A 51,346-nucleotide genomic window follows, 5' to 3' on the forward strand; every position below is an offset into this window, starting at 1 on the left:
CGGTTCACGGCCCACGCCGAGACCGTCGGCTTGCGCAGCCGCCCGATCTCGCGGGACAGCGTCGCGTCGCCCGCGTCCTTGGCCGCACGGGCCTCGGCCGCGCGCGCGGCGGTGAACTCGGACGGCGGCAGCCCATAGAGGCGGTCGGCCACCTCGTCAAGATCCACACCAGTGAGATACCCCACATGGGTGGGTTTGTAGCGCATAGTGGAGGCAAGGCCTGCCGAACGGAGTTCTCTCGTGTTCGAGCGATTCAGCGATCGTGCCCGGAGAGTGGTCGTCCTCGCCCAGGAAGAGGCGCGGATGCTGAACCACAACTACATCGGCACCGAGCACATCCTGCTCGGCCTGCTGCACGCGGGCGACGGCGAGGACGTCGCGGCGCGGGCCCTGGAGGGCTTCGGGGTGGAGCTGGGGCCGATGCGGCGGTACGTGGAGCAGCAGGTGGGGCGCGGCACCAAGGGCCCGCCGGGGCACATCCCGTTCACGCCGCGCGCCAAGAAGGTGCTGGAGCTCTCGCTGCGCGAGGCGCTGCAGCTCCGTCACAACTACATCGGCACGGAGCACATCCTGCTCGGGCTCGTCCGGGAGTCGGACGGGCTCGCGGCGCAGGCGCTGCTGGACGCCGGGGTCCCGCTGGACCGGCTGCGCGAACGCGTGCTCGCGCTGGTCGCGGCGGGACCGAGGGACAAGCCGGCCGAGCCGTACTACACGAGCGGCCCGACGCTGGTCGAGCGGCTGACGCGGATCGAGGAGAGCCTGGAGCGCATCGAACGCCATCTCGGCATCGCGCGCCCGCCCGGCGACCCCACCGAGCGCCCGGCCGGCGCCTCTGGCGAGCACCCGGCCAGGGCGTCTGGCGAGCGGCCCGCCGAGGCTTCCGGGGCAGGCACCGGGGAGACGTCCGGGGCGGGCGCTGGCGATGCTCCTCGCGAGACCCTTCGGGAGCACCCTGGCGAGACGTCGCAAGAGGCCCGCCGGGAGCAAGCCGGTGAGACGTCGCGAGAGGCCCGCCGGGAGCAAGCCGGTGAGACGTCGCGAGAGGCCCGCCGGGAGCAAGCCGGTGAGACGTCGTGGGAGGGGCCCCGGAACCCGCCCGGCGAAGCGTCGCGAGAGGAGCCCCGGGACCGGCCCGGTGAGGGGCCGGGCGCCGCCGGAGCCGGTTGAGGCCGCCGCCGGGTCAGCTCGAGACCATCGCGCCCACCGGCAGCCGCGACTCCAGCACCCCCGGGTCCTCGGTGTAGGTGATCGACGCCCCGAGCGAGGCCATGAGCCGCCGCATCCGGACGTTGTCCGACAGCATGGTCGCCCGCACCTCGGCGTACCCGAGGTCGCGCGCCGCCCGGATCAACGCCCTGGCCAGTGCCGAGCCGAGACCGCGCCCCTGCCAGCGGTCCTCGATCAGGAAGGCCATCTCGGCGGCGCCGGGATCGGAGCCGAACATCAGGTTCGCCATGGCCACGACCTGCCCGTCGTGGCCCGCCACGAGCGAGTGGCCGCGGCTGCGGTCGCACAGCTTGTCGAACATGCGCGGCGGCAGCGCCGGCATCGAGGTGAAGTAGCGGAAGCGGCGCGCCTCGGGCGAGCACCGGTCGTGCAGGTCGCGCACGGCCTCGCGGTAGATCGAGGTGAGCGGCCGGATGACGACCTCCACGCCGTCGGCCAGCTTCACGGAGCGGTTCCCGGCGGACTGCTCGGCCGGCGGCTGGGCCAGCCGGGCGAAGGAGGCGGCGCGGGCGGCCTCGGTCAGCGTGAACGGCAGCTCCGCGCGGCGCAGCCGTACCGCGCGGCGGGGCGCCACGGGCACGACGAGCTGGGTCGGGTCGGGAAGATCACTCACCGCCTCACCATAGATCCAGCGGGCGTCGTCCGCGCGCAGCAGCTCGGCCAGCAGCTCGGGCAGCCGCCACGGCATGGAGCGCAGCCGGGAGGCCAGCAGCAGGACCCGGGTGGGCTCGTCGGTCAGCTCGTGCGCGGTCGCCGGGACGACCTGGACCCGGCGCCCGCCGGCCGCCTCCAGGGCCTCGCGCACGGTCTCGGGGTGGGCGGGGATGTCGGCGACGAACTCGTCCACCGTGCCGTCGGCGTCGGACTGGACACTCAGGCCCAGGATGTTGCCGCCCCGGTCGGCCAGGGCGGCGGCCAGCGAGGCGAGTCGCCCCGGCCGCTCGTCCACCGTGGTGCGGATGCGCAAGAATCCCATGGGCACCAGCATGCCGGGCGGCTGTTACACGGCCGCTAACGTCGCGTTTCATGTAGCAAGATATGCGCCTATGAACACACATGTTCCGGTTTCGCCGGGTTTGCCGATTCTTGAGAGGATCTGCGGCGTGAGGATCTACGGCGGCGTCCCCCCTCGGGGACGACGCGAGAAGGGCGGAGAGGGCCGATGACGACGCTGTTCCGGGGCGGGCGGGTCTTCACCGCGGCCGGCGGGTTCGCCGAGGCCGTGCTGGTGCGCGACGGGGTGATCGCCGCGGTCGGCGACGAGCGCGACCTCGCCCGCGAGGCGGGCCCGCACGAGACCGTGGACCTGAAGGGCGGGCTGCTGACGCCCGGCTTCACCGACGCGCACATCCACCCGGTGCAGGCGGGGCTGGAGCGCGCGAAGTGTGACCTGTCCGAGGTGTACGGACTTGACGCGTACCAGGCGAAGATCGCCGACTATGCCGCGAAAAATCCGGACAAGGAGTGGATCGACGGCGGCGGCTGGGACATGTCCGCCTTCCCCGGCGGCCTCCCCCACCGCACCCAGCTCGACGCCGACGGCCGCCCCGTCTACCTCATCCAGCGCGACCACCACGCGGCCTGGGTCAGCACCCGCGCCCTGGAGCTGGCCGGCATCACCCGCGACACCCCCGACCCCGCCGACGGCCGCATCGAGCGCGACCCCGACGGCACGCCCAGCGGCGTGCTGCACGAGGGCGCCATGGACCTGGTCGGGCTGCTCACGCCGCGTCCCACCGCGGCCGACCAGGACGCCGCGCTCGACGACGCCCAGCGCCATCTGTTCTCGCTCGGCATCACCGGCTGGCAGGACGCGATCGTCGGCTCGTACGCGGGCTCGGACGACCAGCTCCCCACGTACCTGTCGGCCGCCCGCTCGGGCCGGCTGCGGGCCCGCGTGGTCGGCGCGCTGTGGTGGGACCGCACGCGCGGAGCCGACCAGATCGCCGACCTGGTCGAGCGCCGAGCCTCCGCCGAGGGGCTGGACCGGTTCGCCGCCACCTCGGTCAAGATCATGCAGGACGGCATCACCGAGAACTTCACCGCCGCCATGCTGGAGCCGTACTGCCTGTGCGGCGGCACGGGCCTGTCGTACGTGGACCCGGGCAAGCTCAAGGAGTACGTCGCCGAGCTGGACCGGCTCGGCTTCCAGGTGCACTTCCACGCCATCGGCGAGCGGGCGGTGCGCGAGACCCTCGACAGCTGCGAGGGCACCGACCCCGCCAACCGGCACCACATCGCGCACCTGCAGATCATCGAGCCGTCGGACGTACCGCGCTTCGCCCGGCTCGGCGTCACCGCCAACCTGCAGCCGCTGTGGGCCACCCACCACGCCCAGATGGACGAGCTGACCCTGCCTTACCTCGGCGAGCCCCGCTCGTCGTGGCAGTACCCGTTCGCCGACCTGCTGGCGCACGGCACGCGCTTCTGCGCGGGCAGCGACTGGCCGGTGTCGGACGCCGACCCGCTGCAGGGCATGCACGTGGCGGTCAACCGGACCGAGCCGGGCGGCTCCGTGCACGCCGGGTACCCGACCGCGCAGACGCCGTTCCTGCCCGGGCAGCGGCTCGACCTGGCCACGGCCCTGACCGCGTACACGGCCGGGTCGGCCTGGATCAACCGCTCCCCGGCCGGGGTGATCGAGCCGGGCCGCCCGGCGGACCTCGTCGTGCTGGACCGCGACCCGTTCGCGCTGCCGGCCGGGGAGATCTGGACGACCCGGGTGGCGCTGACGTTCGTGGACGGCGAGCCGGTGTACCAGCGCGCGGGCGCGTAGACCCGCAGCGCTGCTCAGCCCGGACACGCGCGACAGGGGCGTACACGACGCGAAGGGCCCCGGCGGCACCGCCGGGGCCCTTCGCGGCTCGTCATGCCGCGCGGACGTGATGTCCCGCTGTCCGTCCGGCGCCCGCCGGAACGGGAACTACCAGGGGGACCTGTTGTTGCGCAGGCGCTCGAGCGCCTCCTCCAGGATGGCCTTGCCGTCCTTGTCGCTCCTGCGCTCCTTCACGTAAGCCAGGTGCGTCTTGTACGGCTCGTTCTTGGGCGGAGCAGGCGGGGCCTGCTCGTCCTGTCCTGCCGGGAGGCCGCAGCGCGGGCAGTCCCACATCTCGGGGACCGCCGCGTCACTGGCGAAGCTGGGGCGCGTCTCGTGCATGTTCGCGCACCAGAACGAGACCCGCACTCTCGGAGCTGCCTCGCCGCGCTCGGCCTCCCCCATCGGGCCGGCGCCGACACGGCTGCCACGGATCGCGTTGCCACTACCCACGGATGAACTCCTCGCTCGATCGCCCCGCGAGACACGGGGGGAGAATCACTGTCACGCGCCAACCGCTCAGGGCTTCAGCAGGAGGCCCAGCGCGATGATGCAGACGAACCAGATCACGCCCGTGATGACCGTCAGCCGGTCGAGGTTGCGTTCCACCACGGACGAGCCGCCGAAGCTCGACGAGAAACCTCCGCCGAACATGTCGGACAGACCGCCACCCTTGCCCTTGTGGAGCAGCACGAGCAGGACCATGAGACAGCTCGCCAGGATGAGGGCGATGGAGATTCCGATTACCACGGTATGCCTGTTCCTTCAGTGCTCTGTGACGCGTGACGATTCAAACTTGCCTCTAGAGGGTACGACCTGGTGTCAAGTCGTGCCTCCGGAACGGCTCAGCTAGCCGGGCATATCGGTAAAACGGCAGATCTTGACGAACTCAGCGGCGTCGATGCTGGCCCCTCCCACGAGAGCGCCGTCGACGTCGGGCTGAGCCATGATGCCGGCGATGTTGCTCGACTTGACCGACCCTCCGTACAGGATACGGACAGCGGAGGCCACTTCGTCGTCGTACAGCTCAGCGAGTCGTCCGCGCAGGGCCGAACACACCTCCTGCGCGTCCTCCGGCGTGGCCACCTCGCCGGTGCCGATCGCCCACACCGGCTCGTAGGCCACCACGATGGACTTGACCTGCTCGGCGGTGACCTTGCGCAGGTCGGCCTCGAGCTGGGCCAGGGTGTGCGCCACGTGCCCCCCGGCCTTGCGCACCTCCAGGCCCTCGCCGACGCACAGGATGGGGGTCAGCGAGTGGCGGTAGGCGGCCTGGACCTTGGCGTTGACCAGGTCGTCGTCCTCGTGGTGGTACTGACGCCGCTCGGAGTGGCCGATCACCGCGTAGGTGCAGCCGAGCTTGGCCAGCATCGCGCCGGAGATCTCGCCGGTGTAGGCGCCGGCGTCGTGCTGGGACACGTCCTGCGCGCCGTACACGATGCGCAGCTTGTCGCCGTCGACGAGCGTCTGCACGCTGCGCAGGTCGGTGAACGGCGGCAGGACGGCGACCTCCACCTTGTCGAAGTCCTTGCCGCCGAGCGCGAAGGCGAGCTTCTGCACCAGGGCGATGGCCTCGAGGTGGTTGAGGTTCATCTTCCAGTTGCCGGCGATGAGCGGCTTGCGGCCGCCCACGGCGGGGCGGTCTGCCTGTCGCGTCACTCCGCGTCCTCCAGGGCGGCGAGTCCGGGGAGGGTCTTGCCCTCCAGGTATTCGAGGCTGGCCCCGCCCCCCGTGGAGATGTGGGAGAAGCCGTCCTCGGGCAGGCCGAGCCGGCGCACGGCGGCCGCCGAGTCGCCGCCGCCGACCACGGTGAAGGCGCCGGAGGCGATGAGCGCCTCCGCCACCGCGCGGGTGCCGCCCGCGAACGCGTCGAACTCGAACACGCCCATCGGGCCGTTCCAGAAGACGGTGCGGGCGTCGGCCAGCTTGGCCGCGAACAGCTCGCGGGTCTTCGGGCCGATGTCGAGCCCCTGCCGGTCGGCCGGGATCGCGTTGGAGGCGACCACGTCGTGCGGCGCGTCCTTGCCGAACTCGGTGGCCGCGAGCACGTCGACCGGCAGCACCAGCTCGACGCCGCGCTCGGCGGCCTGGTCGAGGAAGCCGCGCACCTGGTCGAGCTGGTCCTCCTGCAGCAGCGACCGGCCGACCTCGTGGCCCTGGGCCTTGAGGAAGGTGTAGGCCATGCCGCCGCCGATGAGCAGCCGGTCGACCTTGGTGAGCAGGCTCGCGATGACGCCGAGCTTGTCGGACACCTTCGCGCCGCCCAGCACCACGACGTACGGCCGCTCGGCGTGCTCGGTCAGGCGCCTGAGCACCTCGACCTCGGCCACGACCAGCCCGCCCGCCGCGTGCGGCAGGAGCTTGGGCACGTCGTAGACGCTGGCGTGCCTGCGGTGGACGGCGCCGAAGCCGTCGCCCACGTACAGCTCGGCCAGGCCGGCCAGCTTCTCGGCGAACTCCCGGCGCGCCTGGTCGTCCTTGGACTCCTCACCCGGCTCGTAGCGGAGGTTCTCCAGGAGGGCCACCTGGCCGTCCTGGAGCCCCGCGACGGCGGCCTGGGCGCTGTCGCCGACCACGTCGGTGGCGAAGACGACGTCCTGGCCGAGCAGCTCGCCGAGGCGCGTGGCCACCGGCCTCAGCGAGTACTTCGGCTCGGCCTTGCCCTTGGGCCGGCCGAGGTGGGCGCAGACGACGACCTTCGCGCCGCGCCCGGTCAGGGCCTGGATCGTCGGAACCGACGCTCTGATGCGGCCGTCGTCGGTGATCGTCTCACCGTCGAGAGGGACGTTCAGGTCGGCGCGCACGAGCACGCGCCGGCCCTTCACGTCGAGATCGTCGATCGTGCGCAACTGTGCTCCTTCCGCCGAGCGCGGCTCGGACGGTCCCGGGTGATGGATGTCTCGCTCGGCGCGGACCCGTCAGAGGTCGGCGCCCACCAGCTGGATGAGGTCGGCCAGGCGGTTGGAGTAGCCCCACTCGTTGTCGTACCAGCCGACGACCTTGACCTGGTTGCCGATCACCTTGGTGAGGCCGGCGTCGAAGATGCAGGAGGCCGGGTCGGTGACGATGTCGGAGGAGACGATCTCGTCCTCGGTGTAGGTGAGGATGCCCTTGAGCGGGCCCTCGGCGGCGGCCTTGACCGCGGCGTTGACCTCCTCGACGGTGACGTCGCGGCTGAGGTCGACGGTCAGGTCGGTGGCCGAGCCGGTGGGGATCGGCACGCGCATGGCGAAGCCGTCGAGCTTGCCCTTCAGCTCGGGCAGCACGAGGCCGATGGCCTTGGCGGCGCCGGTGGAGGTGGGCACCACGTTGAGCGCGGCGGCGCGGGCGCGGCGCAGGTCCTTGTGCGGGCCGTCCTGGAGGTTCTGGTCCTGCGTGTAGGCGTGGATGGTGGTCATCAGACCCTTCTCGATGGTGAAGGTGTCGTGGATGACCTTGGCCATCGGGGCCAGGCAGTTGGTGGTGCAGGACGCGTTGGAGATGATCGTGTGGTTGGCCGGGTCGTAGGAGTCGTGGTTGACGCCCATGACGATGGTGACGTCCTCGTTCTTGGCCGGGGCCGAGATGATGACCTTCTTCGCGCCGTTGTCGGCGTGCACCTTGGCCTTGGTGGCGTCGGTGAACAGGCCGGTGGACTCGACGACGACGTCCACCCCGAGGTCGCCCCAGGGCAGCTTGCCCGGGTCGCGCTCCTCGAAGACCTTGATGGCCTTGCCGTCGACGGTGATCTCGTCGCTGGTCGCCTTCACCTCGTACGGCAGGCGGCCCAGGATGCTGTCGTACTTCAGCAGGTGGGCCAGCGTCGCGTTGTCGGTCAGGTCGTTGACCGCAACGATCTCGATGTCCTTGCCGCTGGCGGCGACCGCGCGCCAGAAGTTGCGACCGATGCGGCCGAAGCCGTTGACGCCTACGCGGATGCTCACGGAAACCGATCTCCTCGTACGTGATGCGGGCTGAAACCTCAACGCCCAAGCCTATCGGACCTAAATTGGTTTAGACCACTGCAACCCCCGCCCTGCGTATCACCATTCCGGAGGCGTAATTTGTAGCGTTCGAGTAAAGTGCCCGACTCATCGGAGTAAATTCCGGCATTCTCTGGGGGCTGAGATGTCACACCGCAGGTCCGGCCTGCTGTCCGGCCTGATCGTGGGCTTCGTCGCGATGCTGTTAGGAGTCGCGGGATATGCGGCCATGGTGGCCTACTCCAACCGCCTGCCATACGACGTGCGCTGGTTCGCGGGCGACCCGGCGCTCGTCTTGCCGGTCGCCTGCTGCCTGCTGGCCGGGTTGATCCTGGGCCTGGCCATGTGGACGATCCGGCCGCGCAGCCTGCTGCTGCCTTGGGTCGTGCTGCTGTACGCCTTCGGGGTGCGCGCGGCGGGGAGCGTCGCCGGCGTCGTGGTCTGGGCCGTGGACAACGGGTTCCCCATGACGACGTGGTTCGCCGAGAACCTCGACCGCATCGCGCAGGGCGTGTGGCTGGCCATGCGGACGTCCTGGCAGTTCTGGGCCGCCGTGGCCGCCGCGGCCGTGCCCGCTTTCCTGTTGACCCTCGTACGGGTGGTGCGGGTGCGCCGCCGGTGGCGGGCCGAGGCGGGCCCGGTCTCCCATCGCCGGCGCGACGGCGGCGAGCAGGCTACGGACCCGGCGGAGTCCGAGCCCGAGTACCGGGCGCCGTTCGAGCCGCTCCAGCCGCCCAAGCCGACGCCCGCCGCGCCGACGGCCAACCTCTTCGCGCCCCGGGAGCCGGGCCAGAGCTGACCCTGGCCACGGCGGGGCCGGCCGGTGCCCGCTCGGCCCGGGCCGCAGGGGTCACCCGGCCGGCCCGTGCCTCACGGGAGGCGCGCCCCGGACGTGCGGGCACGTCGCCACGGGCCGCGTTTCACGGGAAGACACAGCCGCGTGGCGTCGGGATCGCCGCACGGTCGGCACTCGCGTCGGCGGCACTCGCACGGTCGGCACTCGCGCGGGCGGCAGTGCGTGTACGAGGCACGTCCACGCGGCGGCGGCACGGCTCGGCCACGCTCGCGAGCGCCGCACGCATGCACGCGAGCCTCTCCCCGCATGGGGACGGCGGAGCAGCCCGCGCGGGCCACTCCGCGACGGCACAGACACACGGACACCCGTCACACGCGCACGCCAACACCCGGAACGCACAGGCACCCCGACACCCCGGAGGCACGGACATCCCTGCCCCCCCAACACCCGGATCCGGTGCGGTCAGGGCCCGGACGCCGGAACGGTCAGCACACCCGGACCCCGGAACGGTCAAGAGACCCGCACACCGAAACGGTCAGGACACCCGGACCCCGGAACGGTCAAGAGACCCGCACACCGAAACGGTCAGGACACCCAGACCCCGGAACGGTCAAGAGACCCGCACACCGAAACGGTCAGGACACCCAGACCCCGGAACGGTCAAGAGACCCGCACACCGAAACGGTCAGGACACCCGGACCCCGGAACGGTCAAGAGACCCGCACACCGAAACGGTCAGGACACCCAGACCCCGGAACGGTCAGGACGCCCGGACCCCGGAGCGGTCAGGCGCCGTCCAGCCAGGCGCCGATGCTGGGCGTGGGCACGCGCAGGCCACGACCTCGGCGGCGCGGAGGCGCTGCCGGAGCGGCTGTCAGGGCGCGAGCATGTCGACCGTGAGGTTGGCCTCCGTGTTGGGGATGCCGAGGTCGGAGGCGCGCTTGTCGGCCATGGCGAGCAGCCGCCGGATGCGGCCCGCAATCGCGTCCTTGGTCAGCGGCGGGTCGGCGATCTGCCCCAGTTCCTCAAGAGACGCCTGCTTGTGCTCCACCCGCAGCCGCCCGGCCACCACCAGGTGGTCCGGCGCCTCCTCACCGAGGATCTCCAGCGCCCGCTGCACCCGCGCCCCGGCGGCCACGGCGGCGCGGGCGGAGCGCCGGAGGTTGGCGTCGTCGAAGTTGGCCAGCCGGTTGGCGGTGGCGCGCACCTCCCGGCGCATGCGGCGCTCCTCCCAGGCCAGCACGCTGTCGTGCGCGCCGAGCCGGGTGAGCAGGGCGCTGATGGCGTCGCCGTCGCGGACCACGACCCGGTCGACGCCGCGCACCTCGCGCGCCTTGGCGTGGATCTTCAGCCGCCGCGCCGAGCCGACCAGCGCCAGCGCCGCCTCCGGACCCGGGCAGGTGACCTCGAGCGACATGGAACGGCCGGGCTCGGTGAGCGAGCCGTGCGCCAGGAACGCCCCCCGCCAGGCCGCCTCGGCGTCGCAGGCCGCCCCCGCGACGACCTGGCGGGGCAGCCCGCGCACGGGCCGCCCGTGGTTGTCGATGAGGCCCGTCTGCCGGGCGAGCGCCTCACCGTCGCGGTAGACGCGTACGACGTAGCGCGATCCCTTGCGCAGGCCGGCCGGCGCGAGGACGAGAACCTCCGCCTTGTGGCCGAACACCTCGCCGATGTCCTTGATCAGCCGTCGCGCGGTGGCGTTGGTGTCGAGCTCCGCCTCGATCACGATGCGCCCGCCCACCAGGTGCAGACCGCTGGCGAACCGCAGCAGCGTGGAGACCTCGGCCTTGCGACAGCAAGGCTTCAGCACCGGTAGTCGGCTCAGCTCGTCCTTGACCACACCCGTCATCGCCATAAGCGTTAGTCCTCCCCCATTCAGACCGGCTCCCAGCAGTCTCTCGCACCTTCGCACCGCGCCGACCAGGATCAACGCTTCTGGAGGAAAATCTCGTCCAGGACGGAGGCAAGACGTCGTGGGTCGTGCCGGGGCGAGCCGTCGGCGGCGGCCACGTCGGCCAGCACCGTACGCCCGCCGAGCGCGGCCGCCGCCTTCTCCAGCGCGTCGAGGTCGTCGACCACGCCGGTGTCGGCCAGGATCACGTCGACCGTCAGGTCGGGCGCGTGCTGCCGGAGCACCTCCAGGTGCTGCTGGGGGGAGAAGTCGTCGGTCTCGCCGGCCTGCGGGGCGAGGTTGAGCGTGACCAGCCGTCTGGCCCGGGTCTCGTGCAGGGCCCTGGCCAGTTCGGGCACCTTGAGATGCGGCAGGACGCTGGTGAACCACGATCCGGGCCCGAACACCACCCAGTCGGCCTCCAGCACCGCTTCGATCGCCTCGGGCCGGGCCGGCGGGTTCTCGGGGACGAGGGAGACGGCCTGCACGCGACCGGGCGTCAGGGCGCACGCCACCTGGCCGCACACGGTGGAGGTGACGCCGTCGAGCTCCACCTCGGCCACGATGTCGAGCGGCACGGACGCCATGGGCAGCACGCGGCCCTGGGCGCCGAGCAGCCGTCCGACCCAGTCGAGACCGGCCACGGGGTCGCCCAGCAGCTCCCAGAGCGCGACGATGAGCAGGTTGCCGACGGCGTGGCCGTGCAGTTCGCCCTCGCTGCGGAAGCGGTGCTGGACGACCTCGCTCCAGGTGATGCCCCACTCGTCGTCGCCGCACAGCGCGGCCAGCGCCATGCGCAGGTCTCCGGGGGGCAGCACGCCGAGCTCGCGGCGCAGCCGGCCGCTGGAGCCGCCGTCGTCGGCCACGGTGACGACGGCCGTGAGCGCGTCGGTGACGGACCGCAGCGCGGACAGGGAGGCGTACAGGCCGTGGCCGCCGCCGAGGGCCACGACGCGCGGCCCACGCGGCCGCGTCCCGCACTCCGGCGAGGCGCCCGCGGACGGCACGACAGCCGCCTCCGACACCCCCGCGGGGAGCTTGACGCCCGGGAGCGGCAACCCCACGGACGGCATGACGCCCGGACCGGGCAACCGCACGGACGGCGATCCCGCGGACGGCGATCCCACGGACGGTGTCTCTGCGGACGGTGTCTCTGCGGACGATGAAGCGGCCGCTGAGGGGGATCCCGCCGACGGCGAAACGCCCGTGAGCAGGGGGCTGGGAGAAGGAGATTCCGGAGATTCCGGAGATGACGAGACGCCCGCGAGCGGCGAACCCCCGGACGGCGTGATGTCATCGCCCGCAGACCCCGCGGACAGCCTGCCCACGGTCGGCGTGACCTCGTCGCCCGCCGCCCCTTCCGACAGCGGGCCTACGGTCGACGTGACGTCATCGCCCGCAGACGGCCGACCCGAGGACGGCGTGACGTGGTCGCCCGCCGAGCTCCCGGACGGCCGGCCTACGGTCGGCGTGGCGTCGTCGGAGGCCGCCCCAGCGGACGGCCCGGCGGATGTGGACGGCCGCTCCGGGTAGGACGCGCTCCGGTCCTGGTGGTCATGGGTCACTCCCGCCCCACATCCCGGTGGCTCACCTGGACCTCCATCCCGCGGTCGCGCAGGCGGGCGGCGACCTGCTCGGCCATCGCGACGCTCCGGTGCTTGCCGCCCGTGCAGCCCACCGCCAGCGTCGCATAGCTCTTGCCCTCGCGGGCATAGCCGGCCGCGACCACCTTCAGGACCTCCTCGTACGCGTCGAGGAACTCCTTGGCCCCCGGCTGCCCCAGCACGTACTCGCGCACCGGCGTGTCGAGGCCGTTCATCGGCCGCAGCTCGGGCACCCAGTGGGGATTGGGCAGGAACCGGCAGTCGACCACGAGGTCGGCGTCGACCGGCAGGCCGTACTTGAAGCCGAAGGACACCACGTTGACCCGCAGACCGGGACGGTCCTCGCCGCCGAAGTAGGCGACGATCTTGTTGCGGAGTTCGTGGACGTTGTGGGAGGAGGTGTCGATGACCAGGTCGGCGTTGGCCCGCACCTCGCGCAGGATGCCGCGCTCGCGGGCGATGCCGTCGACGAGCCGGCCCTCGCCCTGCAGCGGGTGCGGGCGGCGGACGTTCTCGAAGCGGCGCACCAGTTCCTCGTCGCTGGCCTCCAGGAACACGACCCGCACCCGCACGCCGCGCCCCTCCAGCTCCTCGATGGCGGCGTTGAGGTCGGTGGTGAAGGCGAGGCTGCGCACGTCGACCACGGCCGCGACCTTGTCGGCGGCCAGCTTGACCTTGCCGGCCTCCTCGGCCATGGCGAACAGCAGGCCCGGCGGCAGGTTGTCGATGACGAACCAGCCGAGGTCCTCCAGGGCCTTGGCGGCGGTGCTGCGTCCCGCCCCGGACATGCCGGTGACGATGACGAACGCCGGATCCCGGCTGTCGTCCCTGTCGCCCTGCACCGCGGCGGCCGCGGCGGCAGCGACCGCTGCCGCGGCCTCCCCCGCCGCACCCTCCGGCGGGGCGCTGCGCTTGTCGTTGTCTTCGGCGGCGCTCATCGTCTCACTCCGTTCGGCCGCTCGGTCGGTCCGGCCCGGCGGCTTCGCCCGGGACCGTGACGGCGACGCCGCTCGTGGCTTCCGCCTCGACCAGGGCGTCGGCGCCGCTCGGGCCGCCCGCGCCGGCGGCCGGCTGTGCGGGCGCCGCCTCGCTGGTGGTCACGGTTGACTCCCCTCTCAGCGTCGACACGATCACCTCCGCGGTCGACCGGCCGATGCCGGGGACCTCGCAGATCTCCGCCACGGTGGCCTCGCGAAGCCGTTTCACGGAGCCGAAGTGCTTGAGCAGCGCCTGCCTCCGCGCCGGGCCGAGACCGGGCACGCCGTCGAGCGCGCTCTCCTTCACGGTCTTGGACCTCTTGGACCGATGGTAGGTGATGGCGAACCGGTGCGCCTCGTCACGCACCCGTTGCAGCAGGTAGAGGCCCTCGCTTGAACGAGGCATGATCACCGGCTGGTCGTCGCCGGGCAGCCAGACCTCCTCCAGCCGCTTGGCCAGGCCGCACACGGCGACGTCGTCGATGCCGAGCTCGTCGAGCGCCCGCTGGGCGGCGGCGGCCTGCGGCCCGGCGCCGTCGACGACGACGAGGTTGGGCGGGTAGGCGAACTTGCGCGGCTTGCCGGTCTCGGGGTCGATGAGCCCGTGGGCCTCGTCGTCGGCGGCCAGCTCGCCGGTGGCCGAGCGTTCCTCCAGGTAGCGGCGGAACCTGCGGGTGATCACCTCGTAGATCGAGGCGACGTCGCCCTCCTTGGTCTTGACGGCGAAGCGGCGGTACTCGCTCTTGCGGGCCAGGCCGTCCTCGAAGACGACCATGGAGGCCACCACGTTCTCGCCCTGGAGGTGGGAGACGTCGTAGCACTCGACGCGCAGGGGCGCCTGGTCGAGGTCGAGCGCGTCGGCGATCTCCTGCAGCGCCTTGCTGCGGGTGGTCAGGTCGCTGGCGCGGCGGATCTTGTGCTGGGCCAGCGACTCCAGGGCGTTGCGGCCCACGGTCTCCAGCAGCGCCTTCTTGTCGCCGCGCTGCGGCACCCGCACCTCGACCCGGGCCCGGCGCTGCTCGGACAGCAGCTCGGCGACCGCCGCCGCGTCGGGCGGCAGCTCGGGCACGAGCACCTCGCGGGGCATCGAATCGGGGCTCGCCTCGCCGTACATCTGGAGCAGGAACTGCTCGACCAGCTCGCCGGGCGTGGTCTCCTCGACCTTGTCGACGACCCAGCCGCGCTGACCGCGGATGCGGCCGCCGCGCACGTAGAAGACCTGGACGGCGGCTTCGAGCGGGTCCTCGGCCAGGGCGATGACGTCGGCGTCGGTGCCCTCGCCGAGCACGACCGCCTGCTTCTCCAGGGCGCGCTGGAGCGCCTGGATGTCGTCGCGCAGCCGGGCGGCGCGCTCGTACTCCTGCTCGGCGGCGGCGTCGCGCATCTCCTTCTCCAGCCGCTTGATGAAGCGGCTGGTGTTGCCGGCCATGAAGTCGCAGAAGTCCTCGGCGAGCTCGCGGTGCTCCTCCGGGGTGACCCGGCCGACGCACGGCGCCGAGCACTTGTCGATGTAGCCGAGCAGGCAGGGCCGGCCGATCTGCCCGGCCCGCTTGAACACCCCGGCGCTGCACGTGCGCACCGGGAAGACGCGCAGCAGCAGGTCGACGGTCTCGCGGATGGCCCAGGCGTGGGAGTAGGGGCCGAAGTAGCGGGTGCCCTTGCGCTTGGCGCCGCGCATCACCTGCACGCGCGGGAAGTCCTCGCCCATGGTGACGGCGAGGTACGGGTAGGACTTGTCGTCGCGGTACTTGACGTTGAAGCGCGGGTCGAACTCCTTGATCCAGGAGTATTCGAGCTGCAGCGCCTCGACCTCGGTGCCGACGACGGTCCAGTCGACGTCGGCCGCCGTGGTCAGCATCGACTGGGTGCGGGGGTGCAGGGCCGAGAAGTCGGCGAAGTACGAGTTGAGCCGCTGCCGCAGGCTCTTGGCCTTGCCGACGTAGATCACCCGGCCGTGCGCGTCCCTGAACCGGTAGACCCCCGGGGACTCGGGGATGGACCCGGGCCGGGGCCGGAAGCTCAAGGGGGTGCCCGCTGATCTCGCCACGTTCACAGACTAACGGCCTCCACCGACAACCCCTGCCGCGCCGGACAGGACCGAGGGCATGGTCGTGGCCCTGCACAGGAGCCTCGCGGGTGTGGCGTGGGCCCGGCGAGGGACCTGTGCAGGGCCGTACGGAACGGCCTAGGCCAGGGTGATCTGGTCGCCCTCCACCTTGATCTGCTTCTCGGGAAGCGGCTGGTCGGCCGGCCCGCCGGCGACCGCGCCGTCCTGGATCTTGAACTTGCTGCCGTGGCACGGGCAGTCGATCGTCCCGTCGGCCACCTTGGCGACCAGGCATCCCTTGTGGGTGCAGACCGCGCTGAAGGCCTTGAACTGCCCGGCCGCGGGCTGGACCACCACGATCTTCTGCTCCTTGAAGATCGTGCCGCCTCCCACCGGGATGTCGCCCGTCTTGGCCAGGGCGCCGCCCGCGGACGAGCCGGTGCTCCCGGCGCTCGGCGCGCCGGACCCGCTCGTGGACTGTCCGGTGGACTCGGTGGCGGTGGTCGAACCGCTCTCACCGCCGCCACAGGCGGTCAGCGCCAGCGAAAGGCCACCCACGCCCACGCCCGCGATCACCGCCCTGCGGCTCTGAAGGTCGTCTGCCATACGTCTCACCTAACCGCACTCAGGTGAGAAAAGCATGAAAGTTGAATCAGACGAGCATGATCCTGTCGCCGTCCACCTTGATCTTCTTCTCGGCGAGCGGCTGGTCGGCGGGCCCGGCGGCCACGGAACCGTCGTCGATCTTGAACTTGCTGCCGTGGCAGGGACAGTTGATCGTGCCGTTCGAGACGCTGGCCACCGTGCACCCCGCGTGGGTGCAGACCGCCGTGAAGGCCCTGAACTCCCCGTCCGCCGGCTGGGTGACGACGATCTTCTGGCTCTCGAAGACCTTGCCGCCGCCGGAGGGGATGTCGGAGGTGTCGGCGATCGCCTTGCCGCCGCCCGACGAGGACTTCTTCTTCGGCGCCGCGGACGACTCCTCGGCCTGCGGCTCGTCGGCCGGAGACTCCTCGGCCGTGGACTCCTCCGTGACGGGAGGGAGGCTGCCCTGGGTGGCGGGGTCGCCGTAGCTGGCGCAGGCGGTCAGGACCACGGCCAGCCCGGCGCCTCCGGCTCCCAGCACAACCGCCCTGCGCGTCGTATCCGTCATGGTGCGTTCCTCCAGGTTCGGGTCTCAATCCCAGGTACGCCGGCGCCCGCCGACCGGTTCAGCGTCGCGCGCGCCGATCCGGAGAACCACGCACAATTACCGGTTCGCCCCGTCCCGTCCGACGTCACCGGGGACGTCACACGGCGACGATGCCGTCGCCCACCACCTTCACCTGGTACGCCGTGAGCGGCGCCGTGGCGGGACCCTTGAGGCACTTGCCGCTGTCGGCGGCGAACTCGCTGCCGTGGCAGGGGCAGGTCATGACGGAGTCCTGCGGGGAGCCGACGGCGCAGCCACGATGGGGGCAGACGGCGCTGAACGCCTTGAACACGCCCTCCGCCGGCTGGGTGATCATGATCTTCCACTGCTCGACGAGGGTGCCGCCGCCGACCGGCACGTCCGCCGTCTTCGCGAGGACCTGCCCCTTGATGCTCTGGACGGGGGCGGTCTCCTGACCTCCGACGCCGCAGCCGGCGACCGCCAGCCCGCACACGGCCGCGCCCGCGACCCCCAGGGCCTCGCGCCGCCCGACCATCCGGCCGCCCCGGGCGTCCCCCGGCCCCTCTTCGATGGCGGGCATGGCGAAGCCCCGCTCCGAACCCCTCATGTGCTGCCGACCCTTCCGCGTCGCCGCTGACCCCCTGCAGGTCAGGCCCACAAGACCGGTCATCACTGTAGGGGCGGCCGCCTCCGGTCCGGTCAGCGGGTGGTGCGTGATCGGTCAGCGGGGCGGGCGATGCTGCCGCCATGACAGCTCTCGCCGGTTCGCCCGACCCCTCCCCCGCACAGCCCATGTCACGACGCCCGGCCGCCGCCGAGCCGCCCGTACGATCCGAGCCGCCCGGACAGTCGGCACCGCCCGGACGGGCGCGTCCGCGCTGGTGGCGGCGGCCGTGGGTGGCGCCGCTGGCCGTGCTGGCGGTGGCGTTCGTGGCCTTCTCGCTGCCGCCGTACGTCTCGCTCGACCCGTCACGCTCGCGCGTGCCCGCCCCGGCCTTCTTCCCTCCGCACTACGTGATGCTGTCGCTGCACGTGGTGTTCGGCTCGGTGGCGATGCTGACGTGCTGCCTGCAGATCTGGCCGTGGTTTCGGGAACGTCATCCCCGGGCGCACCGGCTCGTCGGCCGCGTGTACGTGCTCGGCGGGTGCCTGCCGGCCGGGCTGATGGGCCTGGTGGTCGGCCTGGCCACGCCGTTCGGGCACGTCATCAGGGCCAGCAACGTGCTGCTGGCGCTGCTGTGGCTGGGCTGCACGATCGCCGGGTGGCGCGCGGCCCGGCGGCGCCGCTTCGTGGAGCACCGCCGGTGGATGGTGCGCAGCTTCGCCCTCACCATGTCGATCATCACCAACCGCGTCCACACCGCGGTGCTCATCGTGCTCCTGCAGCCGGAGCTGGCGACGACGTACCACGGAGACCAGGCGCTGCTCACGCAGACGGCCGCCGGGCTGGGCGGCTGGCTCGGCTGGGTGCTGCCGCTGCTGGCGGCGGAGTGGTGGCTGGAGCGCGGCGACGCCAGGCGGCGCGCCCGCCGCCGCGCCGCCACCCGCACCCCCGCCACGCCGGCCGCCTAGAGCTGGAGGATCTTGCGCAGGAAGCGGCCGGTGTGGCTCTCCTCGACCAGCGCGATCTCCTCGGGCGTGCCCGCGGCGACGAGGGTGCCGCCCCGGGAGCCGCCTTCCGGCCCCATGTCGATGATCCAGTCGGCGGTCTTGATGACGTCGAGGTTGTGCTCGATGACGATCACCGTGTTGCCGCCGTCGACCAGCCGGCCGAGGACGCCGAGGAGCCGGCGGATGTCCTCGAAGTGCAGGCCCGTGGTCGGCTCGTCCAGGACGTAGATCGTCCGTCCGGTCTGCCGGCGCTGGAGCTCGGAGGCGAGCTTGACCCGCTGCGCCTCACCGCCGGACAGCGTGGTGGCGGGCTGGCCGAGCCGGACGTAGCCGAGGCCGACGTCGTGCAGGGTCTGCAGGTGTCGCTTGATCGCCGGGATCGCGTCGAAGAAGGCCAGGGCCTCCTCGATCGGCATGTCGAGGACCTCGGAGATGGTCTTGCCCTTGTAGTGGACCTCCAGCGTCTCCCGGTTGTAGCGGGCGCCGTGGCAGACCTCGCAGGGGACGTAGACGTCGGGCAGGAAGTTCATCTCGATCTTGATGGTGCCGTCGCCCGCGCACGCCTCGCACCGGCCGCCCTTGACGTTGAAGCTGAAGCGGCCCGGCTGGTAGCCGCGGACCTTCGCCTCGGTGGTGGCCGCGAACAGCTTGCGGACGTGGTCGAAGACGCCGGTGTAGGTGGCCGGGTTGGAGCGCGGGGTGCGGCCGATCGGCGACTGGTCGACGTGGACGACCTTGTCGACGTGGTCCATGCCGTTGATGCGGGAGTGGCGGCCGGGCACCGTGCGGGCGCCGTGCAGCTCCTTGGCCAGGGCGGCGTACAGGATGTCGTTGACCAGCGTCGACTTGCCCGACCCGGACACGCCCGTGACGGCGGTGAACAGGCCGAGGGGGAAGTCGATGTCGACGCCCTTGAGGTTGTGCTCGCGCGCGCCCTTGACCGTGATCTGCCGCTTGCGGTCGCGCTTGCGGCGCTTGGCGGGGATGGCGATGCTCCTGCGGCCGGACAGGTACTGGCCGGTCAGCGACTCCTCGCTGGCCAGCAGCTCCGGCACGGTGCCGGAGACGACGACCTGGCCGCCGTGCTCGCCCGCGCCGGGGCCGATGTCGACCACCCAGTCGGCGGCGGCGATGGTGTCCTCGTCGTGCTCGACCACGATCAGGGTGTTCCCCATGTCGCGCAGCCGGATCAGCGTGTCGAGCAGGCGCATGTTGTCGCGCTGGTGCAGGCCGATCGACGGCTCGTCCAGGACGTACAGGACGCCGACGAGGCCGGAGCCGATCTGCGTGGCCAGCCGGATGCGCTGCGCCTCGCCGCCCGCCAGGGTGGCGGCGGCGCGGTTCATGGTGAGGTAGTCGAGGCCGACGTCGAGCAGGAAGCCCAGGCGGGCGTTGATCTCCTTGACCACCCGCTCGGCGATCTGCATGTCGCGGTCGGACAGCCTGAGCTCCGACAGGAACGCCGCGCACTCGCCGATCGACATGGCCGACACCTCGGCGATCGAGCGGTCGGACACGGTGACGGACAGCGAGACCGGCTTGAGCCTGGTGCCGCGGCAGGCGGGACACGGGATCTCCCGCATGTAGCCCTCGAACCGCTCGCGGGTCGCGTCGCTCTCGGCCTCGGCGTGCCGGCGCTGCACCCACGGGATGACGCCCTCGTAGGTGGTGTAGTAGGAGCGCTGGCGTCCGTAGCGGTTGCTGTAGCGGACGTGGACCTGCTCGTCGTGGCCGGACAGCAGCGCCTTCTGCGCCTTCTTCGGCAGCTTCTCCCAGGCGGTGTCGAGCGTGAAGCCCATGGTGTGGCCGAGCGCCTCGACCAGCCGGACGAAGTACTCGCTGGTGTGGCCGCCGGACCAGGGGTGCAGGGCGCCCTCGCGCAGCGTGCGCTCGGGGTCGGGGACGACCAGCTCGGGGTCGACCTCCATCTTGGTGCCGAGGCCGGTGCACTCGGGGCAGGCGCCGAACGGGGAGTTGAAGGAGAACGAGCGCGGCTCCAGCTCCTCGAACGACAGGTCGTCGTACGGGCAGTAGAGGTGCTCGGAGTAGAACCGCTCGCGGCCCGGGTCGTCCTCGGGCAGGTCGACGAAGTCGAGCGTGATCGTGCCGCCGGACAGCTGCAGGGCGGTCTCGACCGAGTCGGTGAGCCGGCGCCGTGCCGACTCCTTGACCGACAGGCGGTCGACGATGACCTCGATGTCGTGCTTCTCGTACTTCTTCAGCGTCGGCGGCTCCTCCAGGCGCACGACGGTGCCGTCGACGCGCGCGCGGGCGAAGCCCTTGGTCTGCAGCTCGCGGAACAGCTCGGTGTACTCGCCCTTGCGGCCGCGGATGACGGGGGCGAGCACCTGGAAGCGGGTGCCCTCCTCCAGGTCCATGACCCGGTCGACGATCTGCTGCGGCATCTGCCGGGCGATCGGGCGGGAGCAGACCGGGCAGTGCGGCTTGCCGATGCGCGCCCACAGCAGCCGCAGGTAGTCGTAGACCTCGGTGATCGTGCCGACCGTGGAGCGGGGGTTCTTGCTGGTGGCCTTCTGGTCGATCGACACCGCCGGCGACAGGCCCTCGATGAAGTCGACGTCGGGCTTGTCCATCTGGCCGAGGAACTGGCGGGCGTAGGCCGAGAGGGACTCGACGTAGCGCCGCTGGCCCTCGGCGAAGATCGTGTCGAAGGCCAGGCTCGACTTGCCCGAACCGGACAGGCCGGTGAAGACGATCAGAGAGTCTCGCGGCAGGTCGAGCGAGACGTCTTTGAGGTTGTGTTCGCGCGCACCACGCACGATGAGGCGGTCTGCCACGGCGATCCCGATGTCAAGAAGGCGGATAGGTCCACGGGGATGGTAGACGGGGGCACCGACAATTTCGGCGGGCCGTATGCCGCCCCCCCGAAAATCCGTCCCTCTCAGGGTACGGCCTGCCCGCGCGCGGCAGGAGGCCTTCCCAGGTCGGCCTCCCCCACGGCGGCCTTCCAGGGCCGGCCTCCCTCGCGGCAGGAGACCTTCCCACGTCAACGCCATGACCTGCCCTTTTATGCCCGCCGCCGCCCCTTGACCCCGCAGGTGCTGAAATATCTGGCATGACGGTTGTTGTGACTTTACGGGCTGAGCTGGCCTCGGCGACCTCGGCCCTTCTCGAGACCGCGGCGGCGCTGCGCGACGAGGACGTCGCCGCGCCCTCCCGCCTGCCGGGCTGGACCCGCGGCCACGTCCTCACCCATGTGGCCCGCAACGCCGACAGCCTCGTCAACCTCCTGACCTGGGCCAGAACGGGCGTGCGGGTCCCGCAGTACGCGAGCGGCGCCGCCCGCGACGCGGAGATCGAGGCCGGCGCCCGCCGCCCGGCGGCCGAGCAGCTCGCCGACCTGCGGCAGAGCTCGGCGCGGCTGGACGCGGTCGTCGCGGAGATGCCGCCGGAGGCGTGGCGCTCGCCGGTGGCGGCGTTGCGCCCGCCGCCGCACCCGGCCTGGTACGTCCTGGTCAGGCGGCTGCGCGAGCTCGGCATGCACCACGTGGACCTCGGCGCGGGGTACGGCCCGGCCGACTGGCCGGAGCGGTTCGTCCGGCGGGAGCTGGGCGACTGCCTGCGGTGCTGGCCGCACGGGGAGAGCTCGGTGGGCGGGATCCGCCTGCTGGGCGTCCCGGACGGCGGGACGTTCCCGGCGCTCTGGCGCGATCTCGGCGCGGGACCGGTCGTGGAGGGCCGCCCGGCGGACCTGCTGGCCTGGCTCACCGGCAGATCAGCGGGTACGGGGGTTAGGGTGGTGCTGGAGGGGCAGTCGTCCGTGCCCGGCCCGGCGGGTCCGGGGCTTCCCGCGGCTCCGCCGTGGCTGACCATGCCCGCTCCGGCTGACCTGCCCGCGACGCCCCCGGAGGACTACCCATGACGTACACAGGCGACGTCCAGGTCGGCGGCCCTGCCGACGTGCGGGAGCTGCCGAAGCTGACGATCGGCAAGCTCGCCGTCGGACCGTACGACAACAACGCCTACCTGCTGCGCTGCACCGAGACCGGCGACGGGATGCTCATCGACGCGGCGGCGGAGGCCGACCGGCTGCTGGCGCTGATCGCCGACCAGCCGCTCAGCTCCATCGTCACCACCCACCAGCACGGCGACCACTGGCAGGCCCTGGAGCAGGTGGCCAAGGTGACGGGCGCGCGGACGATCGCCCACCCGCTCGACGCGCCCGCGCTGCCGGTGTCCGTGGACCGCGAGGTCGAGCACGGCGACCGGATCACGGTCGGCGTGGTGACGCTGGAGGTGATCCACCTGCGCGGCCACACGCCCGGCTCGATCGCGCTGCTGTACGACGGCGGCGGCACGGACAAGCACCTGTTCACCGGCGACTCGCTGTTCCCGGGCGGCGTGGGCAACACGTGGAACGACCCGGAGCGCTTCGAGCAGCTCTACGCCGACGTGGTGGAACGCGTCTTCGACCGGCTGCCGGACGAGACGTGGATCTACCCGGGCCACGGCAAGGACACCACGCTGGGCGCCGAGCGTCCCTCGCTGCCGGAATGGAAAGCCCGCGGGTGGTGAGCCCGCGGGCGGTGGATCGGTGACGATCAGCGGTCGGCCAGGAACCGGCGGTGGATGCGACGATCAGTGGCCGACCCCGGAACCGGGCGGTGGTTCGGCGATGGTCAACGGCCGGTCAGGACCCGGGCGATGCGGTGCGCCGCCAGGCCCGGGTCGTCGGCCAGGCCGACGATCTCGCCCCACGACCACCGGTAGAACCAGCCGTCCGACAACGGCACGCAGTCGACGGTCTCGGCCAGCAGCGCCGTGTCGGGGTCGCTGACCCGCAACGCCGGAGGGTGGGCGCGCAGCGTGACGGCCAGGCCGCGCGCCTCCAGCTCCTGGGCCAGCTTGCCGAGGAAGTACGTACGGGTGTGCTCGCGTGGAGTGTCCGGCATGGGCGGCTCCATCCGTCGGGTGCCCGGACGTACGGTCGGCGTCAGTCGCCGATGCGCTCGGCTTCCTTGCGCTGCTCCCGCTTGTAGAACAGCACCCGCAGCGGGATCGCCGCGACGAGCGCGATCTGCATCGAGGCGCCGATCTTGATCGGCAGGTCGCCGCCCTCGGGCCAGGCGACCCAGAAGGCGAGGAAGGCCACGTTGACCATGATCCAGCCGAGGACGACGGCGGCGAGCTGCCCCTTCGGCTTCGGGTACTCGATGCGGCTGACCATCAGCCAGGCCACGCCCAGCACTCCGAGCAGGGCGGGGATGCTCGGCTCGAACAGCAGCACGATCGAGATCACCGTCATGGCGCCCATGGGGATGGGCAGGCCCATGAAGTCGCCGCTCTTGGTCTTCACGCAGGCGAATCTCGCCAGCCGTACGACGCCGGCGAGCAGCACCGCGCCCGCGGCGACCAGGACGGCCGGGAACGGGAGGTTCGGCGTGAAGCCGCCCCAGATCACGATCATGAACGCGGGCGCGAACCCGAAACTGATCACGTCGGCGAGGTTGTCCAGCTCGGCGCCCATCGCCGAGGCGCGGAAGCGCCGGGCGACGAGACCGTCGAACAGGTCACAGGTGGCGCCGATGAGCAGCAGCACCACCGCGGTCGCGAAGTAGCTCGGAGCGGGCCTGAACCCGTCGCCCTCCTGCAGCGAGCGGATCGCCGAGGAGGCGAGGACGCAGACCGCGAGGAAGCCGCAGAGCGCGTTGCCGAGGGAGAGCGAGTCTGCGGCGGAGAGCCGGAAGGCCTTGCCGACCGGGCCCCGGGGCTGCTCCTCCTCTTCGGCCTGCCAGCTTCCGGCGTCAGCCGTGGTCAATTCTGGTCACCCCCGCAACCGTCTTCTCCCCCACCGACACGGCGGGAGAGATCCCTTCGGGAAGGTAGATGTCCACCCGGGAGCCGAACCGGATGAGGCCGATGCGCTCAGCCTGCTCGACCTTGGCCCCCGCGCTCAGGTACGGCACGATCCTGCGCGCCACCGCGCCCGCGATCTGCACCATCTCGATGTCGCCGAGCGCGGTCTCGAAATGCCACACCACGCGCTCGTTCTGGTCGCTGTCCTTGTTGAAAGCCGGCAGGAACCCACCCGCCACATGCTGCACGGAGGTGACATTTCCCGCAAGAGGCGCCCGGTTGACGTGCACGTTCAGCGGGCTCATGAAGATCGCGACGCGGGTGCGGCCGTCCGGCCACGGGTCGATGCTCTGCACCACGCCGTCGGCGGGCGACAGGATGCGGCCGAACCCCGGGACGCGCTCGGGGTCACGGAAGAACCAGAGCATGCCCCCGGTCAGAGCGCTCAGCGGCACCGCCGCGAGCGCCCATCGGCGATCCCTGCGCGCGAGCAGCGCGGTCGCGGCGGCGGAGGCCACGGTCGGGAGGAGCCACGGGGACACCCCGCGTGCGAGCCGGATCCGGCTCGTCTTGGCAGAATCGTCTGACACGGACAACCTTTGGTGAATGACTGGACTGGGCGCTTTGCCGTGATGTTACAGAGTCAGCAACTATTACACGGCGCGACTACACAAGCAAAGCGCCTCGAAAGCCATTTAGCTAGCCCCGGTAGGACTGCTTTCCTCGCTACGGCGGCTGTCGACACGGGCCTTGATCAGGGAGGCCACGGTAGTGATGACCATGGTGCCGCCGATGACCGTGAGGGACAGCCAGATGGGGATCTCGGGCGCCCAGGAAACCCCGCTGGCGTGCAGGGCTTCCAATACCAGCTTAACCCCGATGAACCCGAGGATGAACGCCAAACCGTAACTGATGTAAACAAGCCGCTGCAGCAGGCCGCCCAGCAGGAAGTACAGCTGACGCAGTCCCATCAGGGCGAACGCGTTGGCGGTGAAGACGATGAACGCGTCTGTGGTGAGCCCGAAAATCGCCGGAATCGAGTCGAGGGCGAACAGCAGATCGGTGGAGCCGATCGCGATCATCACGATGAGCATCGGGGTGACCATGCGCCGGCCGTCGATCTTGGCGGTGATCTTCGAGCCGACGTAGCCCTCGGTGGTGGGGAACGCCCGGCGCACCCACCGGAGCAGGAGGTTCTCGTTGAAGTCCTCGTCCTCGCCCTTGAGGTGGTCGCGCACGATGGTGAAGGCGGTGTAGAGGAGGAACGCCCCGAACACGTAGAACAGCCAGCTGAACCGCTGCAGCGCGGCGGCGCCGAGCGCGATGAACACACCCCGCATGACCAGCGCCAGCACGATGCCGACGAGCAACACCTTGTGCTGGTAGGCCCGGGGCACGGCGAACCTGCTCATGATGATGAAGAAGATGAACAGGTTGTCGACGCTCAGGCTGTACTCGGTGATGTATCCGGCGAAGAACTCGCCCGCCTTGCCGGGGCCCATCGTGGCCCACAACAGGCCGCCGAAGAGCACGGCCAGAGCGACGTAGAACGTGACCCAGTAGCCGGCCTGGCGCATCGAGAACTCGCGCGCCTCACCGCGGTCGACGATCCACAGGTCCACTGCCAGGACCACGAGAAGACCGCCGATGACGGCGAGATAGGCCCACACGGGTACGGTCACGTCTTTCCTCCGGCATGCAGAACTGACTGCCGGAGGTCTCTCCCGCCCACCGTGATCGGCGGACCGGCAGCCCCGGGGGCCCCGTGGAGCGGGGCTGCACCGTGATGACGAGGCTGCCGCGAAGGGATACTCCCCTCCCTAACGCACGCAGTATACGAGAACGCGTAAGGTCCGCCTAATCATCCCCCGCTGTAGCGGCCCGGTATACGGACAGAACACTGTCCACGGCGTCATCCTCGCCCGGCAGCTCAGCGCCGCGCCGGGCGGCGGCCCGCGCCACGCGCGCCGCCTCGGCGGGGTCCTCCACCAGTTCGCGTACGGCCGCGCGCATGGCGGCGGCGTCGCCGTACGGGACCAGCTTCCCGGCCCCGGCCAGCAGGTCGGGGACGCCGCCGACGGCGGTGGCGACCACGGGGCGGCCGACCATCAGGGTCTCGCTGAGACTGAGCGGCAGGCCCTCCCAGCGGCTCGGCCAGACCACGACGGTGGCGGCCGCCAGCAGGTCGGGCACGTCGTCGCGCCACCCCACCAGTCTCACGGGCAGCCGCTCGGCGTCGATCCTGGCCTGCAGCTCGCCCCTCAGGGGCCCGTCACCCGCCACCACGAACAACGGTGCCGCCACCGCGTCGCCGGCGATCCCTGTCCCGCCGTCGCCCTCACCGAGGCTGCTCTCGCCACCGGCGCCCTGGCCGCCGACGCCTTCACCGATGACTCTCCCCCCACCGGCACGCTCACCACCGGCACCCTCACCACCGGCGCCTTCACCGGCAGCGCCCTCGCCGCCGTGCGCCGCGGGCGTCCATGGGCCGCGGGCGACGTCGAGGAGGGTCTCCAGGCCCTTCTGCTGGGCGAGCCTGGCGAGGGTCAGCACGATGGGCCTGTGCCCGGCGCCCAGTTCGGCGCGCACCTCCTCGGGCGTCTTCTTGGCCGGCCTCGGCACCGGGGCGGGCACCACGGCGGACCGTACGTCGCGGGCCCCGAGCGTGCGCATCCGCTCGCCCAGGTCCGGTGAGACGACGAGCACGTGGTCGGCGCGACGGGCCACGACGCGTTCGAGCGCCCCGTAGACCGCCCCGACGAGCCCTCCGGCGGTGAGCGCGTTGTGCAGCGTCACGACGAGTTCCGGCCGCCCCCGCCCCGCGCGCGCGACGGCCCCGGCCCCGCGCTCCGCCGCCTCTCGCGGCGCCGCCGGCGCACCTCCGCGCGGCATCGGCGCCGCCGCGGCGCCGCCCGCCCCGGTCAGGAGCGCGGCGCGGCCGGGAAGGGCGAGTGCGGCGAGGGCGCCGGCGCGCAGGCCATGGGCGTGCACCACGTCGGCGTCCATGGTCAGCCGCCGCAAGGCCAGCACCGAGCGCGCGTCGTCGAGCGGATGCGGCCGGTCGGAGACCCGGATCGGAACGAACCGGGCGCCCACCCCCGTGAAGGCGAGGCTCTCCTCGACGTCCGGAGGCCCCACCACCAGGACCCGGTGCCCGCGCCGCACCAGCCCGGTGGCCAGCATGCGGACGTGTCTGCCGGTGCCGCCGGACGTGGTGCCCAGCACGAATGCCACCCGCAACGCCACTCCTCCTTCTCGTGCCGCTTCCTGTCTACGCTCCCCCGGACGTCACTCCGGGAGGGCGCCTTTACAAAGTAGATTTCTGGTTCGGGCGAGCCGTCTCAGCCACGTCTCCCCCGGACGAGCGTGCCCGCGACCGCCGTGGCGTCGGCGCGGTCCACCAGCGCCACCACGAGCCCGCCCGCGGCCAGCGCGGCGACCGCCCCGGCCAGCACCGCCCCGATCTGCCCCCAGAAGCTTTCCGGGCCGAGCGCCGCCACGACCCCGGCCCCGGCGAGGTAACCCGCCAGGCCGCCCGCGACCGCCGCCGCCCCCGCCCGCGCCAGGCCGGCCGCGGCGCCGCGTCCCCGCACGCGTACGACCGACGCCAGCAGCAGCACGCCCCCCGCCGTCATGCCCACGCTCATGCCCAACGCCATCCCGGCGATCCGCCAGCCGTCGGGGAACGTCAGCGCGAACACCGTCTGCGCGGCCATCACCACCAGCCACCCGGCGACCGTGCCCGTGGCCGCGGCCCGGCCGTGCCCCGCCGCGTACAGGACGCGGCTGAGGTGGGCGATGAGCCCGTAGCCCACCAGACCGGGCGCGAACAGCGCGATCGTACGCGCCAGCTCGTCCGGCGGCACCTCACTCTTGGTCCACAGGAACACCGCCGCCCCCGGCTCCGAGGTGGCCGCCAGGACACCGGCGGCCAGCCCCGACACGAGCACCACCGCGCGCGTCGCCCCGGCCGCCAGGTCGGAGAACGCCTGTGTCTCCCCCGCCTCGGCACGCGCCGACAGCCGGGGGAAGGCGCTGGTGGCGATCGGCACGGCCAGCACCGCGTACGGCACGAGGTAGATCGCCCAGGCGTAGTTGTAGACCGCGATCGCGCCGGTGCCGACGGCCTTGTTGGCCAGCAGCAGCACGACGACCATGGCGGCCTGCTGGGCGAGCAGCGCGGCCACCCCGGCCAGGGCCAGCCGCCGTACCTGTACGGCCACGCCCGGCGGGAAGCGCAGCGAGGGTCGCCAGCGCAGCCCGAGCCCCGCGATCGGCCCCACCACGGTGAGCACGAGGGCGAGCACGCCGAGGCTCGTGCCCACCGAGAGCGCCAGCTCGGCCGCGCCCGGCAGCGTGGACAGGTCGGCCCGCCGGCCGCCCGTCTCGGCCCAGTCGCCGCTGAGCGGGACGAACAGCAGGTAGGCGACGATCACCACGATGCTCGACACCAGGGGCGCCAGCGCGGGCCCGGCGAACCGCTTGTGCGCCTGCAGCACGCCGTAGAGGACGACCGCGACCCCGTACAGCGGGATCTGCGGCGCGAAGACGACGAGCATGCGCGTGGCCACGGCCTGGACGCCGGCGAGGTCGCAGCCCTTCACGTCGGCGCCGAAGAACACCTCGACGAGCGGACCGGCGAGCAGCGCGGTGAGCGCACCCAGGGGGACGAGCACGAGCAGCACCCAGGTGAGCAGGGCGGAGCTGATCGCCTCCACCCGCGCGCGCCCGGCGCCGCCGGACCCGTCCTCCTGGGCGGCGGCGGCCGTTCCCGCCAGGACCGGGACGACCATGCCGGCCAGCGCGCCACCGACGACGACCTCGAAGATGATGTTGGGGATCTGGTTGGCCGTGAAGTAGGCGGTGGCCAGGCAGTTGGTGCCGACGGTGCGGGCGAAGGCGTACTGCTTGGCGAATCCGGCCACGCGGGCGAGGATCGTGATCGCGCCGATGAGCATGGCGCCCCCGGCGACGCCCCGCGCCAGCCGCGCCGTCACGAAACCCTCCCGACGCACGAGGGACGCGACGCCCTCCCGGCGCGCCCCGGACACGACGCCCTTCCGGCGCGCGACAGACGCGAAGGATGCGACGCCCTTCCGGCGCGCGGCGGGCATGACGCCCACCGGCGCGCGGCCGCACGCGACGCCGCGCGTGACATGCTCACCCCACGGAACACGCTCACCACAGGGAACACGCTCACCGCGCGGGACCACCGCGAAGCCGCGCCCGCGAGCATCACCAGACCCCCGATCACGCTGACATCCTGGCAGGCCGCACCGACACTCCCGTCATCCGGGACCCCGGCTCGCCCGGCGGCTGCTCCCGTCATCCGGGACCCCGGGCTCGCCCGGCGGCGCGTCGGTCACACGGCGTCGACCGGACGGCGGCCCAGCATGTCGATGCGGTTGAGCACCGGGTTGCCCGCGATCACCTTGGTGAAGCTGATCTTCTCGGAGGCGGCCGTGAGCGCCGCCACGGTGCCGAGCACCGCCAGCCGGCCCGGCCGCCCCAGCGTGGTGACCGCCGCGAGGCCGGCCAGGGCGCCGAGCGCGTTGGCGCCCGCGTCGCCGAGCATGGCCCGCTCGCCCAGGTCGTCGGGCAGCAGCGCGGCGGCGGCGCCGAGCGGCACGGCGGCCAGCGCGGCAGCCGCCGGCCGCCCGCGCAGCAGGGCGGCGGCCAGCACCGGCCCGCCGGTGAGCAGGCCCACCTTGATGGCCCGCCCGGGCCGCAGGTCGAAGAGGTTGGCGAGGTTGGCCGAGCCGGCGATGAGCGCGCCGTTGACGAGCGTGTCGGCGGGGCCGTGGGAGACGAGCGCGGCGGCGCCGAGCCCGGTCGCGCCGATGCCGAGGATCTTGACGGCTCCGCTGGTGACCTCGCCGCGCGCGAGCGCGCTCAGGTGGCCCTTGAAGCCCTTGGAGGAGGTGGTGCCGTACAGGTCGTCGTAGGCGCCGAGCGCCCCGCTGCCGCCTCCGGCCAGCAGCGCCGCCATGCGGGCGCGCGCGGGCAGGCCCGGCGCGAGCGCGGTGGCCGCGGCGGCTCCGGCGACGAACGCGGGGCCTTCGAGCAGGGTGATGGGCTCGCCGCGATGGTTCTTGCGGGTCCAGCGGTCGCCCGGGTCCTGGGGCCTGTTCCGGGTGAGGAGGGTGTAGGCGGCGCGGGCGGCGACGGCGCCGAGGGCGGCGCCGGCGAGCGCGTGGAGCAGGCCACGGGCCATGTCAGCTCCCTGAGGAGGTGGGGGTGGTGGTGGGGTTGGGCACGGCGGGCATGGGCGCGGTCGCGTTGGCGCCGATGCCGTACTGGCCGGCCCGCCCGTTGAGCTGCTCCCGCAGAGCGTAGACGATCGCGGTGCGGCCCGCGGGCATGTCGACGTTGTCGACGGTGGAGACGCGCTTGGTCACGTCGCTTTCGTCGCGCGCGGCGGTGATGAGGCCGCCGGTCGAGGCGGCGTTGACGCTGCCGGCGATGACGGTGCCCTTGCCGGCGGCGTCGAGGCCGCGGGCGAGGGACAGCAGGGCGGCGGCCTGCGCATCGGCGTTCTCGCCGTCGAGGGGCCGCTCCGGCGCGAACATGACGACGAGCGTGGAGCGCTTGGCCGGCTCGTCGTCGACGGTGAGCAGCCCGCCCGCCTCGAACCCGCCGAGCACGGCCGCGGTCGCGGGGTTGGCGGTGCCGGCCTGCGCCTGGTCGGTGGTCATGAGCGTGGCCGCGAGCAGGGCGGCGGCCTTGTCGTAGGCGTTCGTCGAGGGGGCCAGGGCCATGTCGTCCGGCTTGAGCTGGGTGACGAGCCCGTCGATCACGCCCTGGTTCTTGGGGTCGAGGAGCTTCTCGGTGAGCGCGACCCGGCCGGTGATGGCGGCGCCCGCCTGCAGGAGCACCTGCTGCTGCGCCTCGCGGTAGGTACTGCTGGAGCCGGGCGCCTCGACGAGCAGCACCCGCTCGCCGTTCAGCTCGCCGGCGACGAGCCGGGGGGTGAACGCGGTGACGAACGCGTCGTCGGCGGACTCCCTGCCGCGCAGCCCGTCGAGCTCGGAGCGCAGGTCGTTGTTCGTCTTGGCCATGAGGTCGCTGGTCTTCTTGGCGGTCTCGATCGCGGGCGACTGCAGCAGCGTGGTGCCCATGACGATGCCCACGGCCAGCGCCAGGAAGATGGCGACGATGGAGACGAGGTGATAGCGGAAATCGATCACGAGAAGAGTCCGACCAGCCAGAAGATGAACGCGTTCCACGCGTCTTGGAGACCGTTCAGCCAGGTCTGGCCGATCGGCGAGATGAACAGGGCCACCCCCATCGTGATCAGCGCGGTGATCACGAGCAGGAGCAGCTGCGGGGTGGAGATGCGGCTGCGGTACAGCCGGCTCACGCCCTTGGCGTCGATGAGCTTGCTGCCGATGCGCAGCCGGGTGAGGAAGGTGCTGGCCATGCCCGAGCGGCCCTTGTCGAGGAACTCCTCCAGGGTGCCGTGGGTGCCGACGGCGACGATGAGCTCGGCGCCCTTGTCGTCGGCCAGCAGCATCGCGATGTCCTCGCTGGTGCCCGTGGCGGGGAAGATGACGGCTTCGCGGCCGAGCTGGTGGACGCGTTCGAGACCGGGGGCGCGCCCGTCGCGGTAGGCGTGCACGACCAGCTCCGCGCCGCAGCTCAGCGCCTTGGTGGAGACCGAGTCGAAGTCACCGACGATGACGTCGGGCAGGTAGCCGGCCTCCAGCAGCGCGTCGGCCCCGCCGTCGACGCCGATGAGGACGGGGCGGTACTCGCGGATGTAGGGGCGGAGGGTGGCGATGTCCTCCTTGTAGTGGTAGCCGCGCACCACGATGAGGACGTGCCGGCCCTCCATCGGGGTGCGGATCTCGGGCACCCCGACGCCGTCGATGAGCAGCTTGCCCTCGCCGCGGACGTACTCCATCGTGTTGACGGCGAACGCCTCGATCTGCACCGCGAGCCCCGCGCGGGCCTCTGCCATGGCGGCCTCGACGGCCTCGGTCGTCTGCTCCTCGCCCTTGCCGACCACCTCGTCGTCGAGGTGCACGACGCCCTCGTGGACGCGGACGACGTCGCCGTCCTTGATCCGTTCGAACAGCTCGGGCGTGGCGTTGTCGACGAAGGGCACCCCGGCCTCCAGCAAAATCTGGGGCCCCAGGTTGGGATAGCGGCCGGAGATGCCGGCCGCGACGTTGACCACGGCCGCGACACCGCATGCCACGAGCGCCTCCGCGCTGACCCGGTCGACGTCGACGTGATCGATGATCGCGATCTCACCGGGCTGGAGGCGCTTGGTCAGCCTCTTCGTCCGCCGATCGATTCTCGCCACTGCCGTGACACCGGGAAGGTCCTCGACCTTCCTGACGCGGAGGCCCGGCATCCTGCTTCCCGGAACCTTCATCATGAACATCCTGCCAGAGGGAAACACCTGAGCGGCCCATCATCACGGCGCGTGTCCGCTTTGTCACAACAGGTCATCGCGGGCCGGGTGCTCCAGGTCATCGCTCCGCGGCGGCCAGCCCCAGGAGCTCCTCGGCGTGCGCGCGGCCCAGCTCGGAGTCCTCCAGCCCGGCCAGCATGCGCGACAGCTCGCGCACCCGGCTCTCGTGGTCGAGGGTGACGACGCCGCTGCGCACGACGCTGCCGTCACTGGCCTTCTCCACCACCAGGTGCTGGTCGGCGAACGCCGCCACCTGCGGCAGGTGGGTGACCACGATCACCTGCGCGGTGCGCGCCAGCCGGGCCAGCCGGCGGCCGATCTCGACCGCGGCCTTGCCGCCCACCCCGGCGTCGACCTCGTCGAACACGAACGTCGGCACCGGGTCGGCGCCCGCGAACACCACCTCGATGGCCAGCATGACCCGGCTCAGCTCGCCGCCGGAGGCGCCCTTGGTGAGCGGCAGCGGCGGCGCGGCGGGGTGGGCGGCCATGCGCAGCTCGACCTCGTCGACGCCCTCCGGCCCGAACTCGGCGGCCCGCGTGAGCTGCACCACGACTCTGGCGTGCGGCATCGCGAGCGCGGCCAGCTCCTCGGTGACGGCCTGGCCGAAGCGCTCGGCCGCCGACTCGCGCACGCGGGTGAGCTCGGCGGCCAGCTCGGTCAGCCGGGCTGTCAGCTCCTCGTGCTCGCGCGTGAGCTCCTCGATGCGCTCGTCGTCGCCCTCCAGCTCGGTCAGGCGGGCGGCCGAGGTCCGCGCCCACTCCAGGACGCCCGCGACGTCCTCGCCGTACTTGCGGACCAGGCCGGACAGCAGCGCCCTGCGTTCCTGGACGACGGCCAGCCGGGCCGGGTCGGCCTCGATCGACTCGGCGTAGGCGGCCAGGTCGGTGGCCACGTCGGAGACGAGGTAGCCGGCCTCGGCCAGCCGGTCGGCCATGCCGGCCAGCTCGGCGTCGAAGTCGCGGACCGCCTCGATGGCCGCGCGGGCCTCGCCGAGCAGGGAGATCACGTCGTGCGCCCCGTCGACGGCCTCCATGGGGTCGCCGAGCAGCGCGGTGTGGGCGCCGGTCGCCGCCCCGCGCAGCGCGTCGGCGTGCGAGAGCCGCTCCTCCTCGCCGCGCAGCTCGACGTCCTCGCCCGGCTTGGGGTCGACCTTCTCGATCTCCTCCAGGCCGAACCTCAGCAGGTCGGCCTCCTGCGCCCGCTCACGGGCCCGGGTGGTCAGCTCGTCGAGCAGCGCCGCGGTCTGCTTGTGCCGTTTGTAGGCCTGCGTGTAGGCGCGCAGCGGCTTGACCAGGTCGTTGCCCGCGTAGCGGTCGAGCGCGGCGCGCTGGCGGGCGGGCTGCAGGAGCCGCTGCTGGTCCATCTGCCCGTGCACGGCGACCAGGTCGTCGGCCAGGTACGTCAGGGTGCCGACCGGCACGCCCCGCCCGCCCAGCCAGGCGCGCGAGCGCCCCTCGGCCGAGACCGTGCGGGAGATGATGAGCTCGCCGTCCTCGACGTCGCCGCCGATGTCCTCAACCTGCTGGGCGACCCGGCCCCCGGGCTCGATGACGAGCGTGCCCTCGACGCTGGCGCGCTCGGCCCCCGGCCGGATGCGCGACGGGTCGGCCCGGCCGCCGAACAGCAGGCCGAGCCCGGTGACGACCATCGTCTTGCCGGCTCCGGTCTCGCCGGTGACCACGTTGAAGCCCGGCGAAAGTTCGAGCACGGCCTCATCGATGACGCCGAGTCCCTGGATGCGGACCTCCTCGACCCTAGGTCGCACTGCCCACTCCCGTCGCTCCTGAATCCGAACACCAGTGCGCATGTGATCCTACGCGCCTCACAGCCCATTCACTCAGGGACGCACCCTTCCGCGCCAGCCCTGAACGGGTAGTTCGAACTTGGCGACCAGCCTGTCGGTGAAGGGCGCGCCGGTGCTCTCGACGCCGTGCAGCCGTGCCAGGCGCACGGGACGGGCGCCCCGGCGGACCTCCACGCGCGTGCCGGAGGGCAGGTCGAAGCGGCGGCGCCCGTCGCACCACAGAACCCCGCCGGGCGTGTCGGGCAGCGTCTCGACCGCCAGCGTGGACCGGGGCGAGACCACCAGCGGCCGGGCGAACAGCGCGTGGGCGCTGATCGGCACCATGAGCAGCGCCTCCACCTCCGGCCACACCACGGGACCGCCCGCCGAGAAGGCGTAGGCGGTGGAGCCCGTGGGGGTGGCGCAGATCACGCCGTCGCAGCCCCAGCGTGACAGCGGCCGGCCGTCGATCTCGGCCACGACCTCCAGCATGCGGTCGCGCTTCTCCACCGACATCTCGTTGAGCGCCCAGGTGTCGGCGATGATCTGGCCGTTCTGACGGGCGAGGACGTCGATCGTCATGCGTTCCTCGACGTCGTAGCGGCCCGCGACGACGCTGTCGACGGCGGCGGCGAGGTCGGCCACCTCGGCCTCGGCCAGGAACCCGACGTGTCCCAGGTTGACGCCCAGCAGCGGCGTGCCGGCGGGCCGGGCCAGCTCGGCCGAGCGCAGCAGCGTGCCGTCGCCGCCCAGCACGATCATGACCTCGGCGTCCTTGGTGGCCACCGGGTCGCCGGGCACCACGTCGGCGCCCGAGCAGCGGATCTCGTCGGCCTCCGTGTCGAGCACGCGGACCGTGATCCCGGCGTCGACCAGGCGGTCGATGACCAGGCGGGCGCTCTCGACGGCGGCCTCGCGTCCGGTGTGCACGGTGACCAGCACGGTACGGTTCATCGCGGCCCTTCCTCGACGGCGCGCTCGATCGCGGCCTCCAGGTCCTCCACCGGAGGCGCGCCCTCTCCCTTGCCCATCCACAGGAGGTACTCGACGTTGCCCGAGGGGCCCGGCAGAGGGCTGGCCGTCACGCCGCGTACCGTCAGCCCGAGCTCCAGCGCGCGGGCGGCCACCTCGCGCACGGCGCGGGCCCGCAGGGCGGGGTCGCGGACCACGCCACCGGCGCCGACCAGGTCCTTGCCCACCTCGAACTGCGGCTTGACCAGCATCACCAGGTCGGCCGCCGGCGCGGCCACGCCGGCCAGCGCGGGCAGCACGAGCCGCAGCGAGATGAACGAAAGGTCGCCCACCACCAGCGACGGCGGCTCGCCGACCAGGTCGGGGGTGAGGTCGCGCACGTTGACGCGCTCCATGACGGTGACCCGCTCGTCGGTGCGCAGCGACCAGGCGAGCTGGCCGTAGCCGACGTCGACGGCGAGCACGTGGGCGGCGCCGTTGCGCAGCAGCACGTCGGTGAATCCGCCGGTGGAGGCGCCCGCGTCGAGGCAGCGCCGCCCCTCGACGGTCAGCCGCCCCTCGCCGGTCGGCCCGCCGAACGCCTTGAGGGCGCCGAGCAGCTTGTGCGCGCCGCGCGAGACGTAGTCGGGGCCCTCGGCCGACTCGGCGACGACGATGGGCGAGGCGGTCTCGACCTGGGTGGCGGGCTTGGCCGCCCGCTGCCCGGCCACGCTGACCCGGCCCGCCTCGATGAGCTGCACGGCCTGCTCGCGCGATCTGGCCAGGCCGCGGCGCACCATCTCGCTGTCCAGGCGTATCCTGCGGCTCACTGGTCGTCCACGGCCGCGAGCGTGGCCTCGAGCCCGGCGAACGCCTCGTCGAACACCGCGACGTGCTCGCTCACCGGCAGGCCGGCCAGCCGGCCGAGCTCCGCGACGACCGCGTCGACCCGCTCGTCCCCGGTCTCCTCTGGCAGCGCACTCATGAGACGACGTTAACGCCTCCCGCGAGCGCCCAGGCACCATCGCGGGTGTGTCACACGTTGACCGGGCATACGGCACGCCACCGATGTGGAACGCTACGTCGGTGAAGGTCAGGCGTCCGTAAAGGTGAGCGAAAGGGTGGACACCATGGCAAGCGTCGAGGAGTGCCGGGCGGCACTGGTCAAGCTCGTCGCCCAGTTCGACGAGATCGACGCGGAGGACCGCGCGCGGCACGTGGTGGAGCGCACGGTGAGCTGCCGCGTGTCCGACCTCGGCGTGACCTTCTACGGGCGGCTGCACCACGACGGGCTCGATCCGTTCGTCGAGGAGCCGCCCGCGGACGGCCGGACCGACGTGCGGCTCACGATCGGCAGCGACGACCTGGTGGCGCTGGTGGAGGGGGAGTTGGACATGGCGCGGGCGTTGCTGGGCGGCCGGGTGAAGATCGACGCCAGCTTCGGCGACCTGCTGCGCCTGCGGAGGCTCCTCTGAGGTACGGCGAGCTCGCCCGCGTCGCCTGTGCGCGCCTTTTCCGGGCTCTGACCTCGTGGGCGCTTCTCCGTGCACTGATGTGACGCCGTGGGGAGGCTGTGGAGGGCGGCAGTACTCGGCGGCTGGTGCCGTTCACCCCAGGCGGTCGAGGGCGTGCTTGACCGCGTCCTCCTCGGCCCGCCCCTCCCCCACGGCCGTCCAGACGGCGTCGCAGGCGGCCCGCAGGCCGTCGATCGGGCTGCCGTCGCCCTCCAGCCGCAGCGCGCCGTCCTGCCAGCGGGCCCGCCAGCCTCCGCAGACGCCGTCCCGCACCTCCGGGTACGGTCGCGACAGCGCGCCGAGCCCCTCGGCGACGTACGTGGGACGGTGCTCCGGCCCGGCCGTGAGCAGGTCGAGCGGCGTCGCCACACCGGTGAGCACGAGCAGGCTGTCGACGCCCGCGTTGGTGGCGCCCTCGATGTCGGTGTCGAGCCGGTCGCCCACCACCAGGGGCCGCTCGGCCCCGGTACGGATCATGGACTCGCGGTGCAGCGGCGGGTCGGGCTTGCCGGCGTACACCGGCTCCACCCCCGTGGCGGCGGCGATCACCCGGACCATCGCGCCGTTGCCGGGCTGCTCGCCGCGGCCGGTCGGCATGGTGGTGTCGCCGTTGGACGCCACGAACAGCGCGCCCTGCCGCACGGCCAGGGCGCCCTCGGACAGCAGCCCGTACGACAGGCCGGGGGCGATGCCCTGCACGACGGCGGCGGGCGCGTCCATCGCGGTGGTCACCGGCCTGAGCCCCCGGTCCCGTACGGCCATGCGGAGCCCGGAGCCGCCGACGACCAGCACGTTCGAGCCGGCGGGCACCCGCTCGGACACCAGCCGCGCGGCGGCCTGCGCCGAGGTCACCACGTCGCCCGCGACGGCGGGCACGCCCAGCTCGCGCAGGTGGGCGGCGATGGCGGCGGGAGTGCGTGAGGCGTTGTTGGTCACGTACGCGAGCCGGACGCCCCTGGCTCCCGCCTCCGCCAGCGCCTCGGGGGCGCCGGGAACGGCGTGGCTGCCGAGGTAGACCACGCCGTCGAGGTCGAGCAGCAGGGTGTCGTAGCCGTCGATCAGCACGGGTCGCCTTTCGGTCGCGGTGGGGCCGCCGAGCGCGGGTGGCCGCACGCCGGGGCCGTCACCGAGACAATAGCGCCGCCGTCCCCGCCCCTCGCGAGGCGTCCTGCCCGGGGACGCGCGGATGCGCGACGCCATGACCACCCGCCCGGGCCGCCGCGGGGGGCGCTCACGCGCGCCTCCCCGTACGGCGACGCTCTTCCCGCTTCCTTCCCGCTTCGCGCGGCCGTGAGGGGAGGAGACGCGCCCCGAAGTCCTCGCCCGTCACATCTCCCGCCGGGCGCGCAGCGTCGCCCGAACGCTCTTCAACGCCGACACGTAGTGCCGCTCGTCGGGACGCATCGCCACGGCGATGGCCAGCGGCTCTTGAGCGCCCTCGATGTCACCGGTGCGCCACAGTGACAACCCGAGCCCGAAATGGGCGTAATCCTCAGCCGGGTTGGCGTCCACGATCTGCCGGAAACTCTCCGCCGCCTCCGCGTACTGCCGCGAGTTGAACTGCGCCCGCGCCAACGCCTCCAGAATGCTGCGCGACTCGGGCTCGGCCAGCGCCGCCCGCTCCAGCAGCGCGGCCGCCGCGGCCGGACTGCCGTCCTTGAGAAGTTTCACCCCACGCTGGTACCAGTCGTAAACGTCACCTTCGGGGGCGCCGGGGGAATCATCATGGACGTTTCTTCCTTGGACCATTGCGTGAGGCCTCCTACATCGGCAGACGACGGCTCCGCTCGGCTCGCCACGGAGTCGGACGCGGCGGGGGTGCTGGGGCGGCTTCTGGAAGACTCGGATGTTTATGGGAGCATGCCCGATATGGGGAGTCCTGAACTGCCGGTGCCCGACGGGCTGGTGCTGCGCCCCTTCCACGGTGTCCGTTTCGCCGTCGACGATCCCGCGAAGGTCACTTCCCCGCCGTATGACCTGATCTCGGACGACGACGTCCGGGCATTGCTGCACTCTCATCCAAACAACGTGGTACGCCTCATCCTTCCCCGCCCCACCACACCGCCTGTACGTACGGGGACCTCGTCGGGCGCTTCCGAGGCCGTCTCGGCGCACAGCGGCTCGGCGAGTGCTCCCGGCCCCCGGGAAGTCGCTGACGAGGCGCAGAGTCATCCGTACGCACCCTCCGGCGCCGCCCGGCGCGACCTGAGCGCCCCGGAGACGGAAGACCCGAGTGTCCCGCAGGCGCCGATGCCGGGGCGGGGCGCAGATGGAGCAGATAGGCCGGAGACGCCGAACGCGAACGGCCCACAGGCGCGGGACGCAGATGAACCGGAGACGCCGAACACGAACGTCCCGCAGGGGCTGGGCGCAGATGGAGCAGATAGGCCGGAGACGCCGAACGCGAACGGCCCACAGGCGCGGGACGCAGATGAACCGGAGACGCCGAACACGAACGTCCCGCAGGGGCTGGGCGGAGGTAGGCCGGAGACGCCGAACGCCGACAACTCACAGGCGGACGACTCACAGGCGGACGGCGCACATAGAGAAGGCGCACACAGATCTGAGGGACAGGGCTCGGGCAGCCTGGCCGGGAGAGACGCGACGAGCAGCACTGTGACGCGAGACGCGGACAGCCCGGGCGAGGGCGGCTTCGCGCAGCAGGTGTCCGGGATCGACGGAACACGCTACGCGGAGGCCCGTGACACCCTGCGCGCCTGGCTCGACGCGGGCATCCTGGTGGCGGACGATCTTCCGGCGTTGTACGTGTACGAGCAGAGCGGCCCCACGGTCCTGCAGCGCGGCCTCATCGGTGACGTGGGCATCGCCGACCCGACCCAGGGCATCATCCTGCCCCACGAGCACGTCTTCCCCGGCCCGGTGGCGGACCGGCTCGCTCTCATGAGCACCACCCAGGCGAACCTCGAACCCATCTTCCTCCTGTACGACGGGGACAGCGGGCAGGCGACCCGTCTCGTGGACGAGGTGGCCGCCACACGTGAGCCTCTGGTCGTGGCCAGGACCGAGGACGGCCTGACCCACCGCCTGTGGGCGATCACCGACAAGGCGGAGATCGCCGCGATCAACGCCGATCTGCGCCCTCGCCAAGCCCTCATCGCGGACGGCCACCACCGGTACGCCACCTACCGGGTCCTGCAACGCCAGGAGCACACGGCCCGCGCCCAGACGGCCGCCCCGGCAACCGCGTCGACAACGCCAGCGTCCGCCGAGGAGCCGCCGCCGGGGACGCACCGAAGCCGTCCAGACGGCCGCGCATCGGATGCCCACGACGTTCATGTGCCGAGCGTCTCGCCAGAGGTGCCGGAGCTTCTTCAGGCAGCAGGGAACGAGCGCGCCACGAAGACTCGCGACGCCTCAGCGGCCGGAACCGAATCGAAGACTCGCGACGCCTCAGCGGGCGAAGGCGAACCGAATACCTCCAAAGCATCAGCAGGCGAAGCTGGATCGAACACCCCTAAGGCATCGACAGTCGAAGGAGGATCGGAGACCCCTAACGCATCGGCAGGCAAAAGCGCCCAGGAGACCCGTAACGCTTCACCGGGCGGATCTGCCCTGCAGACCCCCAACGCTTCACCGGGCGGACCTGCCCTGCAGACCCCCGACGCTTCACCGGGCGGACCTGCCCTGCAGACCCCTGGCCCTTCAACAGGCGAAGCTGCCCGCCGCAAAGCATCAACAGGCGAAATCGCCCCGGACAGCCCAATCGCACCAACAAGCGAAACCGCCTCGGAGACCCGTAAGGCTTCACCGGGCGACGGCGACGGCAGCGACGATCGTGCCGACGTCCAGGGCGCTCCAGCCCAGGTGGAGAAGCGACAGCGACCGTCCGGCCCCTGGGACTTCGGTCTGGCGTTGCTGGTCGATGCCACGGCCTATCCGCCTGACCTCAAGGCCATCCATCGGGTGATCCCGGCGCTGCCCTTGGCCGAGGCCGTCTCCAAGGCGAGAGGCTCGTGGCGGGTCCACGAGTATCCCGATCTCGCTGTGGGCCTGGCCGCGCTGGACGCAGCCCCCGGTCTCGCGTTCCTGGTGGCCGATGAAGGCGGGGCCCATCTGCTGACCGATCCCGACCCGATGCAGCTGGCCCGCGCCATGCCCGCCGACCGCTCGGACCGGTGGAACGCACTGAACACCTCCATCCTGACGGAGTTCCTGATGCCGAAGGTGTGGGGTGTACGGGACGAGGAGCAGACGGTACGGATCGTCCACCACGACGCCCGTGCCGCGGTGGAGCAGGCCGCGCAGGCGGGAGGAACAGCGGTGATCCTCAAGCCGCTCCTGGTCGCCGACGTGCTCGCGGTCGCCGCGTCCGGCGAACGTGTGCCCCGCAAATCCACCTCCTTCGGCCCCAAGCCCCGAACCGGCCTGGTCCTCCGCACCTTCGCCACCGGCTGAGCCACGCCGCCTCCCCGCCTCCCCGCCAACCCGCCAACCCGCCAACCAGCGAGAATCACCTGCGCAAACTGGGCTCCTGCGGAGTCGGCATGCGTGAGCTACACCTGCGCTCCTGCATGCGTTCCCCTCCAAGCCTTCTCCTCCTGCTTCTCACTCCCTGCTTCCTCCTCTCGCTCCCACCGCCGTTCGCACTTCTCCCCTTGCGCGAGGTTGCGTCTGCTCGAAATGCCCCCTGCGGCGGCAGTGAGCACTACCTCAGCGGCTGCTGCGCGAAAGTGCGCCTCTCCCCGCGGATCTACAGGTGTCGAGCACGGCCTGGAGGCGGCTTGGTGCGGAGGACACGTGCGAGGAAGCGTCGGAATCGTCCCTCAGGGGCGCCTCATGAGACTTCTCGTCCATCAGCAACTCCGTCTCGGCGCGAGGTGGCGCGTCTGTCTCGGAAGCCACCTCCCCGCGCGAATCCAGAGAAAGGGAAGCAGCAGGATCACGGCGGTCCTGCCCCACAGCAGCCTCACCTCCAGGCGGGGCGGCGGGAGAAGGCTTGGACGTGCGCGCCCCTCTGGTCGTGCGTCGTCTCGCTCCGGGAGGCGGTGGCGCCGGATCGACGCCCACCGGTTCGACGTGGAAGACCTCGACCTCGTACCGCCAGATCTTCCCCGACGACGGGCCGTAGATGCGGCACCGGAACGCGCCCCTCACCTCCAGCGGATCGTCCGGCCCCACATCGCGCACGACGGCCGCGACCTCGGGGGCGAAGGTGATGCACGGGATGCTGTCCGTCATCACACCGCCCTTCGGGTGCGGGCGGTCCCTGCGCACGGCCAGGCGCCACCTCGTCAAGGTGTCACCGCTGGGCAGCCGCTTGTCCTCGGCTGCCACGGACACCCTCCCTGCCAGCACGACCTCGTTGCGGTCCACTGTCGTCCTCCCATCCGATGCTCCGGCGGGGATCACTCTCTACGATGTGGACATGGCTGGAACGGCTCGAATGCCGTTCTGGGGATAGCGGATCGCTGCACGGGAGTGCCTGTGGACAACATCACCGCCCTCGGCGGCGACGTCTATGAGATCGACACGAAGATGGCCGGTTATTCGGGCATCACGGCCGGCTACCTGATCCTGTCCGATCGGCCCTGCCTGGTGGAGACCGGGACGTCGACCTCCGCGCCCGTGGTGCGGGACGCCCTGGCCTCGCTCGGGGTGGGCCCCGACGATCTGGCGAGCGTGGTGGTCACGCACATCCACCTCGACCATGCGGGCGGAGTCGGCGACATCGCGAAGTTCTTCCCCTCCGCGCAGATCGTCGTGCACGAGAAGGGCGCGAGGCATCTGGCCGACCCGTCGCGTCTCATGGCCAGCGCCCGGATGGTGTGGGGCGACAAGCTCGACACGCTGTTCGGCGAGCTTTCCCCGACCGAGGCGGAACGCATCGTCGCGCTCGGCGACACAGGCGCCGTCGACCTGGGCAACGGCCGCACCCTCAGCAGCCACTACTCGCCCGGCCACGCCAAGCACCACGTCGGCCTCGTCGACTCCGGCACCGGCGACCTCTACGTCGGCGACGCCGCCGGCGTGTACCTCCCCGAGACCGGCGACCTGCGCCCCGCCACGCCGCCGCCGGACTTCGACCTGGAGACGGCGCTCAACTCGATCGCCCTGTTCAAGGCGCTCGGTCCGCAACGGCTGCTGTTCAGCCACTACGGACCGGTCGACGCCGTTCAGGACACTCTCGAACGTTCCGCGGAGGAGCTGCGCATCTGGGTGGACCTGACCCGGCAGGCGCACGCGGAGGGCATGGACCTGGACCACGCCGTCGCCATGGTGCGCGACCGGACGAAGGAGCGCTACGCGGCGCTGGAGATGGAGGGCGAGGCGGCCGAGCATTTCGAGTTGCTGAGCGGGGCGCCGTCCAATGTCGCGGGCATCCTGCACTGGCTCAACCGCGTCAATCCCTGACGGCAGAAGGAGGACTTCCGGCCGCCTCAGCCCGTCTGAGCCCGCCCGGCAGGACCGCTCAGCACTGAGCGTGTCGAGGAGCCCGGCCCCGCGGAGCGGCGGCGCCGGGCAGCAGCGGTGGCGGCAGCTCGGGCGGCGCCGGCGGCCACACAGCCGGGCGCCCGAGCAGCCGAGCAGCCGAGCGCTCCAGCGGCCGGGGCGCCCTAACCAAGCTGCCCGGCGTCGAGAGCCGGCTCACCTCCGTCGAGCGACTCGGCTTGTGAGCGTGCGGCACCGTACGTAGCGGCCGGAAAACGCGAAAGTACGGCGGGCGCCCCGTGTGGGGTGCCCGCCGTACCGTCTTCTTACGCGTCTGAACGCCGAGGCGTCAGTTGTCCCGCTTGGGCTTGTCCTCGGTGGACGCGTCGAGGATGTCGCCGAAGTCGGGCTCGATGAACGCCAGGTTGATGTCCGGCGCCGCCTGGACATCGTTCTGCTCGCCGGCGCCGGCGCCGGCGCCGGCCGGGGACGCGGCCGCGGCGGAATCGGCGGACTCAGCCGACTCAACGGACTCGGCAGCCTCGGCGGTCGCCGGAGCGGGCGCGGCCTGCGGGGCCTCGTCCGACACCGGCTGCTCCTCGGCCTCGCCGTCCTCAGCCAGGTCCTCGGCGTCCTCCTCCGAGTCCTCGACATCCTCCGCGTCCTCGACATCGTCGGAGTCCACGGAATCCTCCGCGTCCTCCGAGTCCTCGGCCTCGACCGCGAGGGCGCCGCCGACGATGTCGTCGTCGAACGGCACGTCGAGGTCGTCGCCGTCCTCGTAGTCCTCTTCGAGGTCGTCGATGACGGCCCCGGTCAGCATGGCGTACCGTTCGGCGGCGTCGGTCTCGCCGTCGCCGTCGAACGCCATCGCCCGGGCGAACCAGTCGGTCGCCGCCTCCTGGTGTCCGGCGGCGAGCAGCGCGTCGGCGTACGCGAACGCGAGCCGCGCCGACCACGGCTTCACATCCTGCTCACGCAGCTCCGGAAGCCGCTGGAGCGTGATGACGGCGGCGTCGTTCTGGCCGAGGTCGCGCCGGGCGCCCGACTCGACGATGGCCAGCTCGATGCGCTCGGGCCGGTCGAGGCGCTCGGCCTCGGGAGAGCGGACGAGGTCGAGGGCGCGCTCGGGGCGGCCGAGGCCGCGCTCGCAGTCGGCCATCACCGGCAGGTACGCGTCGGAGCCCGTCATCCTCCGGGCGGCGCGCAGGTCGCTGAGCGCCTCGGAGTAGTGGCCGGCGCGGTAGGCGACGATGCCCGCCGCCTCCCGGACCACGCCGATGCGGGCGGCGAAGCGGCGCGCCACCTTGGTGTGCTCGTGCGCCCGGTCGGGGTCGTCCTCCTCCAGGGCCCGCTCGGCGGCGACGAGGTGCCTGCCCACCAGCTCGGCCAGGTCGCCGGGAAGGGAGCGCAGCTCCTCACGCACCTCCTTGTCGAGCTCGTCGGCGGTGACGTCCGGGGCGATCTCGGGCAGCCGCTCGCGCTGAGGGGCGTCCTCGCGGTCCGCCCTGCCGTACCTGGCGCGGCTGCCGCCGCCCGGACGGTCGTCGCGGTTGCCCCCGCCTTCGCCGTCACGGTCGCGGGAGAACGGACGGGCGCCGCCGTCGCGGTAGCCGCCGTCACGGCGCGGGCCACGGTCATCACGGAACCCGCCCTCACGGCGCGGACCCCGATCACCCTGGAACCCGCCCTCACGGCGCGGGCCACGGTCACCGTAGCCACCCTCACGACGCGGACCGCGATCGTCACGGTCGCGGAACGGGCGACGGTCGTCATCGCGGCGCGGGCCACGGTCGCCGTAGCCGCCCTCACGACGCGGACCACGGTCGTCACGGTCGCGGAACGGGCGACGGTCGTCGTCGCGGCGCGGGCCACGGTCGCCGTAGCCGCCCTCACGACGCGGACCACGGTCGTCACGGTCGCGGAACGGCCGGCGGTCGTCATCGCGGCGCGGGCCACGATCGTCACGGAACCCGCCCTCACGGCGCGGACCCCGATCACCCTGGAACCCACCCTCGCGACGCGGACCACGGTCACCCTGGAACCCGCCCTCACGACGGGGACCCCGATCACCCTGGAACCCGCCCTCACGACGCGGACCCCGATCGTCCCTGTCACGGAACGGCCGCCGGTCGTCATCACGGCGCGGGCCACGATCGTCACGGAACCCGCCCTCACGGCGCGGACCCCGATCACCCTGGAACCCACCCTCACGGCGCGGACCACGGTCACCCTGGAACCCGCCCTCACGACGCGGCCCGCGATCGTCGCGGTCGCGGAACGGGCGACGGTCGTCGTCGCGACGCGGGCCGCGGTCGCCGTAGCCGCCCTCACGACGGGGACCACGGTCGTCACGGTCACGGTACGAACGACGGTCATCGCCGTACCCGCCCTCGCGGCGCGGACCCCGATCACCCTGGAACCCGCCCTCACGACGCGGCCCGCGATCGTCCCTGTCACGGAACGGCCGCCGGTCGTCATCACGGCGCGGGCCACGATCGTCACGGAACCCGCCCTCACGGCGCGGACCCCGATCACCCTGGAACCCGCCCTCGCGGCGAGGGCCCCGGTCGTCACGGAAGCCGCCCTCGCGGCGCCGGCCGCGGTCGTCGAAGTCGTCGCGGCTGCGGTACACGGGCCGGTCGCCCTGGCCGCGGTCCTGGGAGGAGCGGCGGTCGTCGCCTTCGCGGCGCGGCCCCCGGTCGTCGCGGCCGCCGGAGCGCTCGTCGGAACCGGAGCGCTGGTCAGAGCGGTACGGGCGGTCGCCTCGCGAGGCTCCCTGGCCACTGCCCCGGGAGCCGTATCCGCCGCCTCTGCTGCTACCGTACGTACGCCTCTCCCCGTATTCGCCGCCCCCGCGCTGTCCGCCGTCGGGTCCGTTGTCTCTGTTCACTTCTGGTCCATTTCGTTGGCTCACTCAGCGGACCCGCATCGCACATGGCGGCCGCCGTGGCTCGCCGCCGCCCGTCCTCGGGGCCTTACGCGACGAAGGCCACCCGTGGGGGTGGCCCGCTCGCTCCAGCCTAGCAAGCCGCCGAACGTTCACGTGACTCAGCGACGGGTCAATCCGGTCGCCCACTATGCCGTTTTCGTGAAGACTGCCAGCCATGTCACTTCGCTTCCACGAGATCGCCGAGTCGCGGCACCGCATCCTCAACCCCCTCAGCCCCGACAAGCTCAACCTTCTCGGCGAGATATGCCGCATCAGTCACGGCACGCGGCAGCTCGATCTCGCCTGCGGCAAGGGGGAGATGCTCAGCCGCTGGGCCTCCCGCTACGGGCTGCACGGGGTGGGCGTGGACGTCAGCTCGGTGTTCCTGGAGGCCGCCAGGACGCGCGCCGCCGAGCTCGGGGTCGGTGACCAGGTGCGGTTCGTCGAGGCCGACGCCGGCACGTACACGGACGAGCCGGAGTCGTACGACATCGTGTCCTGCGTCGGCGCGACGTGGATCGGCGGCGGGCTGCAGGGCACCCTGGAGCTCATGCGTCGCCCGCTGCGGCCGGGCGGGATCGTGCTGGTGGGTGAGTGCTTCTGGCAGTCGCCGCCGCCCGCCGAGGCGTGCGAGGCGCTGGAGATCCCCGAGGACGCCTTCACGTCGCTGGCCGGCACGGCGGAGCGGCTGGAGGCGTCGGGTTTCGAGCTGGTGGAGATGGTGCTGTCCGACCCGGACAGCTGGGACCGGTACGTGGCCAGCCAGTGGTGGACGCTGAGCGACTGGCTGCGGGCCAACCCGGACGACCCGGACACTCCTGCCGTCCGCGACTTCCTCGACAAGTCACGACGGACGCACCTGGAGTACGGCCGGCAGTACCTGGGATGGGGCGTCTTCGTGGCCCGACAGTAGGGGCCCGACAGTAAGGGGATCGCGGGAAAGGGGAAGCATCCACTCCTTTCCACTTTCAACGTATAGCGCAACGGGGGGCTTGCGGCAAGACCCCCGTCATACCCCAGAATCGTCCGCCGAGGCCAGATTGTGTGGCCACAACCTGCGGAAATGGGGGGATGCGACGTGCGGGTGCTGTTGTCGACGTACGGGTCGCGAGGGGACGTCGAACCGGTGGCGGGACTCGCGGTGCGGTTGCGTGAGCTCGGCGCGGAGGTGCGGGTGTGCGCGCCGCCGGACGAGGAGTTCGCGCGGCGGCTCGCCGGCGTGGGCGTGCCGATGGTGCCGGTCGGCCGGTCGGCGCGCGCGCTGACGACCTCCGCCCCGTCGGCGCCCGCGGGCCTGCCCCAGCGCGCGGCCGAGGTGATCGCCGGCCAGCTGGACGCGGTCACGGCGGCGGCCGAGGGGTGCGACGCGATGGTGGTGACCGGCATGATGCCGGCCGCCGCCGGCGCCCGGTCGGTGGCCGAGAAGCTGGGCATCCCGTCCGTGTCCGTCACCTTCCAGCAGCTCACGCTGCCGTCGCCGCACCACCGTCCGCTGGCGTATCCGGGCCGGCCGCTCCCGCCGGAGGTGACGGACAGCAGGGTGCTGTGGGACCTGGACGCCCAGAGCATCAACGCGCTGTTCGGTGAGGCGCTGAACACCAACCGGGCCTCGATCGGCCTGCCGCCGGTGGACAACGTCCGCGACTACGTCATCGGCGACCGGCCGTGGCTGGCGACGGACCCCACCCTGGACCCGTGGCTCGGGTCGCCGGATCTCGACGTCGTACAGACCGGCCCGTGGATCCTGCCGGACGAGCGCCCGCTCCCGGCGGAGTTGACGGCGTTCCTGGAGGCCGGCGCGCCACCGGTGTACGTGGGGTTCGGCAGCATGCCCATGCGCGAGTCGACGGACGTCGCCCAGGTCGCCGTCGAGGCGATCCGCGCGCAGGGCCGCCGCGCGGTCATGGCCCGCGGCTGGGCCGGCCTGTCCCTGGACGGCGACCGGGACGACTGCTTCGTCGTCGGCGAGGTCAACCAGCAGGAGCTGTTCGGCCGGGTGGCCGCCGTCGTGCATCACGGCGGCGCGGGCACGACGACGACGGCCGCGCGGGCCGGCACGCCTCAGGTGGTGGTGCCCCAGCTCGCGGACCAGCCGTACTGGGCCGGCCGGGTGGCCGAGCTGGGCATCGGCGCGGCGCACGACGGCCCGGTGCCGACCTTCGCGTCCCTGTCGGCCGCCCTCGCAACCGCCCTGGCCCCCGAGACCCGCGCACGGGCGGCCGCCGTGGCCGGCGCGATCCGCACCGACGGAACGACGGTCGCCGCGAGGCTGCTGCTGGACGCGGTCAGCCGGGAGAGACCGCCCGCCTCCGCCTGAACGGCGCGTGCAGCCCTGAACGCGCCGCTTCCGTCGAACCAGACCCATAAGTAAGAACGTGCACATCTCGGCGACCTGAACCCGCGAAAGCCACAGGGCCCGGCCCGGCGAAGCACCGCCCGCTCCCCTGTCGGCCACCCCGGTCCAGCCGCCTCACCGCGCGCCCCGCGTGACCCACGCGACGCGCGAAACGGTCGCGAGCGACCTCAGATCGGAGCTGAATCCCACGTGAACCCGCTGACCACCAGCGCGTTTGACCTTCCCGACCACCTCGCCGCCAAGGCCGACCCGGCGCTGATCGCCGGCGACGAGCAGCACTTCGCGGCCATCGCGCAGAGCCTCGACCAGGCGATCGCCGACCTGTCCGACCGCCTCGACGCCGCCCGCATGGCGCCCGGCGGCAAGGGGCAGGCGGCGCTGGACCGCGACCTGGAGATCCACCGGCTGGCCGCCCGCCTGCGCACACTCCGCCGTTACGGCCTGGACCTGTGTCTCGGGCACATGGTGAGCGCGGACGACGACCAGCCCGCGTACATCGGACGACTCGGCCTCACGGACAGCGAGGGCCGCCGGTTGCTGCTCGACTGGCGCTCCCCCGCGGCCGAGCCGTTCTTCGGCGCCACGCACGCCAACCCGATGGGCCTGGCCAGCCGCCGCAGGTACCGCTGGACCCGCGGCCGGGTCAGCGACTACTGGGACGAGGTGTTCACCTCGGAGGGGCTGGTCGGGCACGCCGCCCTCGACGACCAGTCCGCCTTCATCGCCAGCCTGGGCAGCAGCCGGTCGCCGCGCATGCGCGACGTCCTCGGCACCATCCAGGCCGACCAGGACGCCATCATCCGCGCGGGGTCCGCCGGCGCCCTCGTCGTGGACGGCGGTCCGGGCACGGGCAAGACCGTCGTCGCCCTGCACCGCTCCGCCTACCTCCTCTACTCCGACCCCCGTCTCGGTCACCGGCGGGGCGACGTGCTGTTCGTCGGCCCGCACCAGCCCTACCTGGCCTACGTCGCCGACGTCCTCCCCAGCCTCGGCGAGGAGGGCGTGCAGACCTGCACCCTGCGGGACCTCGTGACCGAGGGAGCCGCGGCGGCGACCGAGACCGACCCGGACGTGGCCCGGCTGAAGGCGTCCGCGGACCTGGTGAAGGCGATCGAGCCGGCCGTCAGGTTCTACGAGAACCTGCCGACCAAGGGGATGACGGTCACGACCCACTGGTCCGACGTCTGGCTGAGTCCCGACGACTGGGCCGAGGCGTTCGACGCGGCGGAGCCCGGCATTCCGCACAACGACGCGCGCGACCTGATCTGGGAGGAGCTGCTCAGGATCCTGGCGGACAAGCACAGGCGATTGAGGCGAGCGGGGGGAGAGCTTGCTCGCACTCCCGAGCCGATTGAGCCTGTTGACCGCAGGGAACACGACGACGAGGACGTCGCGCCCGACTTGCTCCGCAGGTCGCTGATGCGGGACAGGGAGCTGCTGACGGCCTTCAACCGCGCGTGGCCGCTGATCGAAGCGGCCGACCTCGTCGGAGACCTGTGGACCGTACCCGCCTACCTGCGCAAGTGCGCCCCCTGGCTCAGCCTCGACGAGGTACGGAAGCTGCAGCGCGAGGAGGCGCAGGCGTGGACGGTGTCCGACCTGCCGCTCTTGGACGCGGCGCGGCAGCGCCTCGGCGACCCGGAGACGTCACGGCGCAAGCGACGGCGGGAAGCCGCCCTGGCCGCCCAGCGCGAACGCATGGCCCAGGTCGTCGAGAACCTGATCGAGGCCGATGACGACGGCGAGGGCCTGGTGACGCAGCTACGCCGGGCGGACCTGCAGCGCAACCTGGTCGACGAGTCCGAGCTGCCCACCTTCGACGTGGACCGGCTCGCCGGCCCGTTCGCGCACGTCGTCGTGGACGAGGCTCAGGAGCTGACCGACGCGGAGTGGCAGATGCTGCTGCTGCGGTGCCCGTCCCGGAGCTTCACCATCGTCGGGGACCGCGCCCAGGCCAGGCACGGGTTCACGGAGTCGTGGCAGGAACGGCTGGAGCGGGTCGGGCTCGACCGGATCACCCTGGCGTCCCTGACCGTCAACTATCGGACGCCGGAAGAGGTCATGGCGGAGGCGGAGCCCGTGATCCGGGCCGCGCTCCCGGACGCCAACGTCCCGACCTCGATCCGCAGCAGCGGCGTCCCGGTCGTCCACGGACCGGTCTCGGATCTGGGCTCGATCCTCGACACCTGGCTCGCCGCGCACGCCGACGGGACCGCCTGCGTCATCGGCGATCCCACATTCCAGGAGACGTCCCGCGTACGGTCGCTGACGCCGGAGCTGTCGAAGGGGCTCGAGTTCGACCTGGTGGTCCTCGTCGATCCCGAGGGGTTCGGGGAGGGCATCGAGGGAGCGGTGGACCGCTACGTCGCGATGACCAGGGCGACCCAGCGGCTCGTCATCCTCACGAGCTCCTGACGCCCTGCGGGATGGGGGAGCGGTGTCAGGTCAGGCCGCCGGACCTGCGTGGACGGGTCTCACGTCCACGTGAGAAGGCGGGCTGCCGGTACCACTCCCTCGCTCAACCGTGTCGCGGCGCGGGCGCATCGACGGCCGGGCATCGCCGTCGGTCGGCTTCGCGCAACGCGACGGTCCTCACACCGTGCGGGGCTACATTCGCGACATACACCGTGCCGGGCTACATCCGCGGCATCGATCGTCGGATGCGCGACTCTGGGCACACAGGCCCCTCCACAGCACTGGCCGGTGACTCCGTCGGGTCGCACGCCTGCTTGTCGTCGGTGCGGTGAGGGAGAAGGCCAGGTGTCCTGTCAGGTCGCGGGCTTTTCTCGGAGGCCGGCTTCGCTACGCCAGTACGTGGAGGCGAAGGTACGGGTGAGGTCTTCCTGAGACCAGTGAGCGAGATGGGGACCGGCGCCATACGCGCCCCAGGCATGCGGGAACTGACCCCGGGCATGCGAAAAGGGGCCCACACGAACCCGGCATCAGCCAGGCCCGCATGAACCCCTTCTCAAAAGATTGTCCGGCGGTGACCTACTCTCCCACACCCTCCCGAGTGCAGTACCATCGGCGCTGGGAAGCTTAACTTCCGGGTTCGGAATGTAACCGGGTGTTTCCTTCCCGCCATAACCGCCGTAACC

General features: G+C 72.2%; 43 protein-coding genes, 1 rRNA gene and 2 pseudogenes (1 of these 46 running past the window's edge). 13 read left to right on the forward strand and 33 right to left on the reverse strand.

Annotation, left to right across the window (positions count from 1 at the left end; translation table 11 throughout):
• On the reverse strand, window positions 1-167 hold the 5' portion of the coding sequence (locus tag HTZ77_RS12370; protein WP_175589634.1) for a hypothetical protein. 694 nt of this gene lie to the left of the window's left edge; 167 of the gene's 861 nt are visible here — the first part of the coding sequence; its start codon is at window positions 165-167; its stop codon lies beyond the left edge, outside the window.
• A gap of 73 nt (window positions 168-240) precedes the next feature.
• On the opposite strand from HTZ77_RS12370, the pseudogene HTZ77_RS46045 reads away from it, so the two are divergent.
• Window positions 241-672 (forward strand): annotated as a pseudogene (locus tag HTZ77_RS46045) (Clp protease N-terminal domain-containing protein); the annotation flags it as partial.
• 508 nt (window positions 673-1,180) lie between these two features.
• On the opposite strand, the gene HTZ77_RS12380 reads toward HTZ77_RS46045, so the two are convergent.
• Window positions 1,181-2,203, reverse strand: a complete 1,023-nt coding sequence (locus HTZ77_RS12380; protein WP_175589636.1) for a GNAT family N-acetyltransferase — start codon at window positions 2,201-2,203, stop codon at window positions 1,181-1,183.
• 186 nt (window positions 2,204-2,389) lie between these two features.
• Here HTZ77_RS12380 and HTZ77_RS12385 point away from each other — a divergent pair, with 186 nt between their 5' ends.
• A complete protein-coding gene (locus HTZ77_RS12385) occupies window positions 2,390-4,003 on the forward strand; it encodes an amidohydrolase (RefSeq protein ID WP_175589637.1) in 1,614 nt (537 codons plus the stop codon).
• Window positions 4,004-4,150: 147 nt separating this feature from the next.
• On the opposite strand, the gene HTZ77_RS12390 is transcribed toward HTZ77_RS12385, so the two are convergent.
• The 5 genes from HTZ77_RS12390 to gap form a co-directional block, all read right to left on the reverse strand.
• Window positions 4,151-4,495 (reverse strand): RNA polymerase-binding protein RbpA, encoded by a 345-nt coding sequence (locus HTZ77_RS12390; RefSeq protein ID WP_175589638.1) that lies wholly within the window; start codon window positions 4,493-4,495, stop codon window positions 4,151-4,153.
• A 66-nt stretch (window positions 4,496-4,561) separates the two neighbouring features.
• Window positions 4,562-4,792 carry a preprotein translocase subunit SecG gene (gene secG / locus HTZ77_RS12395; protein ID WP_175589639.1) on the reverse strand — a complete coding sequence of 77 codons (231 nt, stop codon included), beginning with the start codon at window positions 4,790-4,792 and terminating at the stop codon, window positions 4,562-4,564.
• Window positions 4,793-4,891: 99 nt separating this feature from the next.
• A complete protein-coding gene (gene tpiA / locus HTZ77_RS12400) occupies window positions 4,892-5,674 on the reverse strand; it encodes a triose-phosphate isomerase (RefSeq protein ID WP_175589733.1) in 783 nt (260 codons plus the stop codon).
• A gap of 23 nt (window positions 5,675-5,697) precedes the next feature.
• Complete coding sequence (locus HTZ77_RS12405) at window positions 5,698-6,891, reverse strand: phosphoglycerate kinase (protein WP_175589640.1); 1,194 nt, start codon at window positions 6,889-6,891, stop codon at window positions 5,698-5,700.
• A gap of 69 nt (window positions 6,892-6,960) precedes the next feature.
• On the reverse strand, window positions 6,961-7,965 hold the full coding sequence (gap, locus tag HTZ77_RS12410; protein WP_175589641.1) for a type I glyceraldehyde-3-phosphate dehydrogenase: 1,005 nt from the start codon (window positions 7,963-7,965) through the stop codon (window positions 6,961-6,963).
• 184 nt (window positions 7,966-8,149) lie between these two features.
• Between gap and HTZ77_RS12415 the strand changes: the two genes are divergently transcribed.
• On the forward strand, window positions 8,150-8,803 hold the full coding sequence (locus tag HTZ77_RS12415) for a hypothetical protein (RefSeq protein ID WP_175589642.1): 654 nt from the start codon (window positions 8,150-8,152) through the stop codon (window positions 8,801-8,803).
• An 871-nt stretch (window positions 8,804-9,674) separates the two neighbouring features.
• Here HTZ77_RS12415 and whiA read toward each other — a convergent pair.
• The 7 genes from whiA to HTZ77_RS12450 form a co-directional block, all read right to left on the reverse strand.
• A complete protein-coding gene (whiA, locus tag HTZ77_RS12420; protein ID WP_138714326.1) occupies window positions 9,675-10,655 on the reverse strand; it encodes a DNA-binding protein WhiA in 981 nt (326 codons plus the stop codon).
• Window positions 10,656-10,726: 71 nt separating this feature from the next.
• Window positions 10,727-11,698, reverse strand: a complete 972-nt coding sequence (locus tag HTZ77_RS12425; RefSeq protein ID WP_175589734.1) for a gluconeogenesis factor YvcK family protein — start codon at window positions 11,696-11,698, stop codon at window positions 10,727-10,729.
• 554 nt (window positions 11,699-12,252) lie between these two features.
• Window positions 12,253-13,233 (reverse strand): RNase adapter RapZ, encoded by a 981-nt coding sequence (gene rapZ / locus HTZ77_RS12430; RefSeq protein ID WP_268959952.1) that lies wholly within the window; start codon window positions 13,231-13,233, stop codon window positions 12,253-12,255.
• A gap of 4 nt (window positions 13,234-13,237) precedes the next feature.
• On the reverse strand, window positions 13,238-15,295 hold the full coding sequence (gene uvrC, locus HTZ77_RS12435) for an excinuclease ABC subunit UvrC (RefSeq protein ID WP_235994641.1): 2,058 nt from the start codon (window positions 15,293-15,295) through the stop codon (window positions 13,238-13,240).
• A 162-nt stretch (window positions 15,296-15,457) separates the two neighbouring features.
• Entirely contained in the window at window positions 15,458-15,925 is a 468-nt protein-coding gene (locus tag HTZ77_RS12440; protein WP_175589643.1) for a Rieske (2Fe-2S) protein, read from the reverse strand.
• 46 nt (window positions 15,926-15,971) lie between these two features.
• Window positions 15,972-16,472 carry a Rieske (2Fe-2S) protein gene (locus tag HTZ77_RS12445; protein WP_175589644.1) on the reverse strand — a complete coding sequence of 167 codons (501 nt, stop codon included), beginning with the start codon at window positions 16,470-16,472 and terminating at the stop codon, window positions 15,972-15,974.
• A gap of 136 nt (window positions 16,473-16,608) precedes the next feature.
• On the reverse strand, window positions 16,609-17,079 hold the full coding sequence (locus HTZ77_RS12450) for a Rieske (2Fe-2S) protein (RefSeq protein ID WP_235994553.1): 471 nt from the start codon (window positions 17,077-17,079) through the stop codon (window positions 16,609-16,611).
• Window positions 17,080-17,219: 140 nt separating this feature from the next.
• Here HTZ77_RS12450 and HTZ77_RS12455 point away from each other — a divergent pair, with 140 nt between their 5' ends.
• Window positions 17,220-18,044, forward strand: coding sequence for a DUF2306 domain-containing protein (locus HTZ77_RS12455; protein ID WP_205302507.1), 825 nt, complete (start codon window positions 17,220-17,222; stop codon window positions 18,042-18,044).
• On the opposite strand, the gene uvrA is transcribed toward HTZ77_RS12455, so the two are convergent.
• Window positions 18,041-20,881: an excinuclease ABC subunit UvrA gene (gene uvrA / locus HTZ77_RS12460; RefSeq protein WP_175589645.1), complete on the reverse strand. Its 2,841-nt coding sequence runs from the start codon at window positions 20,879-20,881 to the stop codon at window positions 18,041-18,043. The genes HTZ77_RS12455 and uvrA overlap by 4 nt on opposite strands.
• Before the next feature lie 278 nt (window positions 20,882-21,159).
• Between uvrA and HTZ77_RS12465 the strand changes: the two genes are divergently transcribed.
• Window positions 21,160-21,966, forward strand: a complete 807-nt coding sequence (locus tag HTZ77_RS12465; RefSeq protein WP_175589646.1) for a maleylpyruvate isomerase family mycothiol-dependent enzyme — start codon at window positions 21,160-21,162, stop codon at window positions 21,964-21,966.
• The gene (locus tag HTZ77_RS12470) at window positions 21,963-22,619 is read left to right on the forward strand and encodes an MBL fold metallo-hydrolase (RefSeq protein ID WP_175589647.1); all 657 of its coding nucleotides are present in this window, start codon (window positions 21,963-21,965) and stop codon (window positions 22,617-22,619) included. The genes HTZ77_RS12465 and HTZ77_RS12470 overlap by 4 nt, the downstream gene beginning before the upstream one ends.
• A gap of 104 nt (window positions 22,620-22,723) precedes the next feature.
• Here HTZ77_RS12470 and HTZ77_RS12475 read toward each other — a convergent pair whose 3' ends face one another.
• The 13 genes from HTZ77_RS12475 to HTZ77_RS12535 form a co-directional block, all read right to left on the reverse strand.
• Window positions 22,724-22,996: a hypothetical protein gene (locus tag HTZ77_RS12475; RefSeq protein WP_175589648.1), complete on the reverse strand. Its 273-nt coding sequence runs from the start codon at window positions 22,994-22,996 to the stop codon at window positions 22,724-22,726.
• 41 nt (window positions 22,997-23,037) lie between these two features.
• On the reverse strand, window positions 23,038-23,862 hold the full coding sequence (gene pssA, locus HTZ77_RS12480; RefSeq protein ID WP_175589649.1) for a CDP-diacylglycerol--serine O-phosphatidyltransferase: 825 nt from the start codon (window positions 23,860-23,862) through the stop codon (window positions 23,038-23,040).
• Window positions 23,849-24,490 (reverse strand): phosphatidylserine decarboxylase, encoded by a 642-nt coding sequence (locus HTZ77_RS12485; protein WP_175589650.1) that lies wholly within the window; start codon window positions 24,488-24,490, stop codon window positions 23,849-23,851. The genes pssA and HTZ77_RS12485 overlap by 14 nt, the downstream gene beginning before the upstream one ends.
• A gap of 105 nt (window positions 24,491-24,595) precedes the next feature.
• Entirely contained in the window at window positions 24,596-25,582 is a 987-nt protein-coding gene (locus HTZ77_RS12490; RefSeq protein ID WP_175589651.1) for a TerC family protein, read from the reverse strand.
• Between the two features lie 175 nt (window positions 25,583-25,757).
• Window positions 25,758-27,134: a glycosyltransferase family 4 protein gene (locus HTZ77_RS12495; RefSeq protein WP_407940499.1), complete on the reverse strand. Its 1,377-nt coding sequence runs from the start codon at window positions 27,132-27,134 to the stop codon at window positions 25,758-25,760.
• Window positions 27,135-27,241: 107 nt separating this feature from the next.
• A complete protein-coding gene (murJ, locus tag HTZ77_RS12500) occupies window positions 27,242-28,897 on the reverse strand; it encodes a murein biosynthesis integral membrane protein MurJ (RefSeq protein ID WP_328808552.1) in 1,656 nt (551 codons plus the stop codon).
• Window positions 28,898-29,262: 365 nt separating this feature from the next.
• Window positions 29,263-30,114, reverse strand: a complete 852-nt coding sequence (locus tag HTZ77_RS12505; protein WP_175589652.1) for a hypothetical protein — start codon at window positions 30,112-30,114, stop codon at window positions 29,263-29,265.
• 1 nt (window position 30,115) lies between these two features.
• Window positions 30,116-31,087 (reverse strand): copper transporter, encoded by a 972-nt coding sequence (locus tag HTZ77_RS12510; RefSeq protein ID WP_175589653.1) that lies wholly within the window; start codon window positions 31,085-31,087, stop codon window positions 30,116-30,118.
• A complete protein-coding gene (gene steA / locus HTZ77_RS12515) occupies window positions 31,084-32,280 on the reverse strand; it encodes a putative cytokinetic ring protein SteA (RefSeq protein ID WP_175589740.1) in 1,197 nt (398 codons plus the stop codon). The genes HTZ77_RS12510 and steA overlap by 4 nt, the downstream gene beginning before the upstream one ends.
• A 97-nt stretch (window positions 32,281-32,377) precedes the next feature.
• Window positions 32,378-34,129, reverse strand: coding sequence for a DNA repair protein RecN (gene recN / locus HTZ77_RS12520; RefSeq protein ID WP_175589654.1), 1,752 nt, complete (start codon window positions 34,127-34,129; stop codon window positions 32,378-32,380).
• Window positions 34,130-34,159: 30 nt separating this feature from the next.
• Window positions 34,160-35,059: an NAD kinase gene (locus HTZ77_RS12525; RefSeq protein ID WP_175589655.1), complete on the reverse strand. Its 900-nt coding sequence runs from the start codon at window positions 35,057-35,059 to the stop codon at window positions 34,160-34,162.
• Window positions 35,056-35,886 carry a TlyA family RNA methyltransferase gene (locus HTZ77_RS12530; RefSeq protein WP_328808553.1) on the reverse strand — a complete coding sequence of 277 codons (831 nt, stop codon included), beginning with the start codon at window positions 35,884-35,886 and terminating at the stop codon, window positions 35,056-35,058. The genes HTZ77_RS12525 and HTZ77_RS12530 overlap by 4 nt, the downstream gene beginning before the upstream one ends.
• The gene (locus tag HTZ77_RS12535) at window positions 35,883-36,041 is read right to left on the reverse strand and encodes a hypothetical protein (RefSeq protein ID WP_175589656.1); all 159 of its coding nucleotides are present in this window, start codon (window positions 36,039-36,041) and stop codon (window positions 35,883-35,885) included. Before HTZ77_RS12535 ends, HTZ77_RS12530 begins: the two co-directional genes overlap by 4 nt.
• Window positions 36,042-36,186: 145 nt before the next feature.
• On the opposite strand from HTZ77_RS12535, the gene HTZ77_RS12540 reads away from it, so the two are divergent.
• Entirely contained in the window at window positions 36,187-36,531 is a 345-nt protein-coding gene (locus HTZ77_RS12540) for an SCP2 sterol-binding domain-containing protein (protein WP_175589742.1), read from the forward strand.
• Between the two features lie 132 nt (window positions 36,532-36,663).
• On the opposite strand, the gene HTZ77_RS12545 is transcribed toward HTZ77_RS12540, so the two are convergent.
• Both HTZ77_RS12545 and HTZ77_RS12550 read right to left on the reverse strand, forming a co-directional pair.
• The gene (locus HTZ77_RS12545) at window positions 36,664-37,635 is read right to left on the reverse strand and encodes an HAD-IIA family hydrolase (protein WP_328808554.1); all 972 of its coding nucleotides are present in this window, start codon (window positions 37,633-37,635) and stop codon (window positions 36,664-36,666) included.
• A gap of 261 nt (window positions 37,636-37,896) precedes the next feature.
• Window positions 37,897-38,319, reverse strand: coding sequence for a tetratricopeptide repeat protein (locus HTZ77_RS12550; RefSeq protein ID WP_175589658.1), 423 nt, complete (start codon window positions 38,317-38,319; stop codon window positions 37,897-37,899).
• Window positions 38,320-38,439: 120 nt separating this feature from the next.
• Here HTZ77_RS12550 and HTZ77_RS48165 point away from each other — a divergent pair.
• Window positions 38,440-38,622, forward strand: a pseudogene (locus HTZ77_RS48165) (DUF1015 family protein); the annotation flags it as partial.
• A 564-nt stretch (window positions 38,623-39,186) separates the two neighbouring features.
• The gene (locus tag HTZ77_RS46050) at window positions 39,187-40,986 is read left to right on the forward strand and encodes a DUF1015 domain-containing protein (protein WP_328808555.1); all 1,800 of its coding nucleotides are present in this window, start codon (window positions 39,187-39,189) and stop codon (window positions 40,984-40,986) included.
• A 255-nt stretch (window positions 40,987-41,241) separates the two neighbouring features.
• Here HTZ77_RS46050 and HTZ77_RS12565 read toward each other — a convergent pair whose 3' ends face one another.
• Complete coding sequence (locus tag HTZ77_RS12565; RefSeq protein ID WP_175589659.1) at window positions 41,242-41,904, reverse strand: single-stranded DNA-binding protein; 663 nt, start codon at window positions 41,902-41,904, stop codon at window positions 41,242-41,244.
• Between the two features lie 111 nt (window positions 41,905-42,015).
• On the opposite strand from HTZ77_RS12565, the gene HTZ77_RS12570 reads away from it, so the two are divergent.
• Complete coding sequence (locus HTZ77_RS12570; RefSeq protein WP_175589660.1) at window positions 42,016-42,942, forward strand: MBL fold metallo-hydrolase; 927 nt, start codon at window positions 42,016-42,018, stop codon at window positions 42,940-42,942.
• Window positions 42,943-43,309: 367 nt separating this feature from the next.
• Here HTZ77_RS12570 and HTZ77_RS12575 read toward each other — a convergent pair whose 3' ends face one another.
• Window positions 43,310-44,386, reverse strand: a complete 1,077-nt coding sequence (locus HTZ77_RS12575) for a hypothetical protein (protein ID WP_175589661.1) — start codon at window positions 44,384-44,386, stop codon at window positions 43,310-43,312.
• 1,681 nt (window positions 44,387-46,067) lie between these two features.
• Between HTZ77_RS12575 and HTZ77_RS12580 the strand changes: the two genes are divergently transcribed.
• From HTZ77_RS12580 to helR, 3 genes are all read left to right on the forward strand, one after another.
• Window positions 46,068-46,805 (forward strand): SAM-dependent methyltransferase, encoded by a 738-nt coding sequence (locus tag HTZ77_RS12580; protein ID WP_175589662.1) that lies wholly within the window; start codon window positions 46,068-46,070, stop codon window positions 46,803-46,805.
• Window positions 46,806-46,970: 165 nt separating this feature from the next.
• Complete coding sequence (locus tag HTZ77_RS12585; protein ID WP_175589663.1) at window positions 46,971-48,209, forward strand: glycosyltransferase; 1,239 nt, start codon at window positions 46,971-46,973, stop codon at window positions 48,207-48,209.
• Window positions 48,210-48,437: 228 nt separating this feature from the next.
• Window positions 48,438-50,663, forward strand: coding sequence for an RNA polymerase recycling motor ATPase HelR (gene helR, locus HTZ77_RS12590; RefSeq protein ID WP_175589664.1), 2,226 nt, complete (start codon window positions 48,438-48,440; stop codon window positions 50,661-50,663).
• Window positions 50,664-51,226: 563 nt separating this feature from the next.
• Here the strand turns inward: helR and rrf are convergent.
• Window positions 51,227-51,343, reverse strand: a 5S ribosomal RNA gene (rrf, locus tag HTZ77_RS12595).
• Between the last annotated feature and the right edge of the window lie 3 nt (window positions 51,344-51,346).

Source organism: Nonomuraea montanisoli (assembly GCF_013363975.1).
Classification (GTDB): Bacteria; Actinomycetota; Actinomycetes; order Streptosporangiales; family Streptosporangiaceae; genus Nonomuraea; species Nonomuraea montanisoli.

Coding starts and splice junctions, on each gene's coding strand:
- HTZ77_RS12380 (WP_175589636.1), bottom strand. CDS start 2,203: ATGGGATTCTTGCGCATCCGCACCACGGTGGACGAGCGGCCGGGGCGA.
- HTZ77_RS12385 (WP_175589637.1), top strand. CDS start 2,390: ATGACGACGCTGTTCCGGGGCGGGCGGGTCTTCACCGCGGCCGGCGGG.
- HTZ77_RS12415 (WP_175589642.1), top strand. CDS start 8,150: ATGTCACACCGCAGGTCCGGCCTGCTGTCCGGCCTGATCGTGGGCTTC.
- whiA (WP_138714326.1), bottom strand. CDS start 10,655: ATGGCGATGACGGGTGTGGTCAAGGACGAGCTGAGCCGACTACCGGTG.
- rapZ (WP_268959952.1), bottom strand. CDS start 13,233: ATGAGCGCCGCCGAAGACAACGACAAGCGCAGCGCCCCGCCGGAGGGT.
- HTZ77_RS12440 (WP_175589643.1), bottom strand. CDS start 15,925: ATGGCAGACGACCTTCAGAGCCGCAGGGCGGTGATCGCGGGCGTGGGC.
- HTZ77_RS12445 (WP_175589644.1), bottom strand. CDS start 16,472: ATGACGGATACGACGCGCAGGGCGGTTGTGCTGGGAGCCGGAGGCGCC.
- HTZ77_RS12450 (WP_235994553.1), bottom strand. CDS start 17,079: ATGAGGGGTTCGGAGCGGGGCTTCGCCATGCCCGCCATCGAAGAGGGG.
- HTZ77_RS12455 (WP_205302507.1), top strand. CDS start 17,220: ATGACAGCTCTCGCCGGTTCGCCCGACCCCTCCCCCGCACAGCCCATG.
- HTZ77_RS12465 (WP_175589646.1), top strand. CDS start 21,160: ATGACGGTTGTTGTGACTTTACGGGCTGAGCTGGCCTCGGCGACCTCG.
- HTZ77_RS12470 (WP_175589647.1), top strand. CDS start 21,963: ATGACGTACACAGGCGACGTCCAGGTCGGCGGCCCTGCCGACGTGCGG.
- HTZ77_RS12475 (WP_175589648.1), bottom strand. CDS start 22,996: ATGCCGGACACTCCACGCGAGCACACCCGTACGTACTTCCTCGGCAAG.
- HTZ77_RS12505 (WP_175589652.1), bottom strand. CDS start 30,114: ATGGCCCGTGGCCTGCTCCACGCGCTCGCCGGCGCCGCCCTCGGCGCC.
- steA (WP_175589740.1), bottom strand. CDS start 32,280: ATGAAGGTTCCGGGAAGCAGGATGCCGGGCCTCCGCGTCAGGAAGGTC.
- recN (WP_175589654.1), bottom strand. CDS start 34,129: ATGCGCACTGGTGTTCGGATTCAGGAGCGACGGGAGTGGGCAGTGCGA.
- HTZ77_RS12525 (WP_175589655.1), bottom strand. CDS start 35,059: ATGAACCGTACCGTGCTGGTCACCGTGCACACCGGACGCGAGGCCGCC.
- HTZ77_RS12535 (WP_175589656.1), bottom strand. CDS start 36,041: ATGAGTGCGCTGCCAGAGGAGACCGGGGACGAGCGGGTCGACGCGGTC.
- HTZ77_RS12540 (WP_175589742.1), top strand. CDS start 36,187: ATGGCAAGCGTCGAGGAGTGCCGGGCGGCACTGGTCAAGCTCGTCGCC.
- HTZ77_RS12550 (WP_175589658.1), bottom strand. CDS start 38,319: ATGGTCCAAGGAAGAAACGTCCATGATGATTCCCCCGGCGCCCCCGAA.
- HTZ77_RS12580 (WP_175589662.1), top strand. CDS start 46,068: ATGTCACTTCGCTTCCACGAGATCGCCGAGTCGCGGCACCGCATCCTC.